Source organism: Chryseobacterium sp. POL2 (genome assembly GCF_011058315.1).
GTDB lineage: Bacteria > Bacteroidota > Bacteroidia > Flavobacteriales > Weeksellaceae > Soonwooa.
The window spans coordinates 1,441,606-1,499,276 of sequence record NZ_CP049298.1; the positions used below are offsets into that span (position 1 = coordinate 1,441,606).

At 35.0% G+C, this 57,671-nt stretch carries 45 protein-coding genes, 1 tRNA gene, 2 rRNA genes and 2 pseudogenes; 26 read left to right on the top strand and 24 right to left on the bottom strand.

Annotated features, from left to right (window positions below; translation table 11 throughout):
• Window positions 1-149: 149 nt before the first annotated feature.
• From cas2 to cas9, 3 genes are all read right to left on the bottom strand, one after another.
• Complete coding sequence (gene cas2 / locus G6R40_RS06635) at window positions 150-488, bottom strand: CRISPR-associated endonuclease Cas2 (RefSeq protein ID WP_165133282.1); 339 nt, start codon at window positions 486-488, stop codon at window positions 150-152.
• Between the two features lie 207 nt (window positions 489-695).
• A complete protein-coding gene (gene cas1, locus G6R40_RS06640; protein ID WP_165133285.1) occupies window positions 696-1,589 on the bottom strand; it encodes a type II CRISPR-associated endonuclease Cas1 in 894 nt (297 codons plus the stop codon).
• Window positions 1,586-5,968 (bottom strand): type II CRISPR RNA-guided endonuclease Cas9, encoded by a 4,383-nt coding sequence (gene cas9 / locus G6R40_RS06645; protein WP_165133288.1) that lies wholly within the window; start codon window positions 5,966-5,968, stop codon window positions 1,586-1,588. The genes cas1 and cas9 overlap by 4 nt, the downstream gene beginning before the upstream one ends.
• Window positions 5,969-6,578: 610 nt before the next feature.
• Here cas9 and G6R40_RS06650 point away from each other — a divergent pair.
• The 7 genes from G6R40_RS06650 to G6R40_RS06680 are packed head-to-tail and all read left to right on the top strand — an operon-like array spanning window position 6,579 to window position 11,621.
• Window positions 6,579-7,235: a MarR family winged helix-turn-helix transcriptional regulator gene (locus G6R40_RS06650; RefSeq protein WP_165133291.1), complete on the top strand. Its 657-nt coding sequence runs from the start codon at window positions 6,579-6,581 to the stop codon at window positions 7,233-7,235.
• Entirely contained in the window at window positions 7,232-8,704 is a 1,473-nt protein-coding gene (locus tag G6R40_RS06655) for a phytoene desaturase family protein (protein ID WP_165133294.1), read from the top strand. Before G6R40_RS06650 ends, G6R40_RS06655 begins: the two co-directional genes overlap by 4 nt.
• 5 nt (window positions 8,705-8,709) lie before the next feature.
• On the top strand, window positions 8,710-9,546 hold the full coding sequence (locus G6R40_RS06660; protein ID WP_165133297.1) for a phytoene/squalene synthase family protein: 837 nt from the start codon (window positions 8,710-8,712) through the stop codon (window positions 9,544-9,546).
• Window positions 9,546-9,998: a hypothetical protein gene (locus G6R40_RS06665; protein ID WP_165133300.1), complete on the top strand. Its 453-nt coding sequence runs from the start codon at window positions 9,546-9,548 to the stop codon at window positions 9,996-9,998. The genes G6R40_RS06660 and G6R40_RS06665 overlap by 1 nt, the downstream gene beginning before the upstream one ends.
• A 6-nt stretch (window positions 9,999-10,004) precedes the next feature.
• Window positions 10,005-10,466 carry an SRPBCC family protein gene (locus tag G6R40_RS06670; protein ID WP_165133303.1) on the top strand — a complete coding sequence of 154 codons (462 nt, stop codon included), beginning with the start codon at window positions 10,005-10,007 and terminating at the stop codon, window positions 10,464-10,466.
• A 1-nt stretch (window position 10,467) separates the two neighbouring features.
• The gene (locus G6R40_RS06675; protein ID WP_165133306.1) at window positions 10,468-10,926 is read left to right on the top strand and encodes a sterol desaturase family protein; all 459 of its coding nucleotides are present in this window, start codon (window positions 10,468-10,470) and stop codon (window positions 10,924-10,926) included.
• Complete coding sequence (locus G6R40_RS06680; protein ID WP_165133309.1) at window positions 10,923-11,621, top strand: lycopene cyclase domain-containing protein; 699 nt, start codon at window positions 10,923-10,925, stop codon at window positions 11,619-11,621. Before G6R40_RS06675 ends, G6R40_RS06680 begins: the two co-directional genes overlap by 4 nt.
• Before the next feature lie 974 nt (window positions 11,622-12,595).
• On the opposite strand, the gene G6R40_RS06685 is transcribed toward G6R40_RS06680, so the two are convergent.
• Window positions 12,596-14,713: a catalase gene (locus tag G6R40_RS06685; RefSeq protein WP_165133312.1), complete on the bottom strand. Its 2,118-nt coding sequence runs from the start codon at window positions 14,711-14,713 to the stop codon at window positions 12,596-12,598.
• 31 nt (window positions 14,714-14,744) lie between these two features.
• Window positions 14,745-15,287, bottom strand: a complete 543-nt coding sequence (locus tag G6R40_RS06690; protein ID WP_165133315.1) for a ferritin-like domain-containing protein — start codon at window positions 15,285-15,287, stop codon at window positions 14,745-14,747.
• Window positions 15,288-15,502: 215 nt separating this feature from the next.
• Here G6R40_RS06690 and G6R40_RS06695 point away from each other — a divergent pair, with 215 nt between their 5' ends.
• The 8 genes from G6R40_RS06695 (at window position 15,503) to G6R40_RS06730 (ending at window position 24,469) form a co-directional block, all read left to right on the top strand.
• Window positions 15,503-16,033 carry a pyridoxamine 5'-phosphate oxidase family protein gene (locus G6R40_RS06695; RefSeq protein WP_165133318.1) on the top strand — a complete coding sequence of 177 codons (531 nt, stop codon included), beginning with the start codon at window positions 15,503-15,505 and terminating at the stop codon, window positions 16,031-16,033.
• 3 nt (window positions 16,034-16,036) lie between these two features.
• On the top strand, window positions 16,037-17,041 hold the full coding sequence (locus tag G6R40_RS06700) for a ligase-associated DNA damage response exonuclease (protein WP_165133321.1): 1,005 nt from the start codon (window positions 16,037-16,039) through the stop codon (window positions 17,039-17,041).
• A complete protein-coding gene (locus G6R40_RS06705) occupies window positions 17,038-18,618 on the top strand; it encodes an ATP-dependent DNA ligase (RefSeq protein WP_165133324.1) in 1,581 nt (526 codons plus the stop codon). The genes G6R40_RS06700 and G6R40_RS06705 overlap by 4 nt, the downstream gene beginning before the upstream one ends.
• 62 nt (window positions 18,619-18,680) lie before the next feature.
• On the top strand, window positions 18,681-21,077 hold the full coding sequence (locus tag G6R40_RS06710) for a ligase-associated DNA damage response DEXH box helicase (protein WP_262887675.1): 2,397 nt from the start codon (window positions 18,681-18,683) through the stop codon (window positions 21,075-21,077).
• Complete coding sequence (gene pdeM, locus G6R40_RS06715) at window positions 21,074-21,721, top strand: ligase-associated DNA damage response endonuclease PdeM (protein WP_165133327.1); 648 nt, start codon at window positions 21,074-21,076, stop codon at window positions 21,719-21,721. The genes G6R40_RS06710 and pdeM overlap by 4 nt, the downstream gene beginning before the upstream one ends.
• A 158-nt stretch (window positions 21,722-21,879) precedes the next feature.
• Complete coding sequence (locus G6R40_RS06720; protein WP_165133330.1) at window positions 21,880-23,136, top strand: putative DNA modification/repair radical SAM protein; 1,257 nt, start codon at window positions 21,880-21,882, stop codon at window positions 23,134-23,136.
• Window positions 23,137-23,154: 18 nt separating this feature from the next.
• Entirely contained in the window at window positions 23,155-23,706 is a 552-nt protein-coding gene (locus tag G6R40_RS06725) for a lipocalin family protein (RefSeq protein WP_165133333.1), read from the top strand.
• A gap of 1 nt (window position 23,707) precedes the next feature.
• Window positions 23,708-24,469 carry a TIGR03915 family putative DNA repair protein gene (locus G6R40_RS06730; protein WP_165133336.1) on the top strand — a complete coding sequence of 254 codons (762 nt, stop codon included), beginning with the start codon at window positions 23,708-23,710 and terminating at the stop codon, window positions 24,467-24,469.
• A 19-nt stretch (window positions 24,470-24,488) separates the two neighbouring features.
• On the opposite strand, the pseudogene G6R40_RS15140 reads toward G6R40_RS06730, so the two are convergent.
• From G6R40_RS15140 to G6R40_RS06750, 5 genes and pseudogenes are all read right to left on the bottom strand, one after another.
• A pseudogene (locus G6R40_RS15140) lies at window positions 24,489-25,034 on the bottom strand (IS982 family transposase); the annotation flags it as partial.
• A gap of 320 nt (window positions 25,035-25,354) precedes the next feature.
• Window positions 25,355-25,493, bottom strand: a pseudogene (locus tag G6R40_RS06735) (IS1595 family transposase); the annotation flags it as partial.
• 491 nt (window positions 25,494-25,984) lie between these two features.
• A complete protein-coding gene (locus G6R40_RS06740) occupies window positions 25,985-27,238 on the bottom strand; it encodes a chloride channel protein (RefSeq protein WP_165133338.1) in 1,254 nt (417 codons plus the stop codon).
• 106 nt (window positions 27,239-27,344) lie between these two features.
• On the bottom strand, window positions 27,345-27,719 hold the full coding sequence (locus G6R40_RS06745; RefSeq protein ID WP_165133340.1) for a DUF779 domain-containing protein: 375 nt from the start codon (window positions 27,717-27,719) through the stop codon (window positions 27,345-27,347).
• Between the two features lie 332 nt (window positions 27,720-28,051).
• Window positions 28,052-29,563 (bottom strand): aldehyde dehydrogenase family protein, encoded by a 1,512-nt coding sequence (locus tag G6R40_RS06750; protein ID WP_165133342.1) that lies wholly within the window; start codon window positions 29,561-29,563, stop codon window positions 28,052-28,054.
• A 255-nt stretch (window positions 29,564-29,818) separates the two neighbouring features.
• On the opposite strand from G6R40_RS06750, the gene G6R40_RS06755 reads away from it, so the two are divergent.
• On the top strand, window positions 29,819-30,742 hold the full coding sequence (locus G6R40_RS06755) for an AraC family transcriptional regulator (RefSeq protein WP_165133344.1): 924 nt from the start codon (window positions 29,819-29,821) through the stop codon (window positions 30,740-30,742).
• A gap of 51 nt (window positions 30,743-30,793) precedes the next feature.
• Here G6R40_RS06755 and G6R40_RS06760 read toward each other — a convergent pair whose 3' ends face one another.
• The gene (locus G6R40_RS06760) at window positions 30,794-32,119 is read right to left on the bottom strand and encodes a hydroxymethylglutaryl-CoA synthase family protein (RefSeq protein ID WP_165133346.1); all 1,326 of its coding nucleotides are present in this window, start codon (window positions 32,117-32,119) and stop codon (window positions 30,794-30,796) included.
• 630 nt (window positions 32,120-32,749) lie between these two features.
• On the opposite strand from G6R40_RS06760, the gene G6R40_RS06765 reads away from it, so the two are divergent.
• The 8 genes from G6R40_RS06765 (at window position 32,750) to G6R40_RS06800 (ending at window position 37,960) form a co-directional block, all read left to right on the top strand.
• On the top strand, window positions 32,750-34,042 hold the full coding sequence (locus G6R40_RS06765) for a tyrosine-type recombinase/integrase (protein WP_165133348.1): 1,293 nt from the start codon (window positions 32,750-32,752) through the stop codon (window positions 34,040-34,042).
• 1 nt (window position 34,043) lies between these two features.
• On the top strand, window positions 34,044-34,346 hold the full coding sequence (locus G6R40_RS06770) for a hypothetical protein (protein ID WP_165133350.1): 303 nt from the start codon (window positions 34,044-34,046) through the stop codon (window positions 34,344-34,346).
• A gap of 31 nt (window positions 34,347-34,377) precedes the next feature.
• Window positions 34,378-35,157, top strand: a complete 780-nt coding sequence (locus tag G6R40_RS06775) for a hypothetical protein (protein ID WP_165133352.1) — start codon at window positions 34,378-34,380, stop codon at window positions 35,155-35,157.
• Window positions 35,158-35,264: 107 nt separating this feature from the next.
• A complete protein-coding gene (locus G6R40_RS06780; protein ID WP_165133354.1) occupies window positions 35,265-35,549 on the top strand; it encodes a helix-turn-helix domain-containing protein in 285 nt (94 codons plus the stop codon).
• 2 nt (window positions 35,550-35,551) lie between these two features.
• Window positions 35,552-35,962, top strand: coding sequence for a hypothetical protein (locus G6R40_RS06785; protein WP_165133356.1), 411 nt, complete (start codon window positions 35,552-35,554; stop codon window positions 35,960-35,962).
• A gap of 2 nt (window positions 35,963-35,964) precedes the next feature.
• The gene (locus G6R40_RS06790; protein ID WP_165133358.1) at window positions 35,965-36,207 is read left to right on the top strand and encodes a hypothetical protein; all 243 of its coding nucleotides are present in this window, start codon (window positions 35,965-35,967) and stop codon (window positions 36,205-36,207) included.
• A 98-nt stretch (window positions 36,208-36,305) separates the two neighbouring features.
• Complete coding sequence (locus tag G6R40_RS06795; RefSeq protein WP_165133360.1) at window positions 36,306-37,592, top strand: hypothetical protein; 1,287 nt, start codon at window positions 36,306-36,308, stop codon at window positions 37,590-37,592.
• Window positions 37,593-37,612: 20 nt separating this feature from the next.
• A complete protein-coding gene (locus tag G6R40_RS06800; RefSeq protein ID WP_165133362.1) occupies window positions 37,613-37,960 on the top strand; it encodes a hypothetical protein in 348 nt (115 codons plus the stop codon).
• Window positions 37,961-38,253: 293 nt separating this feature from the next.
• On the opposite strand, the gene G6R40_RS06805 is transcribed toward G6R40_RS06800, so the two are convergent.
• Window positions 38,254-38,324 (bottom strand) — tRNA-Cys (locus tag G6R40_RS06805).
• A 201-nt stretch (window positions 38,325-38,525) separates the two neighbouring features.
• On the opposite strand from G6R40_RS06805, the gene ribB reads away from it, so the two are divergent.
• Complete coding sequence (gene ribB, locus G6R40_RS06810; RefSeq protein WP_165133364.1) at window positions 38,526-39,647, top strand: 3,4-dihydroxy-2-butanone-4-phosphate synthase; 1,122 nt, start codon at window positions 38,526-38,528, stop codon at window positions 39,645-39,647.
• A 24-nt stretch (window positions 39,648-39,671) separates the two neighbouring features.
• Here ribB and fmt read toward each other — a convergent pair whose 3' ends face one another.
• The 5 genes from fmt to folK form a co-directional block, all read right to left on the bottom strand.
• Window positions 39,672-40,619 carry a methionyl-tRNA formyltransferase gene (fmt, locus tag G6R40_RS06815; protein ID WP_165133366.1) on the bottom strand — a complete coding sequence of 316 codons (948 nt, stop codon included), beginning with the start codon at window positions 40,617-40,619 and terminating at the stop codon, window positions 39,672-39,674.
• Window positions 40,620-42,521: an ATP-dependent DNA helicase RecQ gene (locus G6R40_RS06820; RefSeq protein WP_165133368.1), complete on the bottom strand. Its 1,902-nt coding sequence runs from the start codon at window positions 42,519-42,521 to the stop codon at window positions 40,620-40,622.
• Window positions 42,522-42,607: 86 nt separating this feature from the next.
• Window positions 42,608-44,032 (bottom strand): OmpA family protein, encoded by a 1,425-nt coding sequence (locus tag G6R40_RS06825; RefSeq protein ID WP_165133370.1) that lies wholly within the window; start codon window positions 44,030-44,032, stop codon window positions 42,608-42,610.
• An 11-nt stretch (window positions 44,033-44,043) separates the two neighbouring features.
• The gene (locus G6R40_RS06830; protein WP_165133373.1) at window positions 44,044-45,486 is read right to left on the bottom strand and encodes an OmpA family protein; all 1,443 of its coding nucleotides are present in this window, start codon (window positions 45,484-45,486) and stop codon (window positions 44,044-44,046) included.
• An 18-nt stretch (window positions 45,487-45,504) separates the two neighbouring features.
• Window positions 45,505-45,921 carry a 2-amino-4-hydroxy-6-hydroxymethyldihydropteridine diphosphokinase gene (folK, locus tag G6R40_RS06835; RefSeq protein ID WP_165133376.1) on the bottom strand — a complete coding sequence of 139 codons (417 nt, stop codon included), beginning with the start codon at window positions 45,919-45,921 and terminating at the stop codon, window positions 45,505-45,507.
• Window positions 45,922-45,943: 22 nt separating this feature from the next.
• Between folK and sppA the strand changes: the two genes are divergently transcribed.
• Complete coding sequence (gene sppA, locus G6R40_RS06840) at window positions 45,944-47,692, top strand: signal peptide peptidase SppA (RefSeq protein WP_165133379.1); 1,749 nt, start codon at window positions 45,944-45,946, stop codon at window positions 47,690-47,692.
• 92 nt (window positions 47,693-47,784) lie between these two features.
• Here the strand turns inward: sppA and G6R40_RS06845 are convergent, their stop codons facing one another.
• The 7 genes from G6R40_RS06845 to G6R40_RS06875 form a co-directional block, all read right to left on the bottom strand.
• Window positions 47,785-48,447 (bottom strand): DUF6048 family protein, encoded by a 663-nt coding sequence (locus G6R40_RS06845; RefSeq protein WP_165133382.1) that lies wholly within the window; start codon window positions 48,445-48,447, stop codon window positions 47,785-47,787.
• Window positions 48,413-48,892, bottom strand: coding sequence for a DUF6452 family protein (locus G6R40_RS06850; protein WP_165133385.1), 480 nt, complete (start codon window positions 48,890-48,892; stop codon window positions 48,413-48,415). Before G6R40_RS06850 ends, G6R40_RS06845 begins: the two co-directional genes overlap by 35 nt.
• On the bottom strand, window positions 48,889-51,357 hold the full coding sequence (locus tag G6R40_RS06855) for a zinc-dependent metalloprotease (RefSeq protein WP_165133388.1): 2,469 nt from the start codon (window positions 51,355-51,357) through the stop codon (window positions 48,889-48,891). The genes G6R40_RS06850 and G6R40_RS06855 overlap by 4 nt, the downstream gene beginning before the upstream one ends.
• A 39-nt stretch (window positions 51,358-51,396) precedes the next feature.
• On the bottom strand, window positions 51,397-52,806 hold the full coding sequence (gene rlmD, locus G6R40_RS06860) for a 23S rRNA (uracil(1939)-C(5))-methyltransferase RlmD (protein WP_165133391.1): 1,410 nt from the start codon (window positions 52,804-52,806) through the stop codon (window positions 51,397-51,399).
• A gap of 17 nt (window positions 52,807-52,823) precedes the next feature.
• Window positions 52,824-54,338 carry a TlpA family protein disulfide reductase gene (locus G6R40_RS06865; protein ID WP_165133394.1) on the bottom strand — a complete coding sequence of 505 codons (1,515 nt, stop codon included), beginning with the start codon at window positions 54,336-54,338 and terminating at the stop codon, window positions 52,824-52,826.
• A gap of 287 nt (window positions 54,339-54,625) precedes the next feature.
• Window positions 54,626-54,733 (bottom strand): 5S ribosomal RNA (gene rrf, locus G6R40_RS06870).
• Window positions 54,734-54,892: 159 nt separating this feature from the next.
• A 23S ribosomal RNA gene (locus tag G6R40_RS06875) occupies window positions 54,893-57,644 on the bottom strand.
• Window positions 57,645-57,671: the final 27 nt, after the last annotated feature.

A 57,671-nucleotide genomic window follows, 5' to 3' on the forward strand; every position in this document is an offset into this window, starting at 1 on the left:
TACTTTCACCTTTGCATTTCACTGAATCCCGTCCGCAGCATTCCCTTCCGGGATTTCATTTTTTGAGTTGCTTTAAAATACAACACAACCTCAAAAGGTAAAAACCACTGTTCATCGGTGGTTTTTTGGTGTTTTTAGGATTCGAAAAATTAGAATAATTCGAGTTGTTGAAAGGTGGGCGGTGGTTCTTCTTTGCTTCTGGCAAAGAAAATTTCAATGTCTCCAAATTGCTTATCGGTTATGCACATAATGGCTACTTTCCCAGCTTTGGGAAGCATGAGTTTTACTCTTTTGATATGAACTTCGGCGTTTTCTCGACTGGGACAATGACGAACATACATGGAAAACTGAAACAACGAAAATCCATCATCAATAAGACCTTTCCGAAACCGATTGGCGGCCCGCATATTGGCTTTGGTGTCGGTTGGTAAATCGTATAAAACTAAAACCCACATAATTCGATAGGCGTTAAATCGTTCGGAATTCATGGTGAAAATGGTGTTTTACACAGTCTTTCGCGTGAGGGCGAAGTGCATTGTTGGAGCTCGTGTGAGGTGAGGCGGAGGAGCGAAGCGCAGCCGACGAGCCGAACACAGCGACTGCACGTAGACCGACCCTTTGTTTTCGTGCTGGGGAAAACCTTATTGGTTTAAGCGTTGGAAAAACAAAGGGGCACGCCCAAGTAGCAAAAATAGTCATGGCAATTCTGGATAGGAAATTACTCTTTTTTCTCCCGTGTAACATTTATACAAAGAAGAAACGCTTGTTTTTAAAGCCACCATCAGCGGTCTTTTCTTGTCTTCAATTTGCACATCCATGGTTGCGATTTGAAGAAGATGGGCTTTAAATTCTTTAGTCAAATCCTCTGTTTCTGGGTTTTTATCCAACCATTGCATCACCAATAAATCGACAAAAGGGCGATACGGCTCCATCACATCATCTGCCAAACAATACGGATTGTATTTGTTTTTGTGAAAGATTCCCAAAACGGGCAGCAAACCCGTTTCTACAATAGCTCTCGCCACCATTGACCGTAGCACCGCATATCCGAAATTGAAAAACTGATTGGGAGAATCGCCAAAGCGTTGCCTTAAAAAATCGTGACTGATAAGGTATTTCCAATAATGTTGCGCCGCAATGCCTTCCATATTGGTGCTATCGCCACTTTTTACATTATTTTTGTACTCGAGCATGGGCTCGAAATAATTCCCTAATCTTTTTAGGATTTCAGTTTGGTTTTCAATTTTGCATTCTATGGTTTGTTTCCACAGTTGCTTTTTCAGCGGTTCGCTGGCTTCTAATTGATCTTTTACGCGGTCTGAATGTTCGGAATGTCCATACAAAGGCAACATAATTCCGTGTGGCAAATGATGCGCATCGCAACTAATGACCACCACATTATTGCCCATCATTTTCTGAATGAGCTGGTGCGAAACTGTAATCTGAAAATGATCCAACATCAGCAATCCCAAATCCTCCACAGGAACTTTCCCTTTTGTTTCCTTGGTTTGGGGACACAAAATATGCATCTGCTCATCTTTGAGTTTCAGATAGGCGGGATTTCCGATGTAAATGGAGCGGGTAATCATGGATTATAATTTTTCCAAGTTATTTGTCCGTCTATTGACATATTGAAATCCTCTCCTTCAAAAAGATAATTCCAATTTTCTTTTGACATTTTAAGTAAAGGTGTACTACCTTCTACCTCGATAAACGAAGACTGTTTTTTAAATTGGTCAAGTTCTTTCTTTAATTTTTTAACTCCTTCTATTCCCATAAAAGGAATTAATCGTTTTAGTCTGTTATCATTTAATCCTACAAAAGAAAATTTGTCTTTTTCAAACTTTTTCTTTCGATCTACAACATTATTTATTGATTCATCCTCAATAATATCAGGAAGGTTATATTTTTTATCATATTCAAAAACTATTTGATCTTTTTCTAATTTTACATTTTTATCAATATCACCATCCTCAGTAGCTTCCAAGTGATACTTCAAATAAATACTTCCATCAGCCAATTGTGTTATCTTATAAAGTCTATTCTTTTGAAATTCTATATTTTTTCTTTCCTCAAAATCTTCATCATTATTTAAAACAATTACTCGTTGCCCTACATTTAGTAATTGTGCCTTATCCCATTTCGAATAATTTAATTTGTTAGTAGCGTCATATCTACGAAGATAATTTTGCACATCAAACTTATGGTTTGTTTTATACTCTTTTGCGATTTCAAAAGAAGGAACTAAAATCAAGTCTTTTTCTAATTTATCTCCAACAATCTTTTGAACTAAAATTGCATAAGGAACAGAACCTGCTTCCGAATAGAACTTATTCTTATATTCATATTTGGATTGATAGTTAAGTCTTTCTTTAACTTCTCTTCCTGATTTAGTTTTAATTCTAACGTGACGTATAATATTTCCTTGATAATCCTTAATAACCTGATTATTTTTTTGAGCCCTTACAAGTTCTTTAATGACAGGATCTACAATATCTTCAATTTTAGAAAGTACATCTGCAATTGGCTTCCTAACTACAAATAAAAATTCATCTTTGCCTGTTTTGTACTTCCAATCGCCATCTTCTCTTTTTGCTTTATTATTTTCATCTCTTTCTACATCTTTTATTTTTCCGATATAGGTTTGCGCAAAAAGTGAACTTCGTACTGTATCACCTTTAGCTATTTTAACAATTTTATTTCCTAATTCATCTTTAACATACTCTCCATCCTTATTTTTTACAAACTGAACTTTGCCACGATGTCGTACAACTTTACTTGTTTGTTGTAAGATTTTATCTTTGCGGTAATTAACTACTAAAGTGGTATTTTCAATTTCTTTTATTAAATCTTGCGAGTTAAAACCATAAGGAATTAACTTTCTTCTTACCTCAGCTAATTTTCTTTTATCGTTATTTTCTACTGAAGAGTAATATTCTTTCAAAATTTCTTCTCTGTAACTACTATTTGTAGGTATCATTGTAAGTACAGCGGCATCTACAATATGATGGGTATGTTTATTTCTGCTCTTAATTTCATCTTGTTCCTGAAATCCAAAAATTTTCCTGAAATCTGCTGTCACACTACCTTTTTGTACTGCAACTTTTTTGAAATATAGTTTTAGATATTCCCTTGCATATTTACTCACCATTTGGGTATCTACCAATTGTCTTCTTGCCCAACTGTCTTTTATTTCTTCTGCTTCAAAACGACTTAGTTTATCATCCCAATATTCAAAATGCATTTTATAATAATGCTTATCCTGAATTCTTTTGTTTTTAGCAGCTTCATCTTCTGGTCCTTTTGCTTTTTTTCTGCTATTATATTGAATTTCATAGTAATTTCTCAACTTTCGCCAAATTCCTAATCTTGGAGAAATACTTGTTCCATTTGGTGTATCTTTTGAATAATTTTCGCAATAATACGGAGTTCTTGCCTCTTTTATATCTCGATTGTATTTTGCAAATGCAACCGTTTGATTTGCCATTGTATTATCTGGTAGAATACTTCTTGGAATTGTATGTTCAACATCAATTTCATTGGAAAACAATTGTGCTATTGAAATCATTTTACCAGTATACATACACTGCCCTTTTTGTTCCATCCAAAGCTCATATCGTTTTACATCTTCTTTTTCTTTTAATATCCTTATTCTATTTTCGTTCTTTACGATATTTTTATTTTCATCTTCAGTTTCTTCAAAAATTTGTTCCGACCACAATTCGAAAATCGCAATATTATCTTCAACATTTAAAGATTGATTTTCCTCTGATTTGTATTGTTGCAAAAAACGTCGTATTTTCTCTCTGTTATCTGCTCTTTCCTTTTGATACTTTTCAATGGCAATTCGCTTATTATTATCATTCAACTCTCTAGCTAACTCAATCACTACTTCAGTATCTTGGTCTATATCGCCATTAATAATTAACTTATTCAAGAGTTTTCTTACAACGCTCATCGATTTGTTGAACATTGCGTTTTTAATACTATCAATAAGAGGAATTGGAAGAATTTCTATATTGGTATTTTTATCCTTAGGAAGAAACTTTTCTCCAGTTTTGAAATTGGTTACCAAATTTCTGTTGTATAAATTTTCTCTGTTGGAATGATGATACAATTCTCCATTTAGATTAATTCCTTTGTCGGAAAGAAATGTTTTGAATATTTCAGTTATTGTAGGTACTTTCCTATACGCTCGTTTTGAATCGAAAAAATATTCTTGATATTCAAGACCAACATTCCGTATCAGATTATCTTTATCATCAAATTTCTCCCAAGTTTTCTCCCCAAAATGAGCAATACAGGCTTCATTTATACTTTTAACATCATCATCTTTTAATAGATATGAAGAATCTTTATAAGCGAAGGTAGAATCTTCGTTACCATCAATCATTGCTCTAGTTTGCCCTTTATGTTTATCTACTAAATTATTGGCAATGGTTGCAATAAGTTGTTTTCTTTTGTATTCTTTATTCGTATCAGACAAGCAATCCAATATTGTATTTCGAGAAGCTTCCCAATCTGTTTTCAATAATTCAGGAATTTTCGCAAGTACAACTGCTTCATTGTAAAGAAAACCTTCTTTCAAAAACGGAATAACTTTATTAATAGCTTTTATACTCAAATCTGCATAACCTTGTAGAAATTTTCTTTTTAATTCAACTAGTGGTGAGATTTCGTAATGTTCGTCCTTTCGTTTTCTTTTAACATTTTCTAATTGTAATTTTTCAATTGCAAATGTTGCTAAGTACTGTTCATTCGAACCAAATACTATATGCCATAAATCATAGATGGAATATCCTTTAATTACTTTTGGTGCTGTAGTTATATTATATTGTTCAATTTCTCCAATGGCAGTTTTCGCAAAATCTCCAAACAAAGAAATCAAACCTTTGCAAACAGGCATTCCAGAAATAGAAGTTTCATATTTTCCATTTTCGGGATTGATGGGATAATTGTATTTATAAGGTTTTTCTGTTTTTTTATCCAATAAATCTTTAACTTCTTGAAATTTAAAATTTCCTTCAGCTTTCAAAAACAAATTATTGAATAACAAACTTTTCAACTCCTCATTAATACTTTGTTTTTCGTTATTTACATCAAAATATTTAATGGTATTAATAAACTGCAATGCTCTAAAAATTTCAAAAGCGGGATGCGAAATAGGACAACGTAATTTTGAAGGTTCCAATGTGCATTTCCCAATACTTCCTTTTTGGCTTTTTAAAGGACGCTGCCAAATTATCGCCTTCCAAAGTTTGTTTACAAAATCATCTTTATAAACTTCTTTTTTTATCTTTTCTATAGAGTAACCTTGTTTACTGCATATCAAATTGAACTCATTTTCATATTCCTCACGAAGAGGATACTGATTTCTTGCTCGTCTTCCTTTATATAGAAAATCATTTAGTAAAGCCTCTGCTATAGACCTGTTATTTTCCAAAGAAGCCTTAAAGCCATCTTCAGTACGACGTTCTAACTGCTTTTCAGTTTCTTTGTCCGTTTCTCCAATATCTTTATAGCCTCTTCTTTGCACCAAATGATACAACACCCTACCAAATTCGTGATTTGTCAATTTTCCATCCAATGCTTTTACCCTTAATTCATATGGATTTTTATATTTTTCTCCATTTTCATAAGTGAAATCACAAGCTAACCATTGCAAAAACTTTTTACTTTCAGGAAACTTTCTTTCTTTTCCTTTTTGGTATGAACTCCAATTCAAAACTTCGTTTTTAGCAAGAGGAGCATAATTCTCAGCCAAAACTTTCAACAACTCCCATTTTCTATATTTACGAGCCTTTATCAGATTTCGTTTAGAACGATCTTTCCTTCTATCTTTTGTAGGTGATGTATAACCAGAAGTTCCTTTAGTCATTCCCGTATTAAATGTTACAACTCCTTTTTTATCTTTATCTATAAACCAGCCAGCTGACGAACTTCCAATATCTAGTCCAATTTTTGCCATAATTATTTGTTTTTAAATTTATTTTTATTATATTTGTAACTGAAAGACAATTCACAACAAGGCTATAAGCAGTAGAAAAATTATCTATTCTTAGATATCTAAGCAACTACCTCGGCAGTTGCTATTTTTTTGTTTAAATTTTTTTAAAAAATCATTTTTGAGAAATGTTAAAAATAATAATAATTTATTGAATATCATTACGGTTTTCCGTAAATATCACCTATAAAAATAAAAACATTCAAGGTGGGGCAACTCGCCTTTTTTTATGTCTAAATGTTTCGTGAATTCTTAAAACGAAATCAATTATAAAATTCGAAAGTGCAGTGAATCGTAAAAACTGTAAGAATTGAAAATATTGAAAACTGTATTTGTTAAATAAAAAATTCAGCTCCTGCGGAGCTGAATTTTTGTTATTTATTACTTTCTAAATTGTAGGTGTAAACATTGTAAGTAAGAAGTTGTTGAGCAAAAGATAACCAGTTATAAGATTCGTTTTCTCCTACCACCTAATAATTAAATAGTCCAAAATGACTAAACAATTAAATAAAAGTATATTTATATTCTTTTATTACAATAAAAAGGTATATTTGTACTCTAAAATACTTTCAGAATGAATTATCTTTTAATCAAAGAGATCATAAATTTAGTTGAGGAATTTGAGACTGAAACAAAAAACAATCCTGTTTTTGAAGCATCTATTCATGGTTTTAAAAGCTGGATATCGAAAAATAATAACACTATCGTTACTGAACCCACTTGGGTAGGAAAAGAAACGGGAAGAAGTGCGGAAAGTTATATTAATACTTTGATTGTTCATCTGAACAGATATGCGAAAAGCTATTCCAAGTCTGCCATTATTGGGTCGGGTTTTTCTACGCAGGAAGATTTCATTTATCTTATTAATTTAAAAGCATTTGGCGAAATGTCAAAAATAGATTTAATAAAAAAAAATGTACATGAAAAACCCGTCGGAATGCAGATTATCAATCGTTTGATAAGTCAGGGTTGGATTGAACAACGGAATTCTAAAACGGATAAACGCAGCAAAGTGATTTCCATTACGAAAACAGGTCTTCAATCCTTAGAAAACATTATGGATAAAATACGGCAAGCAACTACCATCGTTACTGGAAATTTATCGCAAAATGAAAAAATGGAATTAATACGCTTACTCGATAAGCTTGATAATTTCCATCAAAACATTTATGATAAAAATATTGAAACAGAGAATTTATTGGAAGAAGCGTTTAAAAATTTAAACAAATGAAAAAAAAGGTAGCTATAATAGGTTCAGGATTTTCAGGATTATCGGCCGCTGCTTATACAGCAAAAGCAGGCTATGAAGTCCATGTGTTTGAAAAGCACAATCAACCTGGGGGTAGAGCAAGACAATTCACCACAGAAGAAGGATTTGTGTTTGACATGGGCCCCAGTTGGTATTGGATGTCTGATATTATGGAAGATTTTTTTGCTGATTTCGGCTACCAAACTTCTGATTTTTTTGATCTGATTTCCTTAAACCCTCAGTTTGAAATGATTTTTTCCGATGAAAAAATGAGTATTCCTGAAAATTTCGAAGAGCTAAAAATCCTGTTTGAAAAAACCGAAAAAGGCGCTGGAGTTCAATTGGAGAAATTTATGCAATCGGCAAAGTACAAATACGAAGTTGGAATGCAGGATTTTGTTACAAAACCTTGCCACAGTTGGTTAGAATTTGTATCGCCTAAAATTGCTAAAAGCGCATTGAAGCTAGATTTACTGACAAATTTTAGAAGCTATGTCGGCAAATATTTTAAAGATGAAAAATTAAGAACGCTGATGGAATTCCCTGTTATTTTCTTAGGTGCTTCGCCCCAAAATATTCCTGCTTTGTATAGTTTGATGAATTATGGCGGTTATGCGTTAGGAACTCATTATCCGATGGGAGGATTTTATCAATTAGTATTAGCGATGCAGCAGGTAGCAGAAAAGCAAGGAGTTATCTTTCACTTTAATAAAACGGTTGAGAAAATCAATACAAACAATAACAAAATAACTTCTTTGCAAATAAACGGTGAAAATATAGCTTTTGATACCGTGATAGCTTCTTCAGATTATCATCACACCGAAACGCTTTTAGATGAAAGTTTAAGAAATTACACACAAAAATATTGGCAGAGTAGAACTTTTGCCCCCTCCAGTTTAATATTCTACTTAGGGATTAACGAAAAAATCCCTCACCTCAAGCATCATACACTATTTTTTGAAAACGATTTAGACGAGCATATTGATTGTATTTATGGAGAAAAAAGATGGCCCAAAAATCCCCTATTCTATGTTTGTTGTCCATCTAAAACAGATGATAGTGTTGCTCCTAAAGGAAAAGAAAACTTGTTTTTGTTGATGCCTTTGGCTATAGACATGCACGACAATAAAGCCATTAGGGAGAAGTATTTGAGAGAGATGCTTTCGAGAATTGAAAAACATACAGGAATTAATGCTTTGGCTTCCAAAATTGAGTACCAGAAAAGTTATTGCGTAAACGACTTTGTGCAAGATTATAATGCCTACGGCGGGAACGCGTATGGCTTGGCAAATACGTTGCATCAAACAGCGGTTTTGAAGCCAAAAATGAAAAATAAAAAGTTGAACAACCTTTTTTATACTGGTCAGTTGACTGTTCCTGGCCCTGGCGTTCCACCATCAATTATTTCGGGGAAGATTGTAGCAAACGAAGCAACCAAATTTAAGAAATGAATAATATGAAACAACTATTTGACGAACTTTCTTACTCAGTAAGTAAGATAACAACGCAGAAATACAGTACGAGTTTTTCTTTGGGAATTTTGGCATTAAAACCTTCGATCCGCAACGCTATTTATGCAATTTATGGCTATGTGAGATTGGCTGATGAAATTGTAGATAGTTTTCATGAATATGATAAAGAAAAATTGCTAAAAAGACTGAGAATGGAAACTCAAAACGCCTTAGAAGAAAAGATCTCACTTAATCCAATTTTACAATCTTTTCAGGAAATAGTGCATAAGTATCATATTGATCCCGTTCTTATCACTCAATTTCTCAATAGTATGGAAATGGATTTACAAAAAATTGATTACAATTCAGAATTGTACCACGACTATATTTTTGGTTCTGCTGAAGTTGTAGGCTTGATGTGTTTACAGGTTTTTACCGAAGGAAAAAAAGAGAAATTTGAAGAGCTAAAACCTTATGCAATGAAATTAGGCTCTGCTTTTCAGAAGATAAATTTTCTAAGAGATCTAAAAGATGATTATCAAATTTTAGGCAGAACCTATTTTCCCAATGTTGATATGGGTGTGTTTGATAATTGCATAAAGTGTCAAATTGAAAAAGAAATAGAAGAAGAATTTAAAGAAGCATTAATTGGCATCAAAAAACTTCCAAATTCGTCTATGTTCGGTGTGTATTTGGCGTATAAGTATTACATCTCCTTGTTTAAAAAAATCAAAAGCAAAACTTCCTCAGAAATATTAAATAAGCGGATTAGAGTGTCCAATTCCCAAAAAGTTTTTGTTGCTTTTAAAAGTTATGTACGTTATAAAGTAGCCATTTTATAATGAAAGTTTTTATATCACTTCTATTGGTTTTTATGATGCTAGTTTCTTATAACAATCCAGATATAAATTTAGTAAGAACAAACTACAGTATAGCCGTTCAGGATAAAAATTTGTGCAAAAGGATGATAGAAGAATTAGAGCAATCAAAAGAAAAATCAGCGGTATATTTAGCCTATCTGGGCGGTTATCAAACGATTTGGGCTCATCATGTTTTTAGTCCGATGAGCAAATTTAGTACTTTTAAGAAAGGAAAGAAAAACATTGAATTAGCGATCAGTAAAGAGCCTGAAAATGTTGAAATTAGATATATCCGGTTTTCGGTTCAGAAAAATTCACCTTCTTTTTTGGGGTACAACAACAACTTAAAAGAAGACAAGGATTTTCTTGTTAAAAACAAAAAAAACATCAATTCAGATTTTCTTCAAAAAAATATTGAAACACTCTTAAAGTAATTAAGTATGAAACATGAATTATACAGAGAGCAACAATTGAATTGTGATTTACAAACCGCTTGGGATTTTTTTTCATCACCGATGAATTTACCAAAAATAACTCCAAAAGATATGGCATTTACCGTGTTATCTGAACAAAAAACAAATAAAATATTTGAAGGAATGATAATCGATTACACTGTTTCACCATTGCTTGGCATTCCCTTGAAATGGAAAACAAGAATTACCGAGGTAATTCCTAATAAGAGTTTTACGGATTTTCAGGAAAAAGGGCCTTACAAATTATGGAACCATCGCCACGAATTTATACCCAACGAAAAAGGTGTGTTAATGATAGATAAAGTCGATTATGAATTGCCTTTCGGACTTTTAGGAAATCTTGCTCACCGTTTATTTGTAAAAAAGAAATTAGATAAGATATTTAATTACCGTTTTCATATTTTAGAAAAACTATTCAACAAAAAATAAAATGGAAATATTAATTGTAATACTTGTTTTTACGCTTATGGAAGGAGCCACTTGGCTTATTCACAAATATATTATGCACGGATTTTTATGGATTTTACACCGAGATCATCATGACCACAGCAACGAAGGTGATTTAGAAAAAAACGATTGGTTTTTTGTCATTTTTGCAGTGCCCACTATTGCGTTGATGTATTTTGGATCATTAGAAAATTTCAATTATTTATTTTTTATAGGGTTGGGTATTATGCTCTACGGAATGGCTTACTTTTTTGTGCATGATATTTTTATTCATCAACGGATAAAGTTTTTCACACACACCAAAATCTCTTATTTTTTAGCACTTCGCAGGGCTCACAAACAACATCACAAACATTTAGGAAAAGAAGAAGGCGAATGTTTTGGATTTTTATATGTGCCTTTTAAGTATTTAAAAATGTATTTAAAATCGGCGAAATCATGATGGCTTATACTTACTCACTCATATTGTTTTTCACGATCATCATTTGTTTTATAGCATCTTTTGACAAAAGAATTCAATTCCATCATCAATTTGGTTCATTCCTAAAAGCTTCCATCATTGTTGCTATTCCTTTTATCGCTTGGGACGTATGGTTTACGGCTCACGGAGTATGGTGGTTTAATACAAATTACACACTTGGAATTTCATTTTTGGGTTTGCCTTTGGAAGAAATTTTATTTTTTATTTTTATTCCGTTTTCTTGCATTTTCACCTATTACACCATTGACAAATATTACAATTGGGAAGTTTTAAGTGCTTTTAATAATCTATTGGTCTTTATAAACATTATTATTTTGTCGGTTGTAGGTTTATTGCATACAGATAAAATTTACACCCTTATTACTGCCATAGTTACAATACTTGCATTGATCTATTTGCACTTTATTGCCAAAGTAAATTGGCTGACTAAAGCATCTTTGGTTTTCACGCTTCTTATGCTTGGTTTTTTCCCAGTTAATGGGATTTTAACCGGGAGTTTTATTGATAATCCGGTTGTTAATTATAATCCAAAAGATTTTTTGGGAATCCGAATGTTTACCATTCCCATTGAAGATGCCGTTTATGGATATACTCAATTTCTTTTGGTGCTTTATTTCTTTAAAAAATTTCAGACACAGAAAAATAAAATAAAATAAAACAGAGCCTTAAAATACGGAACGGAATAGCTATTTTAGAACCTTAATTATAGGCGAAATGTATTATACGAGCATATTCAACGGTCAAAAAATGGCTGTGTATCTCCCGAATATTTTTTACTGCTATTGGATAGGCCTTTTCCATTTAAGATTTGATTTATTTTGTACTTTATTTCGGAATAAGTTTATTAAGTATGGATATAAAAGAAAAAATACCGTAAAGCTGGCCAGTTTGTTTTTTTCTTTCGTGGTTTGCCAAAAACCTTTGGATAATCGTCTGATACATGACTACACTTTAGCTTCGGTTGTTTTAGTAATTTTATTTTTTACCGTGCCGAAAATTGTAATATAAACAAGATGGAAAAATCGATCATGAAAATATTAGTCAAGTAAATAATTATGCAAGAATAAAGTTTTAAAAGATAATTTCAAATCTAAAATGCTCAATTCCAAATTATTGATTGTTTTATCATGTATTTTGAATATAGAAACTTCACTAAATTTTCACAAATGCTGTTTTTAAGGAAATAAACTAAAAATAAATAGGCAAAATTTAGCATGTACATGTGAAATCTATCAATGATTATCGTTAAGACTAGAAACTGCTATATATTTAATTTACAGAAATATAGAAATAAAAAATAGAACAAATACAATTTCTATATTATCAATAAAAAATACCTAAGCCTTTATCCATCGACGTGCGCCACGACGAAATTTCAATACAAATTTAGAAAGAAAACTCTTGCAGCAGCTTAATCTTATGCTACTTTTATACGCCTTTACTATATCTCAGTAGCTTTATTTTAGATTCTGCATCGGAGACTAAGTTTAGAGAAAACAGGAATTTAAAGGAAAAGCGAAAACATTTTTTACTGATATAGGTTTCAGATTTTTTCGCAAAATTTCCAAGTCAATCAGAGATTAATTTCCCTAGACAAAAAATGATAAATCATCACTTGTGTTTTTAATTGTTATTTTTCCATATCTAGCTCACGTTGCCAATAACGGTGTTTTTTCATGAGATCAATCAACTGTGTGGTCCATTCTTTAGCATCTTTTTCTTGAATAATTCCTTTATCCACTTTTATATCAGACTTTTCTATTAATTTTTCAGTTCCTGAAGCAAAAGCAATGGCCTTGCAGTGCATAAATGCATCTTTTAACCATTCAAAATAATCAGGATTATTATAAAGCGTATCAACGGATGGTCCATTAGGCGTGTACAATGCGTCATACAGTACAGATGCATCAGTTTTATACGTGTTTTTGATAGTGGTAGTTTCTCCTTCTTCAAATTTTAAAGCCCCCACTTTTTCTCCAATGAGTACAGCTTCAGCCCCTTGATTTTCTAAAATTGTTTTCAAAGCATCTATACTTTTTTTCGAAACTCCGTCTGCTACCAAAAAAGCTACTTTTCTAGTTGCGATACTCCCCTCACCGTCTTTCACTTTCATGCTAAGCGCTTCAGATTTTTCAACCTCTAGCTTTTTGCCTTCAATAGGATAATTAGGGTGATTCTGACGAGCAAATTGCAATGTCAATTCATCTAAATCTTTTGGCGGCGTAATGTTTAAATTCTTTCCGACCTCTGACGCTAATTTGGGATCAATTTGATTAAGAATAGCGACTTGTCTTTCTCGAATTTTGGTATCTTTTACTTTAGACAATTCAAATGATAAAGCTTTAATGATGTGCAATTGTTCAATTTCCGATTGAGAATTAAAAAACAACCTCGCCTGAGAAAAATGGTCTGCGAAAGAATCTGAACGCTCACGCACTTTTCTAGCATTTATTTTTTCCTGATGCGACTGAAAACCCGTTTCACCTTTTAACATAGCATGATAAGGACATCCCGAAGCTTGGCTGTTGGGGAAATAAGAAACATTTCCTTTCAAGATATCTATCCTAGAACTTCCATCTTTCTGATTGTTGGATTTTTGGTTTACAGATCTATTGATTGGAATTTCGTGGAAATTACCACCCAAACGATAATTTTGCGTGTCCATATAAGAAAAAATTCTTCCTTGCAATAGAGGATCATTAGAAACATCTATTCCTGGAACCAATCTGCCTGGATCAAAGGCTGCCTGCTCCGTTTCTGCGAAGAAATTTTCTGGATTTTTATTCAACGTCATGGTTCCTAAAATTGTTACAGGAACCAATTCTTCGGGCACCAATTTTGTAGGATCCAAGATATCGAAGGAATATTTTAATTCATCCTCTTCTGGAATCAATTGTACGCCCAAATCCCATTGTGGAAAGTTAGCCTTGTCGATATTTTCCCACAATTCTTCGCGATGAAAATCTGAATTGTAGCCCGAAATTTTTTGGGCCTCATTCCAAGCTACGCCATGAACTCCCAATTTGGGTTTCCAATGGAATTTCACAAAAGTGCCTTTTCCTTCTTTATTCACCAATTTAAAACTGTGAACTCCGAAACCTTCCATCATTCTTAGAGAACGTGGTATTGCACGGTCCGACATTATCCACATAATCATGTGCGCAGATTCTGGAATTAAAGAAATAAAATCCCAAAACGTATCATGTGCGGAAGCCGCCTGAGGAATTTCCTTATTGGGCTCTGGTTTTACAGCATGTACTAAGTCTGGAAAATTCATGGCATCCTGTATAAAAAACACAGGAATGTTGTTTCCTACCAAATCATAATTGCCTTCCTCGGTATAAAATTTTACCGAAAATCCTCTTACATCTCTCGCTAAATCTGTAGACCCTTTGAAACCTGCAACCGTTGAAAATCTTACGAACACTGGTGTTTTCACTCCCATTTGAAGGAACTGTGCAGTAGTATATTGCGAAATATCGGCTTTCATCTCGAAAACGCCATGAGCTGCACTTCCTCTCGCATGTACCACACGTTCCGGAATTCTTTCGCGATCAAAATGCATCATTTTATCGAAATAGATATGATCCTGTTGCAAAGACGGTCCTCTATTACCAACCTTCAAAGAGTTGTTATTGTCATAAATAGGAACGCCGTCATTGGTGGTTAATATCTTCCCTATATTATCAGTCAGATGCTCCTCTAGCTGATTAGTTTTTATATTATTTTTACCTGTATTTTTTTCCATAATTAAGATTTTAGTGTTGTGTGTGCGTGTGTTATTTAGCTTTAATATTAATTTCAGAAGTAGCTAATTTCGAAAGTAATTTGTCCGCATTTTTTTCTTGCTTTAAGATAGAATTAAGCAATTTTTTGGCTTCCGTATGTTTTAGTAATCCCGCATAAGAAATCATAGTTCCATACGATGCAATTTCATAGTGTTCGGCTTTTTGACAAGCAGCTATAATACCTGCATCACGCACTGCTCCAAGCTGTGTTTCTTCTAAAACACCTTTACCCTCTTCTATAATACCTGCCATGGCATCGCATTTTTCTTCTTCATCTTTTACTCCTCCAATAGATTTGAATACTGCTTTTAATATTTTTATGTGTTCAGCAGTTTCCTTTCGATGGTCATCGAGTGCTTTTTTCAGATGGGTTGAGGTTGCATTTTTAGACATTTTGGGTAAGGTTTTGTACAAGGCATTCTCTGCCAATAGTGCATCTTTCAGACAACTTTCAAAAAGATCATCCAAAGTTGTAGCGGCATCTTTCTTAGCTGCTATTTTTGAGGTTGATTTTAGAAGGCGATTTTTTCCCATTAGATATGGACTTCTTGGTTACTTTCATAATTATCATTTAAAAGTTTAATTTATGACGAAACTGTGGAATACACAGTGGAATTAATGGAATACAAAACATCTTTATTATCATAAAACATCAATTAATGTGCCGAAAAAATGATTTTTTGTTAACAAAAACATAATTTAAATATTAATAATTTAAATTACTAAAGGCATAGTAATTGTAGGGTAAAATGAAAATTAACAATATGGGAAATGCACAATCTCCAACAGAAAATCTTAGCGGAACTAAGGCTATCAGTAAAATTAAAGACATTGCAGAGGGGGCAGGTACATGCTTCTTCACAACCTTAATTGGTGAAAATTCTTCGAGCAGACCAATGGCCTTACAATCAGTAGATGAGCAAGGAAATCTTTGGTTTCTGAGTGATATTACGTCGGACAAAAATCAAGAAATTGAACACGACAATCATGTGGAATTGTACTTTATGAACAATTCAAAATATGAATATATAATGGTGAAAGGAAATGCTGTTGCTACTCAAGATAAAACTTTGATAGATAAATATTGGTCAAATTTTGCCAACGCATGGTTTGAAGGCAAAGACGACCCCAATGTTAGCCTTATAAAGGTTACCCCCAAAGAAGGATATTATTACGAAACTAAAGAAAATAAAATAGTAGCAATGTCTAAAATGCTTTTCTCCGCGGTCACGGGAAGTAGTATAGAAGATGGCGGTGTGGAAGGTCAATTGAATTTATAATTAATGCTGCTAAAATTCACTTCTAAAGGCATTTACTGTATTCCTGGAAAATTTTATATAGACCCTTGGAAACCAGTTGATTTAGCTGTTATCACTCATGGTCACGCCGATCATGCCCGAAGTGGAATGAAAAAATATTTATGCCATCACTTTACCAAACCTATTTTATATTCCAGAATTGGTAGTAACATTGAATGTCAAAGTGTGGAATATGGAGAAACTCTCAATATTAATGGAGTAAAAGTTTCCCTTCATCCCGCTGGTCACATTATTGGTTCAGCACAAATTCGCATGGAATATAAAGGCTATGTTTCCGTCATTTCTGGTGATTATAAAATTCAAAATGATGGTATTTCCACCCCTTTTGAATCTGTAAAATGCAACGAGTTTGTCTCTGAAAGCACCTTTGGACTTCCCATCTACAACTGGTTTTCTGTGGAAGAACAGGAAAAACAAATGCGCAACTGGGTACAACAGAATAAAGCCAATGGGAAAACCTCCGTATTCATCGGCTATTCTTTAGGTAAATCGCAAAGAATTATGAAAGCTTTGGAAGGTTTGGATGAATTGAATGTGCATTATTCCATCGCAAAGCTCAATGAAGCCTATAAAAGTGTTGGTGTAAATCTACCCGACTACAAAACCATCGATTTACGAGAAGATAAAAAACATCTGGACGGAAAAATTGTATTACTTCCACCCGCTCTCATTGATAATCCTGCCATGAAGAAAATTCCCAATTTGGCGTATGCCATTTGTTCAGGATGGATGCAGATTCGAGGAGCCAGACGTTGGCGAAGTGCAGATGCAGGTTTTGCCATAAGCGATCATGCCGATTGGCAAGGTCTCATTACTGCCATCAAAGCTACGGAAGCGGAAAAAGTACATATCACACACGGACAAACCGCTGTTTTTTCAAAATATTTGAATGAAATTGGAATTTTTGCTGATGAAGTGAAAACCGAATACGGAAATGATGAAGAAACTCCAGAATTAGAGTCAGAATGAAAGATTTTGCCACTTTAATAAACGCTTTTGATAGCACTAATAAAACTTCCTTGAAACAGGAAGCTATTTTACGTTTTTTGGATGAAGCGAGCTCTCAGGATAAATTGTGGTTTTTGGCTTTGTTTACGGGTAAAAAGCCCAAGCGGAATGTCAATTCTACTTTTATGAAGCAATGGGCGATGGAAGTGGCAAATATTCCTGAATGGCTCTTTGTTGAAAGCTATTCTTCCGTTGGAGATTTGGGAGAAACCATTTCACTTTTGCTTCCCGAACCTAGTCATAAAATTGAACTTTCTCTTTCGGAATGGATGGAGAAAATTATGGCATTAAAAGACTTTTCGGAAGATCAAAAAAAACAGTTTGTATTAGAGGCGTGGAGAAGTTTAAATTCCATTGAGCGGTTTATTTTTAATAAATTATTAGGTGGAAGCTTTAGAATTGGTGTTTCCTCCAAAACTTTAATTAATACCTTAGCTAAATACTATCAATTGGATGCCACAGCCGTTGCACATAGCATTATGGGCGATTGGAATCCGCAAGAAATTGATTTTGATGCATTAATAAAAGGCGAATATACCGACACCAATTTATCAAAACCTTATCCTTTTTGTTTGGCGTATGCTTTGGAAAAAAAATTGGAAGATTTGGGTTCCGAAGACGAGTGGCAGGTGGAATATAAATGGGACGGAATCCGAGGACAAATGATTAAAAGAAATGAGGAAATTTTCATTTGGTCCCGTGGTGAAGAATTGGTCACTGCACAATTTCCTGAAATTGAAGATGAACTCAAAAGTTGGAAGGGAAATTTTGTTTTGGATGGTGAAATTTTAGCATTTAAAGACAATTCCGTACTCAATTTTAACGAATTACAAAAACGTTTGAACAGAAAATCTTTAACCAAAAAAATGTTGGAAGAAATTCCCATAGTGGTTTTTGTATATGATTTATTGGAGTTTGAAGGTGAAGATTATCGTGAAAAGCCACTTAGTTTAAGACGAGAAAAATTAGAAAAGCTTCTTCAAAATAATCCTTCAGAAAGAATAGTTCTTTCAAAAATTATCAATTTTAAAAACTGGAATAATCTTCCTGAAATTCGGGAAAATTCCAGAGAAATTAACAGCGAGGGTTTAATGTTAAAAAAAAATTCTTCTCCGTATCACACGGGCAGAAAAAAAGGCGATTGGTGGAAATGGAAAATAGATCCTTTAACTCTTGATGCCGTGCTTATTTACGCCCAAAAAGGGAGCGGCAGAAGAAGTGCTTATTACACCGACTACACTTTTGCCGTAAAAAAAGAAGGTAAACTGGTCACTATTGCCAAAGCGTATTCTGGCTTAACGGATAAAGAAATTCAGGAAGTCAGCAAATTTATTTCTAAAAATGTATTGGAGAAATTTGGTCCCGTAAGAACCGTAAAACCCGAACTCGTTTTTGAAATCGCTTTTGAAGGAATTGGCTACAGCAGTCGTCACAAATCGGGAGTAGCATTGCGTTTTCCAAGAATTGTGCGTTGGCGAAGAGATAAAAAAGTAGACGAAATAGATGATATTGAAGACATTAAAAAACTAATAACGTGACCCAAAAATTTGAGCAATCCGAAGGTTTTCAAATCATCCAAAAATGGTTGAATGAGAAAGGAATGTCGCCATTTTCTTTTCAGAAGGAAACATGGCAACGCTTTTCTAATGGTTACTCTGGAATGGTGATTGCGCCAACAGGTTTTGGGAAAACTTATTCCGTATTCATTGCGATACTCATCGATTTTTTTAATCAACCCGAAAAATATAAATCAGGTCTAAAACTGCTTTGGGTCACACCACTCCGTTCATTAGCAAAAGACTTGGCAAGAGCCATGCAAGAAGCCATTGACGAAATTGGTTTAGATTGGACCGTTGAAGTGCGAAACGGCGATACCGATCCCCAAATAAAGCAACGACAAAGCAAAATCATGCCCGATATTTTGCTCGTAACTCCCGAAAGTTTGCATCTGCTATTGGCTCAAAAAGACAATCAAAGATTTTTTAAAAATCTAAAATGTATCGCCGTTGATGAATGGCATGAGTTGTTGAGTACCAAACGTGGCGTCATGGTGGAATTGGCTTTGGTTGTTCTTAAACATCGCAATCCACTCATTAAAATTTGGGGAATCACAGCAACCATTGGAAATCTTGATGAAGCTTTAGAAGTTTTGATTCCCAATTCCCATAAAAGAACAAAAGTGGTTGCCAAAGAGCAAAAGAAAATTGAAATCCTCTCCGTATATCCGCCAGAAGTTGAAATTTTACCTTGGGCAGGGCATTTGGGCGGGAAATTAATGAATGAAGTCGTACCCATTATTCTGAACTCCAAATCTACTTTGGTTTTTACCAACACTCGAAGTCAGGCAGAAATGTGGTATCAACTTTTGTTGGAAGTCTATCCTGATTTCGCGGGTCAAATTGCTCTTCATCACGGTTCTATTGATGTGGATTTGAGAAATTGGGTGGAAGAAAATCTTAGTAATGGAACTTTAAAAGCCGTAGTTTCTACCTCGTCTTTGGATTTAGGTGTGGATTTTAAACCTGTGGACACCGTCATTCAAATTGGTTCTAGTAAAGGTGTTGCGAGGTTTATGCAACGTGCAGGAAGAAGCGGCCACTCCCCTTTTGAAACTTCAAAAATCTATTTTGTTCCCACTCATTCTTTAGAACTTATTGAAGCTGCAGCGCTTAAAGAAGCAGTTAAAAATAAAGTGATTGAAAAACGTGAACCCTTTGTTTTAGCATATGATGTTATGGTTCAATTTCTAGTTAGTTTAGCTTTAGGCGGCGGTTTTTATGCGGATGAAATGTATCCTGTTATCCAAAAAACCTTTGCTTTTTCTGAAATGACTGAAGAAGAATGGCAATGGTGCATTTATTTCATCACACAAGGTGGAAAAACAGGAAAAAACTATGAAGAATTTCATAAAGTGGTAAAACAAGATGATGGAAAATTAGTGGTTGAAAAAAGGAAAATCGGAATGCTACACCGCATGAATATTGGCGTTATTGTAAGTGATTCCATGTTGAGGGTGAAATTTCTCTCTGGTGGTTATATTGGGATGATAGAGGAATATTTTATATCAAAACTACATAAAGGTGATAAATTTATTTTGGCCGGTCGGGTTTTAGAATATGCAATGCTAAAAGAAATGACGGTTTATGTAAAATTATCCAGCGGAAAAGCTATCACTCCCAGTTGGTTGGGTGGAAGATTGCCTCTTTCTTCTAATCTCAGTTTTTTTTTAAGGAAAAAATTAGCCGAATCTTTATCTCCAAACTCAAGGGAAAAGGAACTGAAATTTTTGCATCCTTTATTGGCTAATCAAAATGAAAATTCCCACATTCCCAAAGAAGATGAATTTTTAGTGGAGCAAATAAAAACCAGAGAAGGCTATCATCTCTTTTTTTATCCATTTGAAGGACGTTTGGTGCATGAAGTGATGTCTGCATTATTGGCATATAGAATCTCAAAATTATACCCCATTAGTTTCTCAATGGCGATGAATGATTATGGTTTTGAATTGTTTTCTGATCGGGAAATTATATTAACAGATGAAGAGCTGAAACAGGTTCTTTCCAGAGAAAATCTGATGCAAGATGTGGTTAGTAGCGTAAATGCTGCTGAAATGGCGAAACGGAAATTTAGAGATATTGCCGTCATATCGGGATTAGTGGTACAAACAATGCCAGGAAGACAGATCAATAATAAATCTTTACAATCCTCGTCGGGAATTATATTTTCTGTTTTAGAAGAGCACGATCCCGAGAATTTATTATTGAGACAAGCTTACACGGAGGTTTTTAATCAGCAATTAGAAGAAGGACGGTTAATCGCCGCATTTGACAGAATAGAAAAAAGTAAAATTATTTACATACATTCGGATCGATTTTCACCACTTAGTTTCCCTATAAAAGTGGATAGTTTGCGTCAATCTTTATCCAGTGAAGATTTGGCAACGAGAATAAAAAAAATGCAAGAAGCCAACATAAAAAAGAAAAGTAAAACAAAATGAATCTCGTAGAAAAAGAAATTATCATCCGTAATCATCATTTTGTACTTACTAACCAGAGAGCTTTGTTCTGGAAAAATGAAAAAAGTTTAATAATTTCCGATTTGCATTTAGGAAAAACTGCGCATTTCAGAAAAAATGGAATTGCATTACCTGCAGATATTATTCATCAGGATTTGCAGCGGCTGTCTTATTTAATTGAATTTTATATCTGCGAAAAACTCATTATTGTTGGTGATTTTATCCATGCGGGGAAAAATTCAGAATTTGAAATTTTCAAAACTTGGAAAATGCAATTCCCCAATCTCAAAATTATTTTAGTAAAAGGTAATCACGACAAAATTTCTATTGAAACTTTGTACAATTTGGGCGTTTCTGAAGTTTATAAACAACTTAGAATAGATGATTTTATTTTCAACCATGAAGACCTTGAAATGCAAGACTTTTTTGTGATTTCAGGTCATATACATCCTGGAGTAAGCCTGCAATCGACTGTGAGGAAATTTTTAAAATTTCCATGTTATATTGTTTCCGAAGACAAATTTATTTTACCCGCTTTTAGTTCGTTCACAGGTTTGGATACACAAGACTATTATCCCAATGCACAAAAATACATCTTTGATGATGCTTGTATTTTAGAATTGTAAATCGTTTCAGCTGTACATGTTTTTATATAGATTTTCTGTTCTTAAATGTTCTTTTTTTTCATTTATAATGGTGAAAAATGACACAAAAAGCAACTACTTTCTAACATCTGTTTGGCTTAATTTTGGTTAATTTTACACCTCATAATTAAAAAAATACCATGGATCGTATTCAAGAAAAATTAATGATATTGGCAGATGCTGCCAAATACGATGTAAGCTGTAGTTCTAGCGGAGGAAAACGCAAAAATAATGGAGGTATTGGAGATGCTTCGGCATCAGGAATTTGTCATACGTATACAGAAGATGGGAGGTGTGTTTCTTTGTTAAAAATCCTTCTTACCAACCATTGCATTTACGATTGTGCCTTCTGTGTTTCCAGAAAAAGTAACGATGTAAAAAGAGCTGCTTTCACCGTTGATGAAGTGGTAGAATTGACGATTAATTTTTACCGCAGAAATTATATTGAGGGACTTTTTCTAAGTTCAGGGATTTTCAAAAGTGCAGATTATACCATGGAGCGATTGATGCGTATTGTGAAAAAACTTCGTGTGGAGGAGAAATACAATGGGTATATCCATCTTAAAACCATTCCTGGTGCTAGCGAAGAGCTTATAAAAGAAGCTGGATTATATGTCGACAGAATGAGCATTAATCTTGAAATGCCTACAGAAGCTGGATTGAAGTTGGTAGCTCCAGAAAAAAATCACGATAGTGTAAGAAAACCTTTGGCTTTTGTTCAAAATCAAATTCAAGAAATCAAATCGGAATCAAAATTAATAAAACATAAACCCTTATTTGTACCTGCGGGGCAAAGCACGCAGATGGTAATTGGCGCAACGCCAGAAAATGATTTTGAAATTATGAGTGTTGCCGACGAGTTTTATAAAAATTACAATCTGAAAAGAGTGTATTATAGTGGCTACATCCCAATAAATTCAGAAAACACCATACTCCCTCAAGTGGGAACGCAACCTCCATTAATTAGAGAAAACAGGCTATACCAAACCGATTGGCTTTTAAGATTTTATGACTTTAAATTGGATGAAATTCTTAACCCAACCTTCACCAATCTAGATATGGATATTGATCCAAAATTAGGATGGGCACTTAGAAATCCGCATTATTTCCCTATTGATATTAATACGGCCAGCTATCAAGAAATTATACGAATTCCGGGCGTGGGAAGAAAGTCTGCAATGAAAATGATTCAAAGTAGAAAATTTGGAAAATTGCGTGAGTATCAGGTAAGAAAAATGGGCATCAGCTTTAATAGAGCCAAATTTTTTATGGTATGTGCCGATACGTCTTTTGAAATGGGAGAACTTGCTCCGTTGAAGATAAAATCTCTTATTACTTCACCCTCTAAAAGTAAATATAAAAGTAATGTACCAAGTAATCAGCTTAGTTTATTCTAAGCTCGTAAAATATAAATTATGAAAAACAAAAATTTAAAATATGCCCTATTTGCAATAGCTGCCTTGGGCATTACCGCAATTACCATAGCATGTTCTACAAAAAAAGGGAAAATGAGTTCTAAAGTAGTTGTAGTTCAAAACTTTGATGTTAATCGATATGTGGGCCAATGGTATGAAATCGCAAGGCAGGATTTTAAACATGAAAAAGATTTAAAAAATGTTACAGCAAACTACTCCAAACGAGATGACGGTAAAATTGCAGTTGTTAATAAAGGCTATAACTATGTCAAGAATGAATGGGAAGAAGCCCATGGAAAAGCAAAATTTAATGGTCCAGAGAATAAAGGAGCATTAAAGGTTTCATTTTTTGGCCCATTTTATTCGGAATATAATATTGTGATGATGGATCCTTCGTATGAAACCGTACTTATTTTTGGTGAAAGCACGGATTATATTTGGATACTTTCTCGAAACAAAACTATTCCTGAAGCAACCAAGCAAAAATTTGTAGCCTACGCCAAAGAGCAGGGTTATGATATTAAAAGATTAGTGTGGACCATACAAGATTAGGATGATTTATACTTTTGATGGCAGTTATTACGGCTTTCTTTCGGTGGTTTTTGAAAGTTTCGAAAGTAAAAAATTTGATGTAAAACCTCTTCTATCTAGTAATTTCACAGGAGAACTCTTTGAAGAAGTTTATGATGTAGTTACGGATGATATTAAAGCAAAAAGAGTCTTAAAGGGATTAAAATCCAAATTAAAATCTACCGAAGTTCTCAATATTTTTAAAGTTTTTTTGTCGGAAGATGAAGCTGTATGGCAATCCCTTATCTATTGTATCCAGCAGATATTTCTAGGTAACGAAAAAATATTGACCAATTTTGGAAACTTTCATGTATTAAAATTCGACCAAGCCCTTACCCGCGTGAATCGAGAACGACACAGAATGAAGGCATTCATCCGTTTTCAGAAAAGTTCAGATAATATGTTTCATTGCATGATTGAGCCAGATTTTAATGTATTGCCACTTATTGCAGAATTTTTTAGAAATCGTTATACAGATCAAACTTGGTTGATTTATGATATTAAGAGAAACTATGGTCTTTTTTACGATTTAAAAAGTGTTTCCGAAGTTACTTTATCTCCTGTTCAGCAAAATGCATTATCTAAAACTGATGCTACAATACAGCTGGATGACATGGAAGAAAAGTACCAGAATCTTTGGCAGCAGTATTTTAAAAGCACCAATATTGAAGCCCGCAAAAATATGAAACTACATCTGCAACACGTCCCACGAAGATATTGGAAGTATTTGACGGAGAAAAGATAATAAAAATCCGTTGTGCATTTTAAATAATACTGGCTTTTAAGTTATTGATATTTCTGTTGAAATATTCTTTGTTGATGAATTGTACAACTGTTAACGCCGTTATTTTAGCTAATAATCTGGTTTTTGAAATCTTCAAAAGTTTTTGCATAATTACGTCTCACCATAAACTGGTCGCAGAATTTCGAGAACAAGGTTTAGATTGTCTTTCGTTGTTTTTTGAACCAATAAAACTGAGGTTTATAATCCTTTTGATTGATTCTTTTGGAGTTTCCAATTCTATGTTTGGATAGTTGAACAAGTCAATTTGAATTTCAGAAGACAAACAACCCTTGTCTACAAGCAGTGTACAAAGAGATAATTGCTCTCTGATATCCTTTAAATAATGGATATCCTACACAGAAGCTGGACTTAAATCAATACTTTGAAAAACACCACTTACAGAACAATCCGTATGAAGTTTGTAGCCATAAAAATGCATTTGCTGTGAAGTACAAAAACCTCTGATAAGATTACAATATTCAGCATATTTACAGATTTTCGAAGTGCTACTTCTGGAAAGTTTGCAGTTTTGATGGTCGTCTTAGGTAGAGTAATAAATTTTCATTAGATATTTTTTTTCAAAACTTCCAAAATTACCTCCGTCGAACCTCTTGGTTAGGTACCTTTCGTAATCTGCAGCTAAGTTGCTCATTGTAAATGTTTTGCGATTAATTCAATTTACTGATTTTCAATCAAATGACAACTTTTAATTTTTTAATTCATAATGCACAACAGGTTAATTATAAGCACATGCATTACTATCAACTTATTAATTTTTATACTAAAAAATATTTCGTAAAAAAAATACCAAAAACTAATCTGATTATCCATTTTTAGTCCCATAGCTGTAATGTTCGCCATGAGGAGCCTTTCAAAAATTCTATCTCCACAATATCTTTGATTTAATTTATAGACCAATTCATTTAAATACAATTAAAGATATTTTCGTTTTTATTTTGCGGTAGCTTCCTAACAGATATCTCTTGGTATACCTTAAGATTGGAAAACGATAAATATTTTGCAAAAGACGAAAACGCCAGCATCTTTATCGCGCAATCTAACGTGAATTTAGAGAAAAGTAAATTGAAAACGGGCTATATAATGATTCCTATTGGTTTTCATTATAATTTTTCTAAGCTAAAAACAGCGAGAGATATATAATAAGGACCCTATTATGATGCTTTTAAAGTTAGTGCCAATGTGTATGGAGGAGGTAAATTATGTAGCAATAATATTATAAAAACGACGATATTAAATTTAGAAACAGAGAAAATTTTGATATAAATCCGTTGGTGTAGGGTGCTCAAATTACTCTAGGATACGGACAGTTTAGTGTTTATGCAAAAAAAGATTTTAGCAATTTCTTTAAAGACAGTCATTTTAATAACGATAAAATGTTGAATTTTGGAGTGGCTTGGGGTTTCTAAAATTAAATTCATCTTCATAAAAATTCAACTCGCAGGAGCTGAATTTTTTTTATTTATTAGTTTCTAAATTGTAAGTGTAAACATTGTAAGGAAGAAGTTGTTGAGCAAAATATTTAGCAATAAAACTTCCCACCAAAATAGGAAAAAACAATGCATATCCGTTCGGAGCTAAATTACAGACTAAAAACAAAGCCGTGAAAGGCGCATAAATAGAAGCCGATAAAGTAGCTGCTGCACCTACCAAAATAAAATTAAGGTAAATTAAAGACGTCCCGAAATAATGGTTGCAAAAAAATGCAAATCCAAAACCTAAAAATGCTCCCACCACAATACTAGGGGCAAAAACACCACCATCGCCTCCTGCACCAAGGGTTAAAGCCGAAGCCAAAGGTTTTAAAAATATTAACAACACCAAAAATAATAAAGAAAATTCATGTGGATGTTGCAAAAGTTCATTCAGGGAATGATAGCTATCGCCATACAGAAATGGAAACACAAAAATAAGCGAACCCACAACGAGAGCTCCTAAATTCACCCTCAAAAAGTTATTGTGAATTCCCGCAAACAAATCCTTAATCCTTGTTACTAAAAACGTGAAGTAAACCGATAAAACACCTCCCAATAAACTTAGAATAACAAAAAAAGGAAGTGCTGACCAACTCCAATCTGTGATAGATGCCGAAAATACTGTTTCACTTTTCGTGAAATACAAGAAAACCCAAGCCACAAAACTCGCCGCAAAACAACTTAAAAATAAAGTTTTGGTAAGTTTCCTGGCTATTACTTCAACAGCGAATAAAAATCCTACAATGGGACTTCCGAATAAAACAGAAACGCCCGCTGCCACGCCTGCACAAATTAATTCCAATTTATAAACATTAGCAGAAAAACGCTTTTCGTAAGCTACATTTCCCACCGTAGCACTTGCAACTACTGTAGAAACTTCAATTCCTGTGGAACCTCCAAAAATTACCGTAAGGAAACCATTTAAAAAATGGGACGGAATTTTAAAAGCGGGTAAATGATCTTTTCTTTGATCCACTGTTTTATAAATTTCAGTGATGCCTTTATTCTTGCGGTTTTTGAAAAGATATTTCCTTAAAAAATAAATGGCTGTAATCCCTATTGTTGGAAAAATAATGAACAGAAAAGATTTTTCTTTTGCAAAATCATATAAATATTCTTGAAAATAAATAGTAATAAACTTGAGCAACCAAGACATTGCCGAAGCCACCAACGCAACTATTATTGCAGAAACAATTAATTTAAAATAATAATGTCTTTGAATTTTGAGTCTGTCCATATCTGAAATTGCAAATTTCAACAAAGGTAACTGATGATCAATTTTCTATCAAATATTTTTTAAGATATTATTGTTTTAGATTTCATTTAAAAGCTTCTTTTAAATCTTAATCATTTCTTTTTACAGGTTCTAAATCTTCCAACTCTTCTGACGTAAAAAGCCGGTAATGGACTTTGAAAGTCTTTCCTAACGGGCTCTCCAAAGAAAAACCACCAGGACCAAAACCGTCCAAAACATCCAACGTAAAATGTGAATATTTCCAATACTCGAACAAATCTCTATCCACCCAAAACTCATAATCTTTTACATGACCTATTAAAACATCATTCATTCTTGGGAAAAAACCATCTTTTTCGAAGCACTGCGGTTGGGTTCCCTCGCAACATCCTCCTGCTTGATAAAACATTAAAGGACCGTGCTGTTCTTCCAATTGATGAATAACTTCTAAGGCTTTATCTGTAACATCTAATCTTGAAATCATTTTATTTTTATTTAAAGTTAATGAAAAAGACCTGACTAATTTCTAGCCAGGTCAAAAACACAAATTACATAATTACATACAAGTGATAAGCAACATTCTACCACTTGCACCTGGCTTAATTTTTAACAAATTTTGTACGCGTGAGGGCGAAGCGCATTGTGGGAGCTCGTGGGAGGCGAGGTTCCGGAGCGTAGCGGAGGAAACGAACCTCCCACAGCGACTGCGCGTAGACCGACACTTGGTTGCAAACTAATTATTATAACAAATCAAATCAACAATAATATATAAGTCTACATAAAGCAACCAAGTGGCACGCCCCAATTAATTATTAATTAGAAAAAGCCTAATTTATTTTTATTGTAAGAAATCAACATATTTTTGGTTTGACGATAGTGATCCAACATCATTTTATGGTTTTCTCGACCGATACCCGATTGTTTGTATCCACCAAAAGGCGCTCCTGCTGGATAAGAATGATATTGATTTACCCAAACTCTTCCCGCTTGAATAGCTCTTGGCACGGTATATAGCTGATGGGCATCACGCGTCCAAACTCCAGCCCCTAATCCGTAAATGGTATCATTAGCAATTTCTATTGCTTCGGCTTCATCTTTGAAAGTGGTTACTGCTAAAACAGGTCCGAAAATCTCTTCTTGAAAAATTCTCATTTTATTGTGCCCTTTAAACAAGGTTGGCTTAATATAATAACCACTCTCACAACCATCTCCAAGATTATTTGCGTCTCCTCCAGTCAGCACTTCTGCTCCTTCTTCTTTGCCTAATTGGATGTAAGACATAATTTTATCTTTTTGAATTTGTGAAGCTTGTGCTCCCATCATCACCGTTGGATCCAATGGGTTTCCTGTTTTAATGGCATTTACTCTTTCAACAACTCTCGCGATAAATGCTTCATAAATATCTTCTTGAATTAATAATCTTGATGGACAAGTACAAATTTCACCCTGATTTAAAGCGAACAAAACAGCTCCTTCAATGGCTTTATCTAAAAACTCATCATCATGATCCATCACCGAGCTAAAAAATACATTTGGAGATTTTCCTCCCAACTCTAAAGTTACGGGAATAATATTTTCTGTGGCATATTGCATTACTAATCTTCCCGTTGCTGTAGAACCTGTAAATGCTGCTTTTGATACTTTTGGATTGGTTACTAAAGCTCTTCCCAATTCTGCTCCAAAACCATTAACAACATTAATTACGCCGGCTGGAATTAAATCGCCTATTAATTCCATTAACACCATAATAGAAACTGGTGTACTTTCTGCAGGTTTTAAAACCACACAATTTCCAGCAGCTAAAGCTGGAGCCAACTTCCAAACCGCCATTAATATTGGAAAATTCCAAGGGATAATTTGAGCAATTACTCCTAAAGGTTCATGAACAATCAACGAAACGGTATCTTTATCCAACTCGTTATGAGAACCTTCTTCAGCACGAATAACACTCGCAAAATACCTAAAATGATCCACCGCCAAAGGTATATCCGCATTGAGCGTTTCTCGCACCGCTTTACCGTTATCTATAGTTTCCACAGCTGCGATGTATTGAAGATTTTCTTCTATTCTATCTGCAATTTTGTTCAAAATAATACTGCGTTGTGTTGCAGAAGTTTTTCCCCAGGTTTCAAAAGCTTTTGCAGCAGCATCTACCGCCAAATCTAAATCTTCTTTTGCAGAATGTGCAACTTGCGTAAACACTTTTCCGTCAACTGGCGAAACGACATCAAAATACTTTCCCAAAACGGGCGCCGTAAATTTTCCACCGATATAATTGTCATATTTAGCTTTAAAATCTGGTCTTTGTATTACATTGCTTGTGCTCATAATGATTTTATTTTTGTATTGTTTGTATTAATTCTATATCTTAAATTACTTTTGGAAAAGTCATAATTTTTCGCAGAATAACTTTCAGAATACCGAAGTTAACTTTAAACTTATAAATCACATAGCACAATCCTACATATTTATAGCAAAATTCTATTTTTAATATAAAATTTAGAATTTCATTAACAAAACTTTAGAAGTATTTTCAATAAATATTTTATATTTTTATCAAATAAGTTTTTAAGAAAAGACATTATGGCTCGCCAGAAATCATACATTTATCAACCAGCTTTATTAAAGGAAAAACAACTCGGCAACTTGGTTGAAAACAAAACCTCGTACACGCTGGAAAATTGTGAGTTTAGTATTTATGAAACCCACCAAAGTGCTTTTAATGTAAGATTACATTTTAATGAACTTGCTTTTACTGCGATGCTGCGTGGGAAAAAACGATTAAAACTAGATGGCAAATCAGACTATTTTGAATATCTCCCAGGAGAAAGTGTTTTAATGTCGCCAGGCGGTACCATGATTATCGATTTTCCAGAAGCAGACCTATCGCCTTCGCAATGTATTTCTTTGAGCCTTAATGCGGAATTTATAGAAAACACGCTCCAAAACCTTAATCTGTATAATCCAAAAGTTGATGAAAGTAACTCTTGGGACCTTCAACACGACGAGTATTTTCTGTTCAACACGCCTTCTCTAGCTTCTGCAACTAATAATCTTATGCGGATTGCCATGGACGATAACACGCACAAAGATCTGATGGCAGATTTTGCTCTAAAAGAACTTCTTATTCGGTTAATGCAAACGCAAGGCAGCAAAATGCTAGAACAACATCTTAATAAAACCCAATCGCGGATGGGCTTTGTAGTCGATTATATCAGAAAAAATCTTCACCAAAAACTCAATATCGACCAAATGGCAAAAATGGCTTACGTGAGCCATTCGAATTTCTTTAAAATGTTTAAACAAGAATTTGGACTTTCTCCGAATGATTTTATTTTAAAAGAACGGATAAACAAAGCCAAAGAACTTCTAAAAAACCAATTTAGCATCAAAGAAGTAGCCTTCCAAACAGGTTTTACAGACACCAATTATTTTACTAGAGTTTTTAAGCAATTTGAAGGAACAACGCCCAAATCCTTTCAAAACAAGAGTATAATATTACAATAAAAGCCCCACAATGAGGCTTTATACTTTTATAATAAATCGGTATATTTTGTATTAAAACTTATAATATCTCGCGCCTTTCAAAACAGGATTTTCTTGTTCAATAAAATCTAATCTGAACGCTTTTCTCTCAAGATTAATAGAAGTTTCTAATTGTTTACGGTGAAGCTTTTCGTAGGTTTCAAAATCAATACTTTGACGATTTTTTAACACCTCAAACAAATCCCAAGTCGATACCACCGATTTCCAATTCTCACCAATTTTGGCTTCAAAAACTTTGGCCTTCGACCCACTTCCATACGCGAAGAATCCTAGTTGTTGACCCGATAATTCTTCATGTTCGTTAAAAGCAGTTTGTAGCGCGGACAATAATGCCATAAAAATTGAAGCCGTGTACATATTTCCGATTTCGGAAGAAGCACGCTGAGAATATTCTATTTTTTGTTGGACAAGATCTTTATAAACGTCACTATTGGAAACTGCTTTCAGCGCTTCATTCGACTCGTATTCTAGGTTGTTTTCTATGGCAAACAACTCTGGAAATACACGTTTTCCATGAAAAGCATAAGGCAAATGGAAAATCAAAAAACGCCAATCTTCAAAAGCCTTTGTTGCTATATTTTTTTCTTGTTTAAAATGATTGTAAGCCTCTTTAATTCGGTTTTTAAAACATTCATTAGAATAATGTCCATCGAAAACAGGTTCGTCAGAAAAAACTTCTATTTTGTCAGGAAAAGTTTCTGGGGCATTTTGGAGGTCTTCTTTTTTGAAAGCACGACGGGGCTTGAAGAAGTCGTAAACACTTTCTGTCCCGACGCCCCAAAAATTATCAATCTGCAAAAGATCTGGTTTAGCAGAAATTAACAACGCCACAGCGCCAGCGCCTTGGGTATATTCGCCTCCCGAAGCCAACTCGTATTTAGCATAATCGGAAGCCACAACAATCGCCTTTTTAGTAGGATTAACGCGCACAAAATCGAGGGCATTTTGCAACGCATCCACACCGCCAATGCATGCAAAAGTCATGTCCACCACATCGCAATTTTTGAAACATCTTTCTCCAAAGCTTTCTGACAAAGCCTTTTCTAACATACTAACAGCAATCGTCGCCGTAGGTTTTGCAGCATCTAGCGCACTTTCTGTACCTAGATAGAGCCGTGCAATGTCTTTGGGATTAATTTTAAAATCTTGAATAAGTTTCAGAAGCGCTTCTGCCGCCATTGTCGCGGTATCCTCGTGGACATCGGGCATGGCCATCTTGTGTAGGCCTAGGCCTTTTTCAAGTTTTAAAGGGTCAATATTTCTTTGATTTGCAAGTTCTTTTATTTCTAAATATAAATGTGGGATGTAATAACTCGCTGCTTCAACACCAATGTTCATCTTCTTAAAATTTGTACGAAGTTATAAAATACCGCAATTTTAAACTTAAAAATAAGTGAGAAAAATATAGAAATTCCATATTTTAGGATCGCAATGGACTAATTTGTTTCCAAAACCTGACGCTCTCTTTCCTTGTTTTGGAAGCGAATTTTATTCTCTGCGCACAGAAGGCTTAACGGATGCGCATCGGTGACTTGACGCGTGCGCACAGACGAGACAACGCGTGCGCACCAACTGACGGCTTTGCTTTTTAGCTGTATTTATCGGGCTTTATAGCGCTTATACAACTACAAAACAGATCGCACAACAATTAGGAATAATCAAAAACCGTATTATAAAAACTTGACAAACTTATACTTTTTTCAATCGGTTGGAATTTGGTTGGAATTTCCAACAAACAAAAAACCCTACATTATTTGTTATCAATAGATTAGGGTTTGTAATTTAGGTGCCTAGCGTACCTAAATAACGGTTTTTGTTACTTTTTCATAAAATCAAAAAACCTTTTCAAACTCCCATTAATAAAGGATTTTTTATTGTTTTGGATTTTATGGGATTGCATAAGATTTCAAAATTATCGGGAAAATATCGGGAAAGTTTTTTATCTTTGATTTGTTCAAAATCAATACAATGGCATCAATTAAATTTTTCATTCGTTCAAAAACGGATAGTTCTCAAATTTATCTAAGGTTTACGGTCGGATATAGAAATGAATATCAACTAAAGACAGGTTTTAAAATCAACGTTAACGATTGGAGCAAAGAAAAATCTTTACCAAAACAAAATGCCCCACAAAACAAACAAATAACAACCCAACTAAAAGGATTAGAAACTCATATTTTAAACGAATATAATTCTGATTACTCAAAAGGTGTAATTTTCTCAAAAGAATGGTTGTCCGAAAAGATAGATTCTTTTTTCAATCGTATTGAAGTCAAAACAGACGATTCCGTATTTCTTAATTACTTACAAAACTTCACCGATTTTAAACGTAGTACATCATCATATACCGAATGTACACTAAGGAAATACAACAACCTCAACGACCGTTTTTCTGACTATCAAAAAAAGAAAAAGAAAACTTTCTTACTGCAAGATATTGATGCAAAAACATTAATTGACTTTAAAAATTATTTGGTTAATAGTTGCGACCTTATGGAAACCACAGCAGTACGATTTATTAAGAATTTCAAAACGGTAATATTTGATGCAGAAACCAACGGAAAACAAATACACCACCAAATAAGAGGTTTTAGTGCTGGAACAACAAACACCGAGTACAAAGTATTCTTATCATTTGATGAGATTGAAAGAATAAAGGAGGTACAAACTATTAATACAGATTGGAATACTGCAAGAGATTGGCTCGTTTTAGGATGCTATTTGGGGCAACGTGCGAGCGATTTACTACGAATGACCAACCGCATGATTTACACCAAAACAGACAGCGAGGGAAACTCGTTTAGATTTATAGAAATAACGCAGCAGAAAACAGGCGAAAAGGTTGTAATTCCGTTACATGATGAGGTGGAAACTATTTTAACAAAATACAATGGTGATTTTCCTCCTACATTCGCCAATAACTTTGATTCTAATGCAGTGCTATTTAATCGACATATTAAGAAAGTTTGTGAGCTGGCAGGGATCCACGAAATGATAAAAGGCAAAGTTTACGATGAGGTAAAAAAGAAAAACGAAATTGTAGAAACTGAAAAATACAATCTAGTAAGTTCGCACGTTTGCAGACGTTCCTTTGCAACTAATTTTTACGGTAACAAACTATTTACAACACCTCAACTGATGGCAATTACAGGACATAAAACAGAGTCTATGTTTTTAAACTATATCGGGAAAACTGCGGACGATTGGGCGATGCAAACCGCCAAAACTTTTAAAGAATTAAAAAATCAAAAAATATCATAAGATGGAAAAAGTTAACCCAATTTTATACAAAAATCTTACACCATTAGAATACGGAAAAGAGTTTGACCGTATTGATAAAGAAATTAAAGGTATGGATGATGTAGATTTTCAAATAATTATAAATACGGACATTCCATTTTATTTTGATTATATGATAACCTATAATAAATACCGTAATTGTAAAGATTGTTACAATCCTACATTTAAGGAGTTTAAACAAAAACCAATATACGTTCAAAAGTCAGCATATACGCATTATTTAAAAATGTTATTTATGTTTCCTAGACGATTTCAACAAAATTAATCACAGGCAACCAATTACAAACGTTCAAAATATGTTTAGCAAAGACGATACATTAGATGAGTTCTACGAAAAATATCATAAAATAAGAGATGAGGATTACAAAATCAATTTACTACAAAATTATAATGATAGTGGTAATGATTATCATACATTTCTAAATAATGAAAAAACAAAATTTACAAATTATTTAGAAACTATTGACGACATCCTAGACCCAATGTTAGAAAAAGGGTGGGACAAATTAAACGAATTAGAACTGAATTTTTCGGACGATGAAATTAAGATAATCGAAAAAACAATCGAAGATTATTTTAAAGACATTCCCGAAATTAAGTTTATGGTAAGTTTTCTTTTGGTTGAAGAATTACTTCAAAAAATTAACATCCACCACTCAAAAGAAATATTAAAAGAATACTGCGAATATAGTGTAGGTGATAAATATGTAACCCTGCAACAAAATATAATTAAAGAAAAATGCAAAGAGGCGGTACTTTTTTTTAATGTAGAAATACAAAAAGAGCAAATAAAGGGATTAAATCAAAAAATTAAATCCAAACCGAAACCAGCATTATCAAATCCGAAAAAACTAGCATTACTATATGAATTAGGAATATTTGATTTGCCAATTATGAAAAATTTAACGAGTGAAAAACAAAATGAAATTATTGGTTTACTGCTAGATGCTGACAAAATAGAATTTGTGTACAAAAACCGATTAAACATTGACTCAAAAAACCCTAGTTATCAAATCGATAAATACGGAGCATACAAGTATTTAGAAGAAATGCAAAAATTAATTTCTGACATCTAATAAACCCCTTTACCATTCTTTATGGGAGCGATATGGGAGTGTTTATGCACTCCCTTAATTCGTTATAAACAGACCTTTGTCTCATAGAAATTCAAAATATAGAAACTATGAGTACAATCCAATTTATCGGAACAAATCCGACCGACCTAATTACGGAAATTAAAAACGCCTTAATTCCCGAACTAAAGGCGCAACTTTCCGCACAATTCCAACCAAAAGAGCCAACGGAATACCTCACACGTTCCGAAGTCTGCAAACTTTTAAAAATAGACCTTTCAAGTCTACACAGATGGAGAAAAGAGGGGAAGATACCTAGTTATGGCGTTGGGAATCGTGTGTACTTCAAACGTTCCGAAGTGGAGCAAATTATTAACAAAAACAAATTGAGTTAATAATGAAAACGGCAACCACTTACATACCCGACAGCTACAAGTTAGCCTATACCATAGATGAGGTAAAAAAGACCTTTGCACAATTCAAATTGCAGTCTGCAGAAAAACCGCTACTATCGGAACTTATCCGCCTAGAAAAAAATAACGGATATAACAATACCACAGGGGCAAATTTACTTTTAAGAATCCGCAATGCTACCAATTGGAGCAAATGCACCTTAACAGGATTAAGACCAACAGGAACGCCCGATTTCTATTATTCAGATTTACCGATAAATGGCGTAAAATCTTTGTGCGTTATCAAATACCTTTCCGAAGCTGGAACAATTGAAATACGAGCCTGTAAACAATTTTACCCACATACCCCAACAGACCGCACCCGATTAGTAAAACACCTAATACAACACTTTTAAAAATGGAATTGAGAAAATTAGCCACCGTAATGGATAACGCCAAAGATGAGTTAAAAAAAGGCGTTACCGCAAATTTTGAAAAAGAAATACTTAACCAATCATTCAAAGAGTTTGCCGACTTGCATTATATCCTCACAGGGGAAGTATTGGGAGTTATGCAATTTATGGAGTATCGGGATTGGTTGGATTGGTACAATAGCGATACTAAAAAAGAATACCCTAAAAAAATAAAAACCCCATTTTAAAACTAAGTAACAAAAAAAGGGAGTGTAAAAACGCTCCCTAATTTGTTCAAAATATGTAATAGTGGCAACCATTACAATATGCCAAAGATAGAAAAATAATGATAGATAATACTAAGTTTTTAACGGATAATCAAACCATAATTGAGAGGTTGCAAACGCACCCCGATTTTGTGGTATGCAGACCAAAAACAAACAATTATTATTCATTAAGGCATAAAGATTTTGGTATAAAATTAAGTTTGGATTTTCGCAAGGCAGTAGAAAACGGAAAGGTAGTTGGTTTTTGTCATTTGGAAATAAATGTAAGTCCGCACTACCATTTTAACCAATACCGCCACAATGGTAATGATTTTACGCCATTACAGGCAATTAGTACAATTTCCGATATTTTGACCTACTTAGATGTAAAACAACGAGAATACAACGAATTAAATGTTTGTAATATCGAATTTGGTTTAAACATTATTCCTGATGCAGATACAAAAGACCTCATCAATGGACTTTATTTTTATAAAAAAACACCCTTTACTATTCCCGATACCAAAAAACCATATTTTAAAAAAACTGATGCAACCAACTACAAACAAATAAAGGCATACGCCAAAGGTTTGCAGTTTTTGGATGTTCCACCGTACGGAATCAATCCAAATACATTTCGTTTTGAAGTTAAGAGCAAACAGGCAAAGAATATATGCAAGTATGGAATAAACACCGCTACTGACTTGCTGAATTTGGAAACCTACAACCGATTAGGACAAAGTTTATTAAACGAATGGGATTTTATTCTATGCAGTAACAAAGAACCCGATTTGAGCAATGCGAACACCGATGAGGTATATTTTATTGAACAGGGGGCAAACGTTGAATTTTGGAGCAAATTAATAACCGAAAAACACCGAAATACTTTCCAACTAAATAGGGAAAAATACTACAAAATATTGGGGAGAAAAAACAACCTCCACCAACAAATAAAAACCAAAATTGTAGATAAAATTTTCATTTACTCAAAATGTGCAAATTCCACACAGCGAACCCCCATTAATAGGGAAAAGTTACAAAATGGAAAAACCACCTCCACACTGATAAACTTGGAATATGCACATTTTACTAAATGTTTAGTAACAGGATTAAATATATCAATGCAAAAAAAAGGAAGTAAATTTTTATGTTTTTCAGGTCTGAAATATTACAAAGAAAATGCACCCGAAATTTATAAAAGTTTAAAGAAAAAATTTTTGTCTGAAAAAATGAAAACTGAAAAAACAGAAAGGCAATTTTATTACATGGCTCACAATATTAGAAACTCCAAAACCAACCCGATACACAATAGGAAAAGTTTTGAGAAAAGGAACTACAATACACAACAATTACAAATTAACTTTTAATATAATTTAATATCACTACAATGGCAAAACAGAACACAAAAGAATTTGAGTTTGAAATTAGAATCAAAGACAAAGAACCGTTAACAATTCAAGATGTAGACCTAAGGCAATCGTACTGGGATTATATTTCAGAAATTGAGAGAATAAAACCGCAAACGGTTGAGGATTGGGGAGAATGCGACATGCTGGACGATTTAATGCAAAACTACTTCACATGGAAATTAATTCACAAAGAAAACAATTTGGATATTACGGAAGAAATGGGAGACATTGAGGATTTTATAACAAAGTATCTGAAAAAGTTTTATTTAGTAATGCAGATGGATGAACTTAACCGATTACCGCCAGCCTTTCAAATTACAGACTAACAACAGAGCCACCCGATAAGGTGGTTTTTTTGTTTTCTACAAATTTTCGGAGTCCATAAAAAGGGAATTAGTTAATATTATTTAATATAGGTTCGCCCTATGATATGTAATATATGTTATATGGGTCATAGTTAATATAGTTAATATCGGTTGGGGTTTTTTTATACCGAATTTTCGGACTCCATAAAAAATGAAATTCTACACGATTTTAAAATTATCGGGAAAATATCGGGAAACACAACAAACAAAAAACCCTAAACTATTTGTTATCAATAGATTAGGGTTTAGAATTGAGGTGCCTAGCGGATTCGAACCGCTGTAGATGGTGTTGCAGACCACTGCCTAGCCACTCGGCCAAAGCACCCTTTATTTGGTTTGCAAATCTAATGAATATTTCTTGATTTCAAAAGGCTTTTGGATATTTTTTACTTCAAGCCCTGATTTTCAATGATAAAAAATCATTAGATGTGTTTTAACACCTACTATTAAAACTAATAGAGCGATTATATTAATAAAAATTATTACAATATCCTTATCTTTGTATAATCAAAAATCTAAAATAAAAATGGAAAAATTCCAACTCAATAACATCCCAGAAGCTCTCGAAGATTTGCGCCAAGGTAAAATGATTATCGTTGTAGATGACGAAAATCGTGAAAACGAAGGCGATCTAGTAGCTGCAGCGGAATTGATTACTACGGAAACTATTAATTTCATGACCATCCATGCAAGAGGTCTTATCTGTATGCCTCTTACAGAAAAACGTTGTGATGAGCTAGAGCTACATTCTATGGTGAGCAACTCTACAGATCCTAAAGAAACAGCCTTTACCGTTTCTGTTGACCTTTTAGGAAAAGGTACAACTACGGGGATATCTGCAAGTGATAGAGCCAAAACCATAAAAGCAATAATGGATCCTTCGACAAAACCTACAGATCTTATGCGTCCCGGCCACATTTTCCCATTACGCTCGAAAGAAGGTGGTGTTTTGAAAAGAGCTGGTCACACCGAAGCAGCAATCGATTTAACAAAATTGGCCGGCCTAAAAGAAGGTGGTGTGATTTGTGAAATCATGAACGAAGATGGCAGCATGTCGCGTGTTCCAGATTTGATAGAATTCGGGAAAAAACATGATTTAAAAATCGTTTCTATCGAAGACCTTATCCATTACAGACTAAGAAAAGGGACTATTGTAGAACGTATTGAAGAGCGTGATGTGAAAACACATTATGGCGAATTCAAATTCTACGCGTTTGAAGAAAAACCAACAGAGCAAATCCATTTTGCATTAACAAAAGGCTCTTGGACAGAGGATGAACCCGTTATGATCCGCGTACAATCATCAAGCTCTTATTTTGACGTATTAAGCCGTCTTAACAATGGTGAGCAACTACTTTTAGAAAAAGTGACGGACCTTATCAACAAAGAAGGCAAAGGCGCAATTGTATTTATTAACAACGTATCAAATACAGAAACGACTTTAAGAAAGTTGCAACAATTTTTAAACTTCCAAAACGGGCACGAGCAATATCCGACAATTCCTGCCAACTTCAGAGATTATGGTATCGGAACGCAGATTTTGAAAGATCTAGGCATTAACAAATTCAAAGTCATTTCTCAAAACCCAAATCTAAAACCAATGATTGGCGGTTACGATGTCGAAGTCACCGAGATGATTCCTTTATAAAAAAACCCAAATGGCTTAGTTCAACTAAGCCATTTTTATTTGATCAAAATTTCTGAAACCATTTAAGAAATCCTTAAGAAACATTTTCTTTTTTCCTTGCAATTGCAATTCTTCAGGAAAATAATAACCATCTGGTGTTGCAATTTTAAATTCATTTTTCGAAATATGAATTGTTCCCGAAGTATCAGAATGCGATAGTTCTTCAAAATGGCCTTTGAAAATTTTCAAAGATTTTTTTTCATTATCAATATTCAAAATCGTGAAAGCCGTCGGATAAGGCGACATTCCGCGCACGAAATTGTGAATAACTTCTCCTTTTTGATTCCAATTAATTTTTAAATCATCTTTAAAAATCTTGTAAGCCGTTTTGGGATGTTCTTTTTCTGGCTGCGGATGCTCTTTAAGATTGCCTTCTGCAAGACCATTCAAAGTTTTCACGACCAATTCTGCGCCCATTACCATCAGTTTATCATGAAGCGATCCCGCATTATCCTCGGGCAAAACATCAATATCTTGTTGAAGAAGAATATTGCCCTCATCAATTTTTTCATTAATAAAAAAGGTGGTTGCTCCAGTTTTGGCTTCGCCATTGATGACTGCAAAATTAATAGGTGCCGCACCGCGATAATCTGGCAACAAAGACGCATGCAAATTGAAAGTTCCCATCGTAGGAATCGAAAACAACATCTGTGGCATCATTCTAAATGCGACAACGACAAAAACGTCGGCATTCAGAGATTTTATTTCTTCCAAAAATTTCGGGTTTCTCAATTTTTCGGGCTGAAATAATTTAAGATTTTGCTCTTCAGCATAAATTTTGACAGGCGAAGCATTTACTTTTTGTCCTCTTCCACTGGCTTTATCCGTCGCTGTTACCACGCCAACCACTTCGTGATGCGATTTGTGGATGGCTTCTAGACTTGTTTTCGCAAATTCTGGTGTTCCTAAAAAAACAACTTTTAAACTTTTCATTTATGAATTTATAGTATAGGTTTTGTAATTCAACATTCTGATTTTTCCTAAATCTAAAAGGAAAATTAAATTTTCTAATATTTTTTCTCTCGAGTGAATTTTGAAAATAGCAACCAACTCTACCAAAGTTCTCGGTTGGTGTGTTAACTGTAATAAAATATCGTTGAGAAGCGTGTTAGATGCTATTGGCGATTTCTTTTGGCAATAATCACATTTGCCACAATCTTTCGCATTTTTCTCATCAAAATAACGAAGAATAAGCCTCATACGGCAATAATCCTGGCTCGTTACATAAAACTTCATTTGTTTCCATTTTTTCAGTTTGTTCTGTTGAATTTCTGAAAACAATTTCCAATAGAAACCGAACAAACGATTTTCATCTCTTGGTTTTAAAAACCGAACCGCATGATTGGCTCCGTCAAAATATTCTAAATGTCCAGCTTTCTGCATATCTTCTAACCTTTCTTTAAAAAGCCCAGAATCAAAATGATGCTTCTCACAGAAACTTTTTTCACTGAAATGTACTTTTCCAGATCCTAAACCAGAAACCGTACGATACAAAAGTTCTAAAAAATGAGCGTCTTTTGCAGGCAACAAATCGATATTGTCTGCTTGTACCAAAGACTCAATCGTCGAAGGACTCCAGGTATTTTTGTAATAAATAAGCTCTTGATTGTGCAAGAAATTAAGAACATTCAGGATTTTTGCTCTTGAGGTTTTGCTTAGATTTTTGACACGGTCAATTTTCAAAGTGAACATTTTTTCTGGCAAATCATGTTCTGCAATTTGGTAGATGGAATACAAATAACGAAGAATTGATTGATACTCAACTTTTGTCGGGATTTGATTTTTTAAAATAGCATCAAACTCCTGAAGTTCCTGATCATTCCAGAAAAGATAAGCAATCGACTCTTCTCCATCTCGACCAGCACGCCCAATTTCTTGATAATAATTTTCGATGGAAGCCGATGGTGAAAAATGAATAACAAATCGAACATTGTCTTTGTCAATCCCCATTCCAAAAGCATTTGTTGATACCAGAACTCTAGAATGACTAGCTTGCCATTGTTTCTGCAATCGTTCTTTATCTTTTCTTGGAAGTCCAGCATGATAAAAATTAACCTGCTCCAAGCCAGAATTTTGAAGAAAATGAGAGAGTTCTTCAGCTTCTTTTCGGGTTCTTGTATAGATGATTCCTGCTGTTCTATTTTGAAGGAGAAAATCTTTTATTTTTTGATATTTGTCGGTGATGTTTACCGAAATAATATTGAGATTGTTGCGTTCAAAACTTTTTTTAAATATTTGAACTTTTTTAAGCGAAAGCTTGGCGACAATTTCTTCCACAACTTCTGAGGTTGCCGTAGCGGTTAAAGCCAGCAAAGGTACATTTTTAAATTCTTCTCGAAAGAATTTGATATTCTGATAACTTGGTCGAAAATCTTGTCCCCATTCTGAAATACAATGCGCTTCATCAACGGCAATAAACGAAATATTAATCTCTGGAATTCGTCGTAAAAACTCCTGATTTTTGAGACGTTCTGGTGACACGTACAAGACTTTAGTAAAACCTTCGATACATCTGGTGAAGACATCTTCAACTTCGGCATCATCAAACTCTGAACTAAGAAATTCTGCTTCTACCCCGAGTTCTTCTAAAGATGAAACTTGATCTTTTATCAAAGCTAAAAGTGGCGAAATAACCAAACAAGTCCCTTCTAAAATAATAGCGGGCAACTGATAACAAAGCGATTTTCCACCGCCTGTTGGCAACAATGCCAAAACATCTTGCCCTTGTACAACAGAAGAAATAATGGCTTCCTGATCTTCACGAAACTGCGAATAGCCCCAATATTTTTGGAGATTTTCGTGTAATATATTTGTTAAGTGACTATCGATATTCATGCTATAAAATTACGTAAAAGCTAAGTTTGAAAAAAATAAAAAACCGCTGAAAAAATCCAACGGTTTATAAGTTATTTTTTTTAAAATTATTTCGCTTCGAAATATACTCTTCTGTTTGCTCTATTTTTCCATTCTGGACATTTAGTTGCTGGTTCACATTCTGGATAAAGAAGATCTTTTTCACCTTTACCGATTGTTTGAAGTTTAGAAGAATCTGCACCATTTTTCACCAAATAGTTTTTCACATTACCAGCTCTTCTTTCTGAAAGATTTTGGTTGTATGCTGTTGTACCTCTTGTATCTGTTGCTCCAACAATTAGATATGATCCACTAGATTGGTTAATGGTTTTAATAGCGTTCTGAAGAATTGGTGTATTTGCAGGCAATATTTTGTCTGAGTTAAGATTAAACTCAATGCCTTTTAGTTCTAATACATTTTCAGTTACGTTATTATTATTTTTAATTTTCTCAATAGGACAACCATTGTTTTCCACAGGACCAGGAACGGTAACACATTTATCGTAAAGATCAATAACACCGTCTAGATCTGCATCTAATGCTACACCAGAACCATCAACTCTTGCACCGGCGGGAGTGTCAAGTTGTCTATCCCAATCATCGCAAACGCCGTCGTTATCGGCATCACCTTTTTTACAAACTTCAACATCTTCTGACTTGTCAGCTAATACGTCTAATTTGTAATAAATTTCTTGTAATGGGTCATGCCAGAATAAGTGAGATTGATGTTTTCCAATATTATATGTTACCCCAAGTGAAGCGGTTAGCATATTATCAGAAGTTTTATTGGTTTTTGTTTGATAGCCGTTGATAGCACCATCAAAAGTATTGTCATTTGTCACAACATACATTGCACGGGCTTCCACATCCCAAGATTTTGCCATTCTGTATTTAACACCTGAACCAAACTGTGCGAACAGAGAACCTAGTTTAAAAGGTTTTACTTCTGTCACTAAGCTTTGGTTATATGCTTTACCTGGCTCTTGTAAATATGCACGGTAAGCCAAAGTACCTGCACCAACGTAGCCATGTAATGCCCATCTAAAGTTGGATTTGTTATCCACTCTTCTTAATAAATTAGAAATATTAACATCAGCTAATAAAGAGATAGCATCGTATTGTGTTCTACCAGCTAAACTATTATCAACATGATCTTTTGTATTGGCATTTCCTTGTCTTGTTTCTCCTTTATCGTATTGTAGCTTTAAGCCAAACGCGTGTGTAATTGCCTTGTCAACACTAAAATAGGCAGAGTATCCAAACATATTCTTACCTGCCCCATTGTTAATTGAAGTTAGGTTACCTGTTTGTATCAAAGCTGTACCTACCCCTGCAGAAACTGCCCAATCATTAAATCTTTTAGAACTTTGCGTAAATGGTTGATAAGCCTCGCTGGTTATACTATCTGTAGTTATACTATCTTGCTGAGCATTGTAACATACAGGTGATAATATACCTGTAAGCACTACTAATGTGAATATACTTCTTTTCATATTTTTGTTTTTTATTTTGCTATAAAGTAAACGCGACGATTCGCTTCGTTTTTCCATTCTGGACAATTACTTGCGGGATCACATTCTGGATATTTCAAATCAGATTTCCCACGACCTTCTGCTTGAAGCATGGACGCTGGCACGCCTTTATTTATCAAATAGGCAACAACAGCTTCTGCTCTACCTTTCGATAATTTTAAATTTAAAGGTACCGATCCTCTTGCATCGGTAGCTCCTATTACAAAAAATTGCTGTCCTTGTGCTCCTTTCAGAACATCTGCTGCGTTATCCAAAATGCCATAAGATGACTTTCTAATAACCGCTTTATTTAACTCAAAATCAATTCCTTGTAAAGATTTATTAATTTCTTCTACAAGATTGTCTGACATGCTGGTCTGTGCTACAATAGGACATCCATTATTTTCTATTGGACCTGGTTCTGTCACACATTTATCATATAAATCTATAACACCGTCCAAATCGATATCTAATGCGACCCCCGCACCATCTACTCTTGCACCAGCAGGTGTATCTAGCTGTCTGTCCCAATCGTCACAAACGCCATCGTTATCTTTATCGCCATTTTCACAAACAACAAAATCTTTTATACGATTTTCTAGATTGCTTGTTTTGGCATATATATCTTGTAATGGATCAAACCAAGCTAAATGTGTTCTATTACTTTTACCTAGTTTGAAACTTAATCCTAGATTTACAGTAAATGCGTTGTCGGATCTTCCTGGATGGATTTGCATATAAGTAGCAGGATCAAAATTTTCATCATAAGCTCTACCACCTTGCGTACCAGATCCGTCGAATGCATCATCTCCAGAGAAGACATACATTGCTCTTAACTCAAGATCGATAAGTCTTGATAGATTATATTTTAATCCTAAACCTGTTGTCCAAAATACAGACGCCTGATCTAGTGATTGTTTAATATAGAATGGATATTTTTTGTACATCCCTTCATCACGCATGGTTGAAGTAAATCCTTCAATCCCGACACCACCATATGCATGAAGTGCCCATTTGAATTCTGACTTGTTATCAACACGTCTCATCAAATTGGAAAGATTAACATCTCCGAGAACTGCAATTTGGTCATATTTTGTATGGCCTACGGCAACGCCCCATTCTGGTCTTGCCATAATTTTTTGGTTAGTTTCACCTTTTGAGTAATTCAAACTAAGTCCAAAAGTATGTGTTATTTGTTTATCAATACTTACGTAAGCATTCCAACCCCAATTAATTTTCCCATCATAAAAAGATGTTAAGTCTGCAGCTTGCATAAAAGCGCCTCCACCTCCTACAGAAATTGCCCAATCTTTAAAAAGGCGACTTTCATTATCAAATTTTTTCGTTTCGGTAGAACCTGATCCGTAAGGATTAGAATTCTGTGAAAAAATTAATACTGGTAGGGCGGCAGCCAAAAGAATTAATTTTTTTTTCATATTGTGTTATCTATGTTATTATTTTAACTCTGCTAACAATTGTTGCGAAAACTCTCTTTCGTAGGCATGTTTTGCATGTGGGATATACAACTTTTTACAAGAAAAAGATATTTGATCATAAAATACAATATCAATGTCAATATCACGATCTTTATATTCTCCGAAATAACTACTGTCATGTATTCTTCCCATTTCGTTTTCTATTAACTTCATGGTTTTAAGTAGCTTAATAGGAGACAAAGTTGTGCTAATTTCCAATGCAATATTACAAAAAATATTATTACTTTCAAATTCGACAGGCAATGTTTCTATGATTTTTGACATATTAACAATTTGACATCCAGAATTTAAGATTTTACTTATTGCTTTATCAATCTGCTTCTTAGGATTATTTTTATTACTTCCTAGTAACAAAACGGCTATATGGTGCGACATATTACAAAATACTAAGTTTTATATGAAATCTTTTTTCAAATATGTGTTAGCAAATATAGTTGCTTTCATCATTATCGGCCTCATCTTCATAGGCGGATTTATATTTTTTGCCATTATGGGCGCTTTTATGGACAGTAGCGGATCTGTTAAGAAAAACTCCATTTTAACACTCGATTTAAAAACAAAACTTATCGAAAGTCCTGGTGATGAAGAATTTTCCATTTTCAGTTTTAAAAATGAAGGAAAACAAATTACAAGCTTAGATGTTTTGGAATCTATCAAAAACGCAAAAACAGATGATAATATCAAAGGCATCTCTTTAGAAATAGACAATTTTTATGCGGGAAGTACACAATTGGAAAGCATCCGCGAAGCACTATTAGATTTCAAAAAAAGCGGCAAATTTGTCTATGCTTATGGTAATAATGTTTCGCAAGGTGCTTATTATATAGGATCGGTTGCCGATCAATATTACCTTAATCCAACGGGAGGTATCGAGCTGAAAGGCCTCTCAGCCGAAGTGGTTTATTTTAAAGATTTTGCTGACAAATATGGTATTAATTTCGAAGTGATTCGCCACGGGAAGTTCAAAGCTGCAGTAGAACCTTTTATGATAAACAAAATTTCTCCTGAAAACCAAGAGCAACTCTCAACACTTCTCAATGACATCTGGGGCAGAACATCAACGCAAATCGCGCAGTCTAGAAAAATGTCATCTGCTGAATTCAAAATTGTAACAGACAGCCTATACAGCTTTATCCCCGAAAATAATATTAAATATAAGTTAGCGGACAAATTGATTCAAAAATCAGAATATGATGCTATTTTACGTCAAAAAATCGGCATTAAACAAAATCAAAAACTGAGCAAAATTTCGTTCCCAAAATATTATCAAACGATAGATTCTTCATCTGAAAGCAACCAAATCGCCGTTCTTTATGCTAGCGGAGAAATCAACAACGGAAAAGGCAACAATGGTGTCTATGCTGAGAACATGATTAAGGAAATCAAAAAAATAAAAGACAATGACAAAATAAAAGCTGTTGTGCTAAGAGTAAATTCGCCAGGCGGAAGCGCCAATGCATCAGACGAAATACTTTTTGAACTAGAACAACTTAAAAAGAAAAAACCTTTGGTAGTGTCGTTCGGAGATTATGCAGCTTCTGGAGGATATTACATCGCCATGGCAGCGGACAAAATATATTCCGAAGCTAATACCATAACAGGTTCTATCGGAGTTTTTGGATTGATAACTTCTTATAAAGATATCGCTAACAAAAACGGAATCCGTAGCGATGTTGTACAGACTAATGCCAACTCTAACATGATTTCGGCATTACAAGGTGTAAGTCCCGGCACAATCACTATGATGGAAAAAGGTGTAGAAGGAACCTACAATCGCTTTGTGCATTTTGTAACCCAAAACAGAAAAAAAACTTTTGAGCAAATAGACGCAATCGGTGGTGGACGCATTTGGTCTGGTACAAAAGCGAAAGAACTAGGCCTTGTCGATGAAATTGGCGGTATCAACCAAGCAATTGCTGATGCGGCAAAACGTGCGAAAATATCAAAATATAGCATTAAAACTTCTCCAGCAACACCAAGCCCCTTCGAGGATATTTTTGGAAGTGTTGACGAAGAACAGATTTCAGCGAAATTGATTAAAAATAAAATAGGCGAAAACAACTATAAAATCTTCCAACAAATAACAGATCCCAAATTACAAAATGGCGTCATGATGAAAATGCCTTATCTTTTGGAAGTGAAATAAACACACGTAACTAAATTATATTGTTAAAAGAAAGCCTGACATTCGTAACGGATGCCAGGCTTTTGATTTTTATATTTTAAGTGAAATAAAGTCTAAAACTTATATCCAATATTCCAGCTAAATCCGAATCCAAATTTTCCAGAACTTCTTCCAAATCCAGAAACCAGCATTGGAAATACATCTTCTTGCTTTGTCGTGTACAACAGATATTTCGGTTGCACATTAACATCAATAAAAAAATTGGACCCAAACAATTGCACACGCCCTCCCACAACAGCTTCTATCCAATACGATGATTGTTGCGATTCTGCTAAAGATTGTGTCCCGTCTGCGCCACCACCCGTAGCCCGAACCGGAATTGCAAAATATTCTTGCTTATAAAATGTCCCCGCTAACTTTCCACCGGCATAAAATCCGTTATAGATATTTTCGGAATCCTGAGAAAGCATGTAGAAACTTCCTAGTTTAAAAAATGTTCCATTAACTTTTGCATCGTAACCATTTTTCTGATAGATATTTTTATCAAAACCAACATCCGCAACAACATGCCATTTTTTTGTTAACCTAGACGAGACAAAAGCTTGCATCAATTTTCGGTCAGAAAAAGCACTTGTCCCCAAATTCAGCACATCAACACCGACTAGAAAATTAGGTTCGTATTTCCATGATTTTTTAATCGTATCAGATTGTTTTTGTTGTCCAAATGCTGTAACAGCTAGACTAAAACAAAAGAAAGAAATGAGTTTTGTCTTCATTAATAATTTCGTTTTGATTGGATTGAACATTCTTAACCGGCTCCGCTTTTCCCAGCTGATACGTTACATCTTTATAGCTAAGCTTGTAACCGCAAGCTGGCGAAACATAAGTTGACTGCGTGGTGTAATTAATATTAATAACAGAAGAATCACCTTTCTTTCTCGTTTTGACATACATCTTGGTAAATGCACTTTCGTCAACGCGCAAAGGAATAAATACCGAATCTACTTTTGTAGCATTAATAATATTTTTAATATTCCCATTGGCATATTCTACATCGATAAATAATGAATCCAGCTGTACCTCTTTATCATTACTTGCCAATTTAAACTTAATCTTCGCACGTGGCGTCGCTTCACCACTTAGGCAAATATCGTCATCGCCTCCGCAAGAAAGAAGTATTAAAGCACAGCTAATTGTCAGAATTTTCGAGAAAAATTTCATGATTTTGGGTCTAAAGTTTTTTCAATTTTAAATATTAAATCTTGATAATGATACTTGCTAGCTTGATCGCCAGAATTTACTTTTTTAGCCAATCTGGATTTTAAATCTGATAAGCTTCCACGCACAAAAGCAGAGATATCCGACTGATCATTATTTTTATTATCAATTAGCTTTGACAAAGTTGACACATAATTGCGTTGCAAATTTCGGCTATAGATGTCATCATTCTTTTTGAACACCGAATTTTCTAAATCCGAAAGATAATCTACCAACAAATATTTCGAACCTTCAACAGCTTCCATTTGGTACATATTCTGTAAAACCATTGGACTCAAAATTCTATTAAAAACAAGCTTTTGTAATTCTTCTACAGTTTTAAGCGGCGTTTTGCCTGTTTTTTCAAAAATAGAAGTTTTCAGGAGCCAACTCGGGGTTTGGAAAACATGTTTATCTAAAAAGTCCAAAGCTTCTTTTTGATCTTTTTTTGCTACAGGCTCGTAGATCAAACCTGTCTGTTCTGCAGTTTTTGGTGTCACATAACGTCCGCCAATATATTTGGAAACATGACCAAGATAGCGCTTGTATTGTCCTGTTACCTGATCGTACATCAATCCTAAATTACTATAATCTTCGTTAGGTGTTGCCGTCCATTTTTCTAAATTATCGATAATTCTTTTGAGATTTTTAATTCCGTATTCACTAGCAATCATCGCATTGTCACCAATAGCTTCACTTTGCAAACGCGGATCGAACTGATCACTTTCTGTCCCGAATAGCAAACGTGGATTATTAGTTTTACTAATCACCCATTGGTTAAGATGCGACTTTTCAGCTTCTGGTGTTTTAAAATCATAAAATCGTCTGTAGCCCCATTCTATCGCCCAGTCATCATAATCACCAATTCTTGGGAAAATACCTTTCTCACCTACTTGATCTTCGGGTTGTGCTACATAGTTGAAACGTGCATAGTCCATAATGGAAGGTGTATGTCCGTTTTCTTCCAACCATTTTTTATCCCTAAGCTTTTCTACAGGAACAGTGGCACTCGATATAAAATTGTGTCTTAGTCCTAACGTATGTCCTACTTCGTGTGATGATACGAAACGAATTAATTCGCCCATCAATTTATCATCAAACTCCATTTTTCTGGCATTGCTGTCATTAGGAGAAGCTTGTACAAAATACCAATTTCTTAGCAATGACATCACGTTATGGTACCAGTTGATATGGCTTTCCAAAATCTCGCCAGTTCTAGGATCCGCAATAGAAGGTCCAGAAGCATTCGGCACATCCGAAGGTTTATAAACAATAGCAGAAAAACGCGCATCTTCTAGACTCCATTCTGGATCAGTCTTAGCATCGGGTAGTTTTGCATAAATCGCATTTTTGAATCCAGCTTTTTCGAAAGTTTTTTGCCAATCGTTAACGCCTTGTATTAAATAAGGAATCCATTGTTTTGGCGTTGCAGGATCGATATAAAATACGATAGGCTTCGCAGGTTCTACCAATTCTCCTTTTTTATATTTTTCTAAATCTTGGGGTTTTGGCTCCAGTCGCCATCTTTTGATTAGATTAACGCGTTTCACACCTTGAGGATCGATATCAAAATCGGTATAACCTACCGTGAAATAACCAACACGTGGATCAAAATAACGCGCTTGCATTTTGTTCTCTGGTAATAAAACGAAAGAAGAATTAATCTCTACCGTATAATTGCCACTTACTTTCGGAACGATAGCCCCCGGAACTGGCGTTGCGGAACGGCCCGTAGTTTTAGAAAATGTCTTTGTCGTGTTGATTTCAACATTTGTAGGGAAAGATTTTACATAATTAACAAAAGACATACTCTTTTGGAAAGCGCCAACTTTAAAATTATCTTTTACCGCTGTACCGAACGAAGTCACTTCGTTATCAGCATTCAAAACATCAGTCACTTCTATTACCGAGGATTTTTTATCTTTTCCGTAGGCTTTTACATCAAAAGACATCATGATTTCCTGAACATTGTTTCGGGAAACCGACTGGTACATTTGCGAAGTGGAATCCGCAGCATAATCAACATAAGAAACTGATCTTAAAAGGATTTTGTCATTTGGACCTTTCTCAAAACGGATGACCTTTTGACCAATCTGATCGCCAGCATACCCCGTTGTACCAGAACGCATCCCAGCTGCCGCCTTTGTCAATCTTGTCACCATCAAAAATTCTTTATTTAGAACATTATCTGGCAATTCGAAGAAGTATTTATCATCAATTTTATGAACATCAATAACACCATTATCACTAATTGCTTTATCGGTAATAATTTCTTTGTAAGGTTTTACAGCAATTTTTTTGTCTTTGGCTACATCTGTTTTGGAAGGTGTTTCTTTCTTAACAGCGGTAGAATCCGTTTGTGCAAATCCTGTCTGATGGAAAAACACAATTGCTGTGGAAATGATCAATGTTTTAAAATTATTCTTCATTAAAATCTTCTTTTTATCAAATTAAAACTTATTTCAAATTTATTTCTTCTTTTTCAGTAGTGCAATATTCTCCACATGATGTGTCTGTGGAAACATGTCCACTGGTAAAATTTTTATTAACTCGTAATCCTCTTTCATCAAAGCGATATCTCGTGCTTGCGTAGCCGAATTACAGCTCACATAGACAATCTTTTCTGGGGAAAGTTTTAGAATTTGCTCCACAACTTTTGGGTGCATTCCGTCGCGAGGAGGATCTGTTACCAAAACATCTGCTTTGGGATGAGCCGCTAAAAACTCTTCTGTGAAAACTTCTTTCATATCGCCACAATAGAAAGTACAATTATCCAAACCATTGAGTTGTGCATGCTCTTTCGCTGCATCGATAGCCTCTTGTACGGCTTCGATACCGATGACGTGTTTTGCGGTTCTCGCAATATATTGTGCAATAGTTCCTGTCCCTGTATAAAGGTCATATACCACTTCGTCACCTGTAAGTTCGGCAAACTCGAGCGTTTTTCGATAAAGGTTTAAAGCTTGTTGATAGTTGGTTTGGAAGAATGATTTTGGACCAATTTTAAATTTGAGTCCATCCATTTCTTCGTACAAAAATCCATCTCCAAAGTACGTTTGAATATCTAAATCGTAAACGCTATCGTTCCCTTTAGAATTGATTGCGTACACCAAAGTTTTTATCTGAGGGAATTTTTCAAGAACATTATCCAGCAACAACTTTCTATTCTCTTCATCTTCTTTAAAGAATTGGAATAACAACATCCATTCTCCTTTAGAATTTTGGCGAAGCATAAAAGTTCTTAAAAAACCAGCTTGATTTCTAACATCAAAAAATTCCAAGTTATGCTCAACTGCGAAATTTTTAACAAAAAGGCGCATCTCATTGGACGGATCTTCTTGTAAAAAACATGTACTAAGATCCAAAATTTTGCTCCATTGTCCCGGAATATGAAAACCTAAAGCATCTTTGCTGTTAAGCTCGGCATCACTTTTTATTTCTTCAGGCGTTAGCCAACGTGCATTGGAAAACGAAAACTCCATTTTGTTACGGTAAAAATATTGTTCTTCAGCACCCAAAATTGGTTCGCAGACAAAATCCTTTATCCCTCCAATTCTTTGAATGTTATTCAGGACTTCATTTTGCTTAAAATAAAGTTGTTTTTCATAAGACATATTTTGCCATTTGCAACCGCCACAATGACCAAAATGGATGCATCTTGGCACAACACGATCGGGTGATTCTTCGAGAATCTCGATGGCTACACCTTCGTAAAAACTACTTTTTTGTTTCTTAACTTGTACATTAACAAGGTCTCCAGGAACGGCACCACTTACAAAAATGGTTCTTCCATCTTCCGCTTTAGCAACAGAAACTCCTTTCGCACCGGCAGAAAGGAGTCTGATATTTTCTAAAATTAAATTCTTTTTTTTCTTCATTAAGAATAATTTCGATATTATTTTGTTTGAGGTTGTGCAGCTTCTGGCATTGGTTCAGCTTGTTGCTGATCCCAATCGGGAGCTAATTCTGCTTGTGGAGCAGCGGTTGGCGCATTAAGACCTGTCAGTTTATTCATCATTTCAATGAATTTTGGTTCCCCTAAATTGTAATAAGTTGGTCCCGCAATTTTGCCATCTTTATCGATAACTGTGAATCCAGGAATCTTGAACCCATAAACTTTATAGTCTTTAGCAAAAGCCGAATTAAGCCCACCTTCAGCATATAGATTTTGTCCTGGCACATCTTTAAGAATTGCTTTGTATGATTTTAAAAACTGATCTTTTGTATCATCCAAGTTGATGAAAACAAAATTCGTTTTAGCCTTATAAAAATTTATAACTTCTTTAAGAACAGGAATTGTTGACTGTGCAATGTAAGGGTTCCAAGAAGCATAGGTCATAACCAATGTTGATTTTCCTTTGAAATCAGAAATTTTAGCAGCAGAACCATCCGCTTTTACTAATGCGCTTGCCGGGGCATCTGTTCCTTTTTTAAGACCATAGACCGCATCAAAAGCTGAGTTAAGATCTTTCTTAACTTCTGCGTTATTGATGTTTTCCTCAGCAACTTTCATGACATCATCTGTATTTTCAGCAAATGGATTTAAATCAAACTTAGATATAACAAAAGCTAATAAATAATCTTTGGTATCTTGAGAATAATCTGATTTGCCTTTCAGATATTTAGCAAAAATAGCAGACATAGAAGCTGTGCTCTTATCACTTTGTGCTAGAGCAAATTTTTGAAAGTCTTCACCAATTTTATTCAACAAATAATTGCGGTAAAGTGGCAATCTTTTGATCATTCGGTCATTATCTTTTTCTAAAGATTTTACATAATCTTTAAAAGCCTGCGATACTTTGAAGTTTGGTTGTTGTACCGCTTCTCCATGGTTCGTTTCGTATTGACTAAGGAATGTTAAAATGTGCGTTTTTAACTCATCTGTTTTAAGCTCAACAACATCAGAATCTGGTTTAGTCTTAATTTTAAGATCATTGATATTTTTAGTTAAATCATCATTGATTTTTTTCACTTGTGCTAAGAAAGATTTTTCATCTTTAGAAAGGATGCTCATATCTAGTTTACCTAAATATTGCTCCATATAAGCTTGTGCTTCTTTCAAGAAATCGTTGTTAGCCTTAGCATCTCCTTCAATTTTAAAGACATTCGGGAAGGACATCGCATCACCAGAAATCGTAAGATTTTGGCCTTTCTTAAGATATACAAATGCCATTTGTCCAGCATAAGTCATTGCATACATCCCATTGTTAGGCGCAACAAATTCTCCTGCGAAATTTCCTTTATTATCAACACCCATGTTAATTAAAGGTAAAGTAGCTACACCAGAAGCATCAATAAACTCCACACGCTCCAAGGGCGAACCATTTTTGATAACGCCATTAACTTTAACTTTCTTAGAACAAGAAACTGCTAATATCGCAATCATACATAAGAACAAAACTCTTTTCATTACTTGATTAAATTAATTGATTGCAAAAATATGCTTATTTAAAGGAAAAAAAAATAAAATTGAGAATTTTCACAAATATTAACAGCTAATACTTAAAAAATAAAAATAATATGAAATTGAAATTACTAATGACTTATATAAATGCTATTAAAATAAAACCAAATTTTAATTTTAATAGCATCAAAATTTTGTTTTTAAAGCAGCTTTGTTTTATTCACTTTCTCCATTTATATTATATTCTAAAACAAAAAAAGCTCATCAACAATGTTGATGAGCTTTCTAATAAAAACTGGCGGCGACCTACTCTCCCGCGTTAGCAGTACCATCGGCGCTAGAGGGCTTAACTTCTGTGTTCGGAATGGGAACAGGTGAGCCCCTCTGCTAAAACCACCCTAAATAAGGTATATAGCTGTAGGCAGTAGGCTATAAGCTCTAGGCTTACAGCGTAAAGCATACTGCTTTTTATCGGTAATATACATCACAAAGGCAAAACCTTTAGCGCACTTATAAGAACTTGTCTTTAAATATTAATTTTAAGATTATAGCAACCAATAGGCTATAAATCTACGGGTAATTAGTACTACTCGGCTATGACATTACTGCCTTTACACCTATAGCCTATCAACGTGGTCATCTCCCACGACCCTTAAAAGATGTCTAATCTTGCGGCGAGTTTCGCACTTATATGCTTTCAGTGCTTATCTCATCCAAACATAGCTACTCAGCGGTGCACCTGGCGGTACAACTGATACACCAGAGGTTTGTTCAACACGGTCCTCTCGTACTAGAGTCAACTCCGCGCAAACATCTAACGCCCGCAATAGATAGAGACCGAACTGTCTCACGACGTTCTGAACCCAGCTCGCGTGCCACTTTAATGGGCGAACAGCCCAACCCTTGGGACCTTCTCCAGCCCCAGGATGTGACGAGCCGACATCGAGGTGCCGAACCTCCCCGTCGATGTGAGCTCTTGGGGGAGACTAGCCTGTTATCCCCGGAGTACCTTTTATCCTATGAGCGATGGCCCTTCCATACGGAACCACCGGATCACTATGTCCTGCTTTCGCACCTGATCGACTTGTTGGTCTCACAGTCAAGCACCCTTATGCCATTACACTCTACGCACGGTTACCAAGCGTGCTGAGGGTACCTTTGAAAGCCTCCGTTACTCTTTTGGAGGCGACCACCCCAGTCAAACTACCCACCACGCAATGTCCTTCTAAAAGAAGTTAGGCTCCAAGTAAGTAAAGGGTGGTATTTCAACGTTGACTCCACAAACACTAGCGTGCCTGCTTCATAGTCTCCCACCTATCCTACACATTACTTACTCAAAGTCAATACGAAGTTATAGTAAAGGTTCACAGGGTCTTTTCGTCCCATTGCGGGTAATCGGCATCTTCACCGATACTACAATTTCACCGAGCTCGTGGCTGAGACAGTGCCCAGATCGTTACACCATTCGTGCAGGTCGGAACTTACCCGACAAGGAATTTCGCTACCTTAGGACCGTTATAGTTACGGCCGCCGTTTACTGGGGCTTCAGTTAATGCCTTCGAGTTACCTCTAAGCACCTTCCTTAACCTTCCAGCACCGGGCAGGTGTCAGACCCTATACAGCATCTTTCGATTTAGCAGAGTCCTGTGTTTTTGATAAACAGTCGCCTGGGCCTCTTCACTGCGGCCACCATTGCTGATGGCGTCTCTTCTTCCGAAGTTACGAGACTATTTTGCCTAGTTCCTTAGCCACGACTCACTCGAGCACCTTAGGATTCTCTCCTCGACTACCTGTGTCGGTTTTGGTACGGGTTGCTTCACTTCGGCTTTTCTTGGAACCGCTTTCCCTACAGCAGCTTCGCCCGAAGGCTAGGCCTTGACTATTCCGTCAGTCTCCAGTAAGTACGGCAATCCGTCCCCTTTTTAGTGTGAGCAAGTATGGGAATATTAACCCATTGTCCATCCACTTCCCCTTTCGGGTGCGCGTTAGGTCCCGACTAACCCTCAGCTGATTAGCATGGCTGAGGAAACCTTAGTCTTTCGGTGAGGGGGTTTCTCGCCCCCTTTATCGTTACTTATGCCTACATTTTCTTTTCTATCCGCTCCACAAAGCCTCACGACTCTGCTTCAGCGCAAATAGAATGCTCTCCTACCGATTATTAAATAATCCCATAGCTTCGGTACTATACTTATGCCCGATTATTATCCATGCCGGACCGCTCGACTAGTGAGCTGTTACGCACTCTTTAAATGAATGGCTGCTTCCAAGCCAACATCCTAGCTGTCAATGCAGTCCAACCGCGTTGTTTCAACTTAGTATAGATTTAGGGACCTTAGCTGTTGGTCCGGGTTCTTTCCCTCTCGGACATGGACCTTAGCACCCATGCCCTCACTGCCGTAAAACATTTATTAGCATTCGGAGTTTGTCAGGAATTGGTAGGATTTGACTCCCCCGCATCCAATCAGTAGCTCTACCTCTAATAAACTTATATACGACGCTGCACCTAAATGCATTTCGGAGAGTACGAGCTATCTCCCAGTTTGATTGGCCTTTCACCCCTACCCACAAGTCATCCCAAGACTTTTCAACGTCAACGGGTTCGGTCCTCCACTTTGTGTTACCAAAGCTTCAACCTGCCCATGGGTAGATCACAAGGTTTCGCGTCTAATCCTACTAACTAACCGCCCTATTCAGACTCGCTTTCGCTCCGGCTCCGGACCTGAAGTCCTTAACCTCGCTAGTAAAATTAACTCGTAGGCTCATTATGCAAAAGGCACGCCGTCACTGGACTTGCCAGCTCCGACCGCTTGTAGGCGTACGGTTTCAGGTTCTATTTCACCCTTCTATTCGAAGTGCTTTTCACCTTTCCTTCACAGTACTTGTTCACTATCGGTCTTTCAGGAGTATTTAGCCTTGGAGGATGGTCCCCCCATATTCAGACAGGATTTCACGTGTCCCGCCCTACTCATTTATCACTTAAATATGCCTTTCATATACCGGGCTATCACCGTCTATGGCTGTTCTTTCCAGAACATTCTATTAAACATATAAAAGCTTTTGGGCTAATCCGCTTTCGCTCGCCACTACTTACGGAATCTCTTCGATTTCTTTTCCTCCGGGTACTTAGATGTTTCAGTTCTCCGGGTTTGCTCCTCTTGCGAGGTGACATGTCTTCAACATGCCGGGTTGCCCCATTCGGACATCTCGGGATCAATTCGTGTGTGCCAATCCCCCGAGCTTTTCGCAGCTTACCACGTCCTTCGTCGCCTCTGAAAGCCTAGGCATCCGCCATACGCCCTTAACGATTTCTTTCCTATTTTTAGGTTACTCAAGCACTTA

Coding starts and splice junctions, on each gene's coding strand:
- cas2 (WP_165133282.1), bottom strand. CDS start 488: ATGAATTCCGAACGATTTAACGCCTATCGAATTATGTGGGTTTTAGTT.
- cas1 (WP_165133285.1), bottom strand. CDS start 1,589: ATGATTACCCGCTCCATTTACATCGGAAATCCCGCCTATCTGAAACTC.
- cas9 (WP_165133288.1), bottom strand. CDS start 5,968: ATGGCAAAAATTGGACTAGATATTGGAAGTTCGTCAGCTGGCTGGTTT.
- G6R40_RS06650 (WP_165133291.1), top strand. CDS start 6,579: ATGAATTATCTTTTAATCAAAGAGATCATAAATTTAGTTGAGGAATTT.
- G6R40_RS06655 (WP_165133294.1), top strand. CDS start 7,232: ATGAAAAAAAAGGTAGCTATAATAGGTTCAGGATTTTCAGGATTATCG.
- G6R40_RS06660 (WP_165133297.1), top strand. CDS start 8,710: ATGAAACAACTATTTGACGAACTTTCTTACTCAGTAAGTAAGATAACA.
- G6R40_RS06665 (WP_165133300.1), top strand. CDS start 9,546: ATGAAAGTTTTTATATCACTTCTATTGGTTTTTATGATGCTAGTTTCT.
- G6R40_RS06670 (WP_165133303.1), top strand. CDS start 10,005: ATGAAACATGAATTATACAGAGAGCAACAATTGAATTGTGATTTACAA.
- G6R40_RS06675 (WP_165133306.1), top strand. CDS start 10,468: ATGGAAATATTAATTGTAATACTTGTTTTTACGCTTATGGAAGGAGCC.
- G6R40_RS06680 (WP_165133309.1), top strand. CDS start 10,923: ATGATGGCTTATACTTACTCACTCATATTGTTTTTCACGATCATCATT.
- G6R40_RS06685 (WP_165133312.1), bottom strand. CDS start 14,713: ATGGAAAAAAATACAGGTAAAAATAATATAAAAACTAATCAGCTAGAG.
- G6R40_RS06690 (WP_165133315.1), bottom strand. CDS start 15,287: ATGGGAAAAAATCGCCTTCTAAAATCAACCTCAAAAATAGCAGCTAAG.
- G6R40_RS06695 (WP_165133318.1), top strand. CDS start 15,503: ATGAAAATTAACAATATGGGAAATGCACAATCTCCAACAGAAAATCTT.
- G6R40_RS06700 (WP_165133321.1), top strand. CDS start 16,037: ATGCTGCTAAAATTCACTTCTAAAGGCATTTACTGTATTCCTGGAAAA.
- G6R40_RS06705 (WP_165133324.1), top strand. CDS start 17,038: ATGAAAGATTTTGCCACTTTAATAAACGCTTTTGATAGCACTAATAAA.
- G6R40_RS06710 (WP_262887675.1), top strand. CDS start 18,681: ATGTCGCCATTTTCTTTTCAGAAGGAAACATGGCAACGCTTTTCTAAT.
- pdeM (WP_165133327.1), top strand. CDS start 21,074: ATGAATCTCGTAGAAAAAGAAATTATCATCCGTAATCATCATTTTGTA.
- G6R40_RS06720 (WP_165133330.1), top strand. CDS start 21,880: ATGGATCGTATTCAAGAAAAATTAATGATATTGGCAGATGCTGCCAAA.
- G6R40_RS06725 (WP_165133333.1), top strand. CDS start 23,155: ATGAAAAACAAAAATTTAAAATATGCCCTATTTGCAATAGCTGCCTTG.
- G6R40_RS06730 (WP_165133336.1), top strand. CDS start 23,708: ATGATTTATACTTTTGATGGCAGTTATTACGGCTTTCTTTCGGTGGTT.
- G6R40_RS06740 (WP_165133338.1), bottom strand. CDS start 27,238: ATGGACAGACTCAAAATTCAAAGACATTATTATTTTAAATTAATTGTT.
- G6R40_RS06745 (WP_165133340.1), bottom strand. CDS start 27,719: ATGATTTCAAGATTAGATGTTACAGATAAAGCCTTAGAAGTTATTCAT.
- G6R40_RS06750 (WP_165133342.1), bottom strand. CDS start 29,563: ATGAGCACAAGCAATGTAATACAAAGACCAGATTTTAAAGCTAAATAT.
- G6R40_RS06755 (WP_165133344.1), top strand. CDS start 29,819: ATGGCTCGCCAGAAATCATACATTTATCAACCAGCTTTATTAAAGGAA.
- G6R40_RS06760 (WP_165133346.1), bottom strand. CDS start 32,119: ATGAACATTGGTGTTGAAGCAGCGAGTTATTACATCCCACATTTATAT.
- G6R40_RS06765 (WP_165133348.1), top strand. CDS start 32,750: ATGGCATCAATTAAATTTTTCATTCGTTCAAAAACGGATAGTTCTCAA.
- G6R40_RS06770 (WP_165133350.1), top strand. CDS start 34,044: ATGGAAAAAGTTAACCCAATTTTATACAAAAATCTTACACCATTAGAA.
- G6R40_RS06775 (WP_165133352.1), top strand. CDS start 34,378: ATGTTTAGCAAAGACGATACATTAGATGAGTTCTACGAAAAATATCAT.
- G6R40_RS06780 (WP_165133354.1), top strand. CDS start 35,265: ATGAGTACAATCCAATTTATCGGAACAAATCCGACCGACCTAATTACG.
- G6R40_RS06785 (WP_165133356.1), top strand. CDS start 35,552: ATGAAAACGGCAACCACTTACATACCCGACAGCTACAAGTTAGCCTAT.
- G6R40_RS06790 (WP_165133358.1), top strand. CDS start 35,965: ATGGAATTGAGAAAATTAGCCACCGTAATGGATAACGCCAAAGATGAG.
- G6R40_RS06795 (WP_165133360.1), top strand. CDS start 36,306: ATGATAGATAATACTAAGTTTTTAACGGATAATCAAACCATAATTGAG.
- G6R40_RS06800 (WP_165133362.1), top strand. CDS start 37,613: ATGGCAAAACAGAACACAAAAGAATTTGAGTTTGAAATTAGAATCAAA.
- ribB (WP_165133364.1), top strand. CDS start 38,526: ATGGAAAAATTCCAACTCAATAACATCCCAGAAGCTCTCGAAGATTTG.
- fmt (WP_165133366.1), bottom strand. CDS start 40,619: ATGAAAAGTTTAAAAGTTGTTTTTTTAGGAACACCAGAATTTGCGAAA.
- G6R40_RS06820 (WP_165133368.1), bottom strand. CDS start 42,521: ATGAATATCGATAGTCACTTAACAAATATATTACACGAAAATCTCCAA.
- G6R40_RS06825 (WP_165133370.1), bottom strand. CDS start 44,032: ATGAAAAGAAGTATATTCACATTAGTAGTGCTTACAGGTATATTATCA.
- G6R40_RS06830 (WP_165133373.1), bottom strand. CDS start 45,486: ATGAAAAAAAAATTAATTCTTTTGGCTGCCGCCCTACCAGTATTAATT.
- folK (WP_165133376.1), bottom strand. CDS start 45,921: ATGTCGCACCATATAGCCGTTTTGTTACTAGGAAGTAATAAAAATAAT.
- sppA (WP_165133379.1), top strand. CDS start 45,944: ATGAAATCTTTTTTCAAATATGTGTTAGCAAATATAGTTGCTTTCATC.
- G6R40_RS06845 (WP_165133382.1), bottom strand. CDS start 48,447: ATGAAGACAAAACTCATTTCTTTCTTTTGTTTTAGTCTAGCTGTTACA.
- G6R40_RS06850 (WP_165133385.1), bottom strand. CDS start 48,892: ATGAAATTTTTCTCGAAAATTCTGACAATTAGCTGTGCTTTAATACTT.
- G6R40_RS06855 (WP_165133388.1), bottom strand. CDS start 51,357: ATGAAGAATAATTTTAAAACATTGATCATTTCCACAGCAATTGTGTTT.
- rlmD (WP_165133391.1), bottom strand. CDS start 52,806: ATGAAGAAAAAAAAGAATTTAATTTTAGAAAATATCAGACTCCTTTCT.
- G6R40_RS06865 (WP_165133394.1), bottom strand. CDS start 54,338: ATGAAAAGAGTTTTGTTCTTATGTATGATTGCGATATTAGCAGTTTCT.